49 protein-coding genes and 1 riboswitch (2 of these 50 only partly in view) are annotated in these 56,891 nt (G+C 64.7%); of the genes, 24 read left to right on the forward strand and 25 right to left on the reverse strand.

What is annotated here, in order from left to right:
- The 6 genes in view from IYX23_RS13765 to IYX23_RS13790 are tightly spaced (at most 60 nt apart) and all read right to left on the reverse strand, a layout consistent with a single transcriptional unit that may run on beyond the window.
- On the reverse strand, positions 1–156 hold the 5' end (the start) of the coding sequence (locus IYX23_RS13765) for an ABC transporter permease (RefSeq protein ID WP_196393327.1). Its footprint begins 642 nt before the window's first position; the window shows 156 of its 798 coding nt (coding positions 1–156); the start codon lies at positions 154–156; its stop codon lies off the left edge, out of view.
- Positions 153–947: an ABC transporter ATP-binding protein gene (locus IYX23_RS13770; RefSeq protein ID WP_196393328.1), complete on the reverse strand. Its 795-nt coding sequence runs from the start codon at positions 945–947 to the stop codon at positions 153–155. Before IYX23_RS13770 ends, IYX23_RS13765 begins: the two co-directional genes overlap by 4 nt.
- Positions 948–962: 15 nt before the next feature.
- On the reverse strand, positions 963–1,949 hold the full coding sequence (locus IYX23_RS13775; RefSeq protein ID WP_246716801.1) for an ABC transporter substrate-binding protein: 987 nt from the start codon (positions 1,947–1,949) through the stop codon (positions 963–965).
- A 51-nt stretch (positions 1,950–2,000) separates the two neighbouring features.
- Positions 2,001–3,335 carry a metallopeptidase TldD-related protein gene (locus IYX23_RS13780; RefSeq protein WP_196393330.1) on the reverse strand — a complete coding sequence of 445 codons (1,335 nt, stop codon included), beginning with the start codon at positions 3,333–3,335 and terminating at the stop codon, positions 2,001–2,003.
- A gap of 3 nt (positions 3,336–3,338) precedes the next feature.
- On the reverse strand, positions 3,339–4,877 hold the full coding sequence (locus tag IYX23_RS13785; protein WP_196393331.1) for a TldD/PmbA family protein: 1,539 nt from the start codon (positions 4,875–4,877) through the stop codon (positions 3,339–3,341).
- A 60-nt stretch (positions 4,878–4,937) separates the two neighbouring features.
- Entirely contained in the window at positions 4,938–5,627 is a 690-nt protein-coding gene (locus IYX23_RS13790; protein WP_196393332.1) for an RNA pseudouridine synthase, read from the reverse strand.
- A gap of 388 nt (positions 5,628–6,015) precedes the next feature.
- On the opposite strand from IYX23_RS13790, the gene IYX23_RS13795 reads away from it, so the two are divergent.
- The 3 genes from IYX23_RS13795 (at position 6,016) to IYX23_RS13805 (ending at position 8,741) form a co-directional block, all read left to right on the forward strand.
- The gene (locus tag IYX23_RS13795) at positions 6,016–6,816 is read left to right on the forward strand and encodes an enoyl-CoA hydratase (RefSeq protein ID WP_196393333.1); all 801 of its coding nucleotides are present in this window, start codon (positions 6,016–6,018) and stop codon (positions 6,814–6,816) included.
- A gap of 611 nt (positions 6,817–7,427) precedes the next feature.
- Entirely contained in the window at positions 7,428–8,189 is a 762-nt protein-coding gene (locus tag IYX23_RS13800; protein ID WP_196393334.1) for a hypothetical protein, read from the forward strand.
- A 33-nt stretch (positions 8,190–8,222) separates the two neighbouring features.
- Complete coding sequence (locus IYX23_RS13805) at positions 8,223–8,741, forward strand: hypothetical protein (RefSeq protein WP_196393335.1); 519 nt, start codon at positions 8,223–8,225, stop codon at positions 8,739–8,741.
- A gap of 42 nt (positions 8,742–8,783) precedes the next feature.
- Here the strand turns inward: IYX23_RS13805 and IYX23_RS13810 are convergent, their stop codons facing one another.
- A complete protein-coding gene (locus IYX23_RS13810) occupies positions 8,784–10,490 on the reverse strand; it encodes a hypothetical protein (protein WP_196393336.1) in 1,707 nt (568 codons plus the stop codon).
- 139 nt (positions 10,491–10,629) lie between these two features.
- On the opposite strand from IYX23_RS13810, the gene IYX23_RS13815 reads away from it, so the two are divergent.
- A complete protein-coding gene (locus IYX23_RS13815; RefSeq protein WP_154451083.1) occupies positions 10,630–11,166 on the forward strand; it encodes a histidine phosphatase family protein in 537 nt (178 codons plus the stop codon).
- 27 nt (positions 11,167–11,193) lie between these two features.
- Positions 11,194–12,306: a hypothetical protein gene (locus IYX23_RS13820; protein WP_196393337.1), complete on the forward strand. Its 1,113-nt coding sequence runs from the start codon at positions 11,194–11,196 to the stop codon at positions 12,304–12,306.
- A gap of 22 nt (positions 12,307–12,328) precedes the next feature.
- On the opposite strand, the gene IYX23_RS13825 is transcribed toward IYX23_RS13820, so the two are convergent.
- Positions 12,329–13,147: a hypothetical protein gene (locus tag IYX23_RS13825; protein WP_196393338.1), complete on the reverse strand. Its 819-nt coding sequence runs from the start codon at positions 13,145–13,147 to the stop codon at positions 12,329–12,331.
- Between the two features lie 74 nt (positions 13,148–13,221).
- Positions 13,222–13,554 (reverse strand): DUF6477 family protein, encoded by a 333-nt coding sequence (locus tag IYX23_RS13830; protein ID WP_196393339.1) that lies wholly within the window; start codon positions 13,552–13,554, stop codon positions 13,222–13,224.
- Between the two features lie 118 nt (positions 13,555–13,672).
- On the opposite strand from IYX23_RS13830, the gene IYX23_RS13835 reads away from it, so the two are divergent.
- On the forward strand, positions 13,673–14,017 hold the full coding sequence (locus tag IYX23_RS13835) for a helix-turn-helix domain-containing protein (protein WP_154451079.1): 345 nt from the start codon (positions 13,673–13,675) through the stop codon (positions 14,015–14,017).
- Complete coding sequence (locus IYX23_RS13840) at positions 14,014–14,871, forward strand: DUF6456 domain-containing protein (protein ID WP_196393340.1); 858 nt, start codon at positions 14,014–14,016, stop codon at positions 14,869–14,871. Before IYX23_RS13835 ends, IYX23_RS13840 begins: the two co-directional genes overlap by 4 nt.
- Positions 14,872–15,131: 260 nt before the next feature.
- On the opposite strand, the gene IYX23_RS13845 is transcribed toward IYX23_RS13840, so the two are convergent.
- A complete protein-coding gene (locus IYX23_RS13845; RefSeq protein ID WP_196393341.1) occupies positions 15,132–15,554 on the reverse strand; it encodes a SufE family protein in 423 nt (140 codons plus the stop codon).
- Positions 15,555–15,691: 137 nt separating this feature from the next.
- Here IYX23_RS13845 and IYX23_RS13850 point away from each other — a divergent pair, with 137 nt between their 5' ends.
- From IYX23_RS13850 to IYX23_RS13890, 9 genes are all read left to right on the forward strand, one after another.
- Positions 15,692–16,288, forward strand: a complete 597-nt coding sequence (locus tag IYX23_RS13850) for a LemA family protein (RefSeq protein WP_196393342.1) — start codon at positions 15,692–15,694, stop codon at positions 16,286–16,288.
- Positions 16,289–16,291: 3 nt separating this feature from the next.
- Positions 16,292–17,131 (forward strand): serine O-acetyltransferase, encoded by an 840-nt coding sequence (gene cysE / locus IYX23_RS13855; RefSeq protein WP_196393343.1) that lies wholly within the window; start codon positions 16,292–16,294, stop codon positions 17,129–17,131.
- Positions 17,132–17,269: 138 nt separating this feature from the next.
- Entirely contained in the window at positions 17,270–18,247 is a 978-nt protein-coding gene (gshB, locus tag IYX23_RS13860; RefSeq protein WP_196393344.1) for a glutathione synthase, read from the forward strand.
- Complete coding sequence (locus IYX23_RS13865) at positions 18,244–21,054, forward strand: [protein-PII] uridylyltransferase (protein WP_196393345.1); 2,811 nt, start codon at positions 18,244–18,246, stop codon at positions 21,052–21,054. The genes gshB and IYX23_RS13865 overlap by 4 nt, the downstream gene beginning before the upstream one ends.
- Before the next feature lie 56 nt (positions 21,055–21,110).
- Positions 21,111–21,707 carry a nucleotide exchange factor GrpE gene (gene grpE / locus IYX23_RS13870; RefSeq protein WP_196393346.1) on the forward strand — a complete coding sequence of 199 codons (597 nt, stop codon included), beginning with the start codon at positions 21,111–21,113 and terminating at the stop codon, positions 21,705–21,707.
- 14 nt (positions 21,708–21,721) lie between these two features.
- Positions 21,722–22,726, forward strand: a complete 1,005-nt coding sequence (corA, locus tag IYX23_RS13875) for a magnesium/cobalt transporter CorA (RefSeq protein WP_196393347.1) — start codon at positions 21,722–21,724, stop codon at positions 22,724–22,726.
- 242 nt (positions 22,727–22,968) lie between these two features.
- The gene (locus tag IYX23_RS13880) at positions 22,969–24,483 is read left to right on the forward strand and encodes a Do family serine endopeptidase (protein WP_348643665.1); all 1,515 of its coding nucleotides are present in this window, start codon (positions 22,969–22,971) and stop codon (positions 24,481–24,483) included.
- Between the two features lie 173 nt (positions 24,484–24,656).
- Positions 24,657–25,340 (forward strand): response regulator transcription factor, encoded by a 684-nt coding sequence (locus tag IYX23_RS13885; protein ID WP_196393348.1) that lies wholly within the window; start codon positions 24,657–24,659, stop codon positions 25,338–25,340.
- Complete coding sequence (locus IYX23_RS13890; protein WP_196393349.1) at positions 25,324–26,736, forward strand: HAMP domain-containing sensor histidine kinase; 1,413 nt, start codon at positions 25,324–25,326, stop codon at positions 26,734–26,736. The genes IYX23_RS13885 and IYX23_RS13890 overlap by 17 nt, the downstream gene beginning before the upstream one ends.
- Here the strand turns inward: IYX23_RS13890 and IYX23_RS13895 are convergent.
- On the reverse strand, positions 26,628–29,066 hold the full coding sequence (locus IYX23_RS13895; protein ID WP_196393350.1) for a PAS domain-containing sensor histidine kinase: 2,439 nt from the start codon (positions 29,064–29,066) through the stop codon (positions 26,628–26,630). The two genes, IYX23_RS13890 and IYX23_RS13895, sit on opposite strands and share 109 nt — an antisense overlap.
- Before the next feature lie 123 nt (positions 29,067–29,189).
- Positions 29,190–31,826, reverse strand: coding sequence for an aminopeptidase N (pepN, locus tag IYX23_RS13900; RefSeq protein ID WP_196393351.1), 2,637 nt, complete (start codon positions 31,824–31,826; stop codon positions 29,190–29,192).
- 519 nt (positions 31,827–32,345) lie between these two features.
- Here pepN and IYX23_RS13905 point away from each other — a divergent pair.
- From IYX23_RS13905 to IYX23_RS13915, 3 genes are read left to right on the forward strand one after another with little or no spacing between them, the layout of a single operon-like run.
- Entirely contained in the window at positions 32,346–33,299 is a 954-nt protein-coding gene (locus IYX23_RS13905) for an efflux RND transporter periplasmic adaptor subunit (RefSeq protein WP_246716802.1), read from the forward strand.
- A 9-nt stretch (positions 33,300–33,308) separates the two neighbouring features.
- Entirely contained in the window at positions 33,309–36,455 is a 3,147-nt protein-coding gene (locus IYX23_RS13910; RefSeq protein ID WP_196393353.1) for a CusA/CzcA family heavy metal efflux RND transporter, read from the forward strand.
- Positions 36,452–37,822, forward strand: a complete 1,371-nt coding sequence (locus tag IYX23_RS13915) for a TolC family protein (RefSeq protein WP_196393354.1) — start codon at positions 36,452–36,454, stop codon at positions 37,820–37,822. Before IYX23_RS13910 ends, IYX23_RS13915 begins: the two co-directional genes overlap by 4 nt.
- Before the next feature lie 128 nt (positions 37,823–37,950).
- On the opposite strand, the gene IYX23_RS13920 is transcribed toward IYX23_RS13915, so the two are convergent.
- A complete protein-coding gene (locus IYX23_RS13920; RefSeq protein WP_196393355.1) occupies positions 37,951–38,832 on the reverse strand; it encodes an alpha/beta hydrolase in 882 nt (293 codons plus the stop codon).
- A 172-nt stretch (positions 38,833–39,004) separates the two neighbouring features.
- Here IYX23_RS13920 and IYX23_RS13925 point away from each other — a divergent pair, with 172 nt between their 5' ends.
- Both IYX23_RS13925 and IYX23_RS13930 read left to right on the forward strand, forming a co-directional pair.
- Positions 39,005–39,970, forward strand: a complete 966-nt coding sequence (locus IYX23_RS13925; protein WP_196393356.1) for an acetyl-CoA carboxylase carboxyltransferase subunit alpha — start codon at positions 39,005–39,007, stop codon at positions 39,968–39,970.
- 155 nt (positions 39,971–40,125) lie between these two features.
- Positions 40,126–41,385 carry a murein L,D-transpeptidase family protein gene (locus tag IYX23_RS13930; RefSeq protein WP_196393357.1) on the forward strand — a complete coding sequence of 420 codons (1,260 nt, stop codon included), beginning with the start codon at positions 40,126–40,128 and terminating at the stop codon, positions 41,383–41,385.
- A gap of 224 nt (positions 41,386–41,609) precedes the next feature.
- On the opposite strand, the gene IYX23_RS13935 is transcribed toward IYX23_RS13930, so the two are convergent.
- The 12 genes from IYX23_RS13935 to IYX23_RS13990 are packed head-to-tail and all read right to left on the reverse strand — an operon-like array spanning position 41,610 to position 54,049.
- A complete protein-coding gene (locus IYX23_RS13935) occupies positions 41,610–42,980 on the reverse strand; it encodes a cobyrinate a,c-diamide synthase (protein WP_196393358.1) in 1,371 nt (456 codons plus the stop codon).
- Entirely contained in the window at positions 42,977–43,741 is a 765-nt protein-coding gene (gene cobM / locus IYX23_RS13940; protein ID WP_196393359.1) for a precorrin-4 C(11)-methyltransferase, read from the reverse strand. Before cobM ends, IYX23_RS13935 begins: the two co-directional genes overlap by 4 nt.
- A complete protein-coding gene (locus IYX23_RS13945; protein WP_196393360.1) occupies positions 43,738–44,154 on the reverse strand; it encodes a cobalamin biosynthesis protein in 417 nt (138 codons plus the stop codon). The genes cobM and IYX23_RS13945 overlap by 4 nt, the downstream gene beginning before the upstream one ends.
- Positions 44,133–45,335: a precorrin-6y C5,15-methyltransferase (decarboxylating) subunit CbiE gene (cbiE, locus tag IYX23_RS13950; RefSeq protein ID WP_196393361.1), complete on the reverse strand. Its 1,203-nt coding sequence runs from the start codon at positions 45,333–45,335 to the stop codon at positions 44,133–44,135. The genes IYX23_RS13945 and cbiE overlap by 22 nt, the downstream gene beginning before the upstream one ends.
- Complete coding sequence (gene cobJ / locus IYX23_RS13955; protein ID WP_196393362.1) at positions 45,332–46,084, reverse strand: precorrin-3B C(17)-methyltransferase; 753 nt, start codon at positions 46,082–46,084, stop codon at positions 45,332–45,334. The genes cbiE and cobJ overlap by 4 nt, the downstream gene beginning before the upstream one ends.
- Positions 46,081–46,845, reverse strand: a complete 765-nt coding sequence (locus IYX23_RS13960) for a precorrin-2 C(20)-methyltransferase (protein ID WP_196393363.1) — start codon at positions 46,843–46,845, stop codon at positions 46,081–46,083. The genes cobJ and IYX23_RS13960 overlap by 4 nt, the downstream gene beginning before the upstream one ends.
- Entirely contained in the window at positions 46,842–47,474 is a 633-nt protein-coding gene (locus IYX23_RS13965) for a precorrin-8X methylmutase (protein ID WP_029650123.1), read from the reverse strand. Before IYX23_RS13965 ends, IYX23_RS13960 begins: the two co-directional genes overlap by 4 nt.
- Positions 47,471–48,751: a precorrin-3B synthase gene (gene cobG / locus IYX23_RS13970; protein ID WP_196393364.1), complete on the reverse strand. Its 1,281-nt coding sequence runs from the start codon at positions 48,749–48,751 to the stop codon at positions 47,471–47,473. The genes IYX23_RS13965 and cobG overlap by 4 nt, the downstream gene beginning before the upstream one ends.
- Entirely contained in the window at positions 48,735–52,154 is a 3,420-nt protein-coding gene (cobN, locus tag IYX23_RS13975) for a cobaltochelatase subunit CobN (protein WP_196393365.1), read from the reverse strand. The genes cobG and cobN overlap by 17 nt, the downstream gene beginning before the upstream one ends.
- A gap of 6 nt (positions 52,155–52,160) precedes the next feature.
- Positions 52,161–53,192 carry a cobalamin biosynthesis protein CobW gene (gene cobW / locus IYX23_RS13980; protein WP_196393366.1) on the reverse strand — a complete coding sequence of 344 codons (1,032 nt, stop codon included), beginning with the start codon at positions 53,190–53,192 and terminating at the stop codon, positions 52,161–52,163.
- The gene (locus tag IYX23_RS13985; protein WP_196393367.1) at positions 53,189–53,851 is read right to left on the reverse strand and encodes a CbtA family protein; all 663 of its coding nucleotides are present in this window, start codon (positions 53,849–53,851) and stop codon (positions 53,189–53,191) included. The genes cobW and IYX23_RS13985 overlap by 4 nt, the downstream gene beginning before the upstream one ends.
- 12 nt (positions 53,852–53,863) lie before the next feature.
- Positions 53,864–54,049: a CbtB domain-containing protein gene (locus IYX23_RS13990; protein WP_196393368.1), complete on the reverse strand. Its 186-nt coding sequence runs from the start codon at positions 54,047–54,049 to the stop codon at positions 53,864–53,866.
- Between the two features lie 49 nt (positions 54,050–54,098).
- A riboswitch (cobalamin riboswitch) is annotated at positions 54,099–54,296 on the reverse strand.
- A gap of 47 nt (positions 54,297–54,343) precedes the next feature.
- Between IYX23_RS13990 and cobO the strand changes: the two genes are divergently transcribed.
- The 3 genes from cobO to IYX23_RS14005 form a co-directional block, all read left to right on the forward strand.
- Positions 54,344–54,976 (forward strand): cob(I)yrinic acid a,c-diamide adenosyltransferase, encoded by a 633-nt coding sequence (gene cobO, locus IYX23_RS13995; RefSeq protein WP_196393472.1) that lies wholly within the window; start codon positions 54,344–54,346, stop codon positions 54,974–54,976.
- 181 nt (positions 54,977–55,157) lie between these two features.
- A complete protein-coding gene (locus IYX23_RS14000) occupies positions 55,158–56,201 on the forward strand; it encodes a sterol desaturase family protein (protein WP_196393369.1) in 1,044 nt (347 codons plus the stop codon).
- Positions 56,198–56,891: the 5' portion of a DMT family transporter gene (locus tag IYX23_RS14005; RefSeq protein ID WP_196393370.1), read on the forward strand. Its footprint extends 236 nt past the window's final position; only the first 694 of its 930 coding nucleotides appear in the window; the start codon lies at positions 56,198–56,200; its stop codon lies beyond the right edge, outside the window. The genes IYX23_RS14000 and IYX23_RS14005 overlap by 4 nt, the downstream gene beginning before the upstream one ends.

The raw sequence follows: 56,891 nt of genomic DNA on the forward strand, positions 1-56,891 counted from the left end.
GATCAGCTTGGCGAGGATGACGCTCGGCGCCGGGAGAATATAGGGCGGGATGTTTTTCCACCGCACGAGCGCTTCCCACAGCGCCAAAGCAGCGAGAAGAACGGCGAGCGGCACGCCGATGTCGCGCCAGGCGATGGCGCTTGGCTTTTGGATCACGGCGTCGCCTCTTCGATTGAGACGCGAAGCGCCTGCGACGCCCGGCGACACACGTCGGCGAAAGTCCTGCTCGACCGATAGTCGTCGTCGCGTGGGATCGCCGGGTCGATCTCGATTTCGTCGATGAGTCTGCCGGCGCGCCGCGACATCACCACGATGCGCGTCGAGAGATAGGCGGCTTCGAACACCGAATGGGTGACGAAGACGATCGTCGCGCCGAATCGGCGTTTGAGCGCGAGAAGATCGTCATTGAGTTTGAAGCGCGTCACCTCGTCGAGCGCGGCGAAAGGTTCGTCCATCATCATCAGCGTCGGCCGCGTCACCAGGGCGCGAGCGATGGCGCAGCGCATCCGCATCCCGCCGGAGAGTTCTCGCGGCAGCGCGCGCGAAAAGTTGAGAAGACCGACATGCGCGAGCGCCTCTTCGATGCGCGGCGACGCCGCTTGGCGTGGAACGCCCTTAAGCCGCAGCGGCAGAAAGACATTGTCGAATACGCTCGCCCAAGGCAGCAGCGTCGCATCCTGGAACACGACGCCGATGTTGTTCTTCACTTGAGGCGCGCTCCAGTCGATCGCGCCTGCCGTCGGGCTCGCGAGCCCTGCGATGAGCCGCAGCACCGTCGACTTGCCGCAGCCCGAAGGCCCGAGCAGCGTCAGGATCTCGCCGTCGCGCACGTCGAGGTCATAGTCAGCGAGGGCGACGAGCCCGCTTGGAAAAATCTTGCCGACCGCGCGCAATGAAACGAGCGCGGGCGCCGTCACTTGCACATCTGCGATCTCACGCGCGCTCATGTCGGATCCCTGGCGTCATTTTGGCCGCAGCTCCATGCCGACCTTCTTGCCGATAAAACGCAGCGTGTAGCCGCGCGTGTAATCAATGTTGGCGGGAACGACGCTGGCCTTGGCCATCTTATCGAAAAAGCTCTTCATCCGCGCGTCGGTGATCACGCCGACGCCATAGGTCCGCGCGTCGCCGGAATCGACGATCCCGCGCTCCTTCATTTTACCGAGGGAATAGGCGATCTGACCGTCGGTCATCTCTGGATTGTCGCGCTTGATCATCGCGTTCGCCTGAGCGTTGTCGCCGTAGAGATAATTGTACCAACCGATGATCGAAGCGTCGACGAAGCGCTGCACGAGGTCGGGAGTCTTGGCGATGGTGTCGGCGCGCGTCTCGATCGTCGTCGAATAGCCGTCATAGCCGTAGTCGTGCAAAAGAAAGACGTTGGGCGTGAACCCGCCCGCGCGCTCGATCGCGTAGGGCTCCGAGGTGAGAATTCCCTCCTGAATCGATTTCTTGTCGGCAAGGAAAGGCGCCGAATTGAAATTATAAGGCTTGGCGTTTTGGTCCTTGAACCCATAGGCCTGCTTCAGCCATTGCCAGACGGAAGCGCGCATGTCGCTGGCGATGAAGGCCGTCGCCTTCGGCAGATCTTCGAAACGATCGAGGCCCTCGCCGGCATGCGACATGAAAATCACCGGATCGACCTGGAACATGCTGGCGACGGTGACGACCGGCACGTTCTGCTGCACCGATTCGAACATCTGGATCGTGTTTGCGCCCATCGCGAAATCGACGCGTCCGGCGGCGAGCAGCAGCCGCGCGTTGAGCTGCGGACCGCCTTGCAAAAGGGTCACGTCGAGCCCGTAGCGCGCATAAGTGCCGTCGGCGACGGCCTGATAGAATCCGCCGTGCTCGGCTTGCGCCCGCCAATTGGTGGCGAAGCGCACCTTGTCGAGCGCAAGGGCGGGCGCCGCGATGAGGAGAGCGATGAGCAAGGCGACAAGGCGCATGGTGCGGGCTCCGGCTGCGAGGCGCGCATCATACATGAACGCGCGCGGGCTCTATATCCCGCTCGACTTCGACGAGAAATTGAAGCCTTCGACGAGCATCGCCGGCGCTGCCGGCGCGCCGCCTTCGCCGGCCGCGCGCCAGGTCCGACGCGTTGGACCGAGCGCTTTGATGTTGCTGAACAGCTCGCCCAATCGCTGATTGAAGCGCATGTTGCGCATGGGCGCGACGATCCGGCCGTTCTCGATAAGGAAATTGCCGTCGCGGGTGAGGCCGGTCAGCAGCAGGCTCTTCCGATCGACGATATTGGTGTACCAAAACCGCGTCACCAGGACGCCGCGCCGCACCGAGCGAACCATGTCGTCCAGCGAAACGTCGCCGCCGGACATCACGAAATTCTGCGCGAAGGGGATGGGTTCGGATTCGGTCTTTTGCGCCCAGGCGCGTGAACGATAGAGCGTCGTCACAACGCCGTTCTTCACAAAGGCGCGGGCGCGATGCGGCACGCCCTCGTAACCGACGGCGGCTTCGGGCGCCAGCGGATCAGCCGGATCGACGCGGATCGTGAGCTTTTCGTCAAAGAGCTTCTCGCCCAAAAGCGCGCCGCCGCCAGGACGCGCGAAGAAGCTTCTCCCCTCGTCGGCGGCGCGCGCCTCCATTGTTCTGATGAGCCAAAAAGCGAGCTCGGTCGTCGCGTCGGGCTCAAGAACAACCGTATACGCGCCGGGTTCGAGATCGACGGGAATCGCGTCATGCGCGCCTTTGGCGCAGGCGACGCGCGCGATCGCCTCCGCATCGAGTCGATCAGCGAAAAATTGATGCGCGCCGGCCCATCCCGACCAAGCGTCGGCGCGGTTGCGCGCCGTGGCGGAGAGATCAATTTCGCTGCGCCGCTCATAGGCGAAAAGGCCGGCGCTCGTCGCATATGCGTCGAATCGCCTTGCCGTCGTCGCGCAGCCGAAGGTGTCGACGCCGATGCGCGCGCCTTCCTCGATGACGCGCGCCGCCGCGTCGGCGAGGGCGTCGAGGCGCAGATTGGCGGTAGTCTCGTCATAACGGTCGGAGAAGCCGTAATTCTGCGGGCCGAGCGGCGCGACATAATCCGGATCGACGGGCAATAGGCGCGCGATCTCTTCCGAGCGCGCCACGGCGGCGGCCAACGCCGCGTCGTCGAAACGCGAGATGCTGCAGGAGCCGATGCGCCCGCCAATATGTGACGAGATGCGCAGAGCAGCTTCCGCGGTCGCGAGATTGGTCGTCGCGCCGCCGCGCGCGAAGCGCAGACTTTGATCCAAGCCGCCTTGGATATGCACGGCGCAGGCGTCGGCCTTGGAGCGTGCGAGAACATTGTCGGCGATCGACTTTGCGTCGTCTGAAGAAAGAAACATGCGCTATGCGTCGTCGCTCGTGTTCAGCAAGCGCACATTGCGAAAGAGCGCCGGGGGGCTGCCATGCGAGACCGGCGCCACCTGCACCGGCTCGGCCTTGCCGCAAGTGAAGGTGCCGTCGAGATGATAGGCGCTCGCGTCGCATAGCCCTGCGAGAGAGTTCCAAAATTGCGTGGTGCGGCCCTGATAGGCGCCGTCGCGCAGCAGTTCGCCGAGCTGGCCGTTCCTGATCTCATAGAAGAGCTGTCCGCCGAACTGGAAGTTATCGCGCTGCTGATCGATGCTCCAGCTGCCTGCGCCCACGACATAAATGCCGTTCTCGACATCGCTGATGAGATCGCTGAAGGAGCATTTCTGAGGATTGGGCTTGAGCGAAATATTCGGCATGCGCTGAATGGGAAACGTCGTCGGACTGTCCGCATAGGCGCAGCCGTTCGAATGCGACAGGCCGATGAGATGCGCCTGTCCAAGCGCCATCTGGAAATTTTTGAACACGCCCTTTTCGACGATGGCGAACTCAGCGGCTTCCGCGGGGGCGCCGTCGTCGTCGAAGCCGATCGTGGCGAGCGCGCCGGGTTGCGCGCGATCGGCGACGATCGTCATCAATTCGGAGCCGAACTGCAGTTTGTTGAGCATATGGGGTTTGACAAAGCTCGTTCCGGCGAAATTCGCCTCCCAGCCCAGCACGCGGTCGAGTTCGGTCGAATGGCCGACCGTCTCGTGAATGGTGAGCCACAGATTCGTCGGGTCGATCACGACGTCGTAGTCGCCCGGCGTTACTGGCTTAGCGCCAAGCTTCGCGCGCGCCTCCTCGCCGGCCCGTGCGGCTTCCTCGATCAGGCCGGCGCCGACGATGTAATCCCAGCCGGCGCCGCGCGCCGGCGCCAGGCAGTCACGCGTCGCGAAACGGCCGCTGGCGCGGTCGATGGCTGTCGCCTGAAAGTTCGGCGCGACGCGCGTGCGGGTTTGATGAATGCGGCTGCCAAGGCTATTGGCGAAGAATCGCTCTTCGCAGGTCGCCGAAAGCGACGCGGAACAAAAATCCGCGCCGTGATCACGCGCGCTGGCGATGATCGAAAGCAGCAGGTCGGCCTTCTCGCCCGCGGACACTTCGAAGGGATCGACGCCCATAGGCATGATCCATTCGGCTTCATGCACGGGCAGCCGCTCAAGCGCGATCGGCTGGGTTTGTATCCGCTTCACCGCGCGGGCGTTCTCCAGCGCTCGATCGACGCCATCGCGCAGGCTCTGCGGATCGAGCCGCCGCGCGCCATAAAATCCCCAGCAGCCGTCGAGCAGCACGCGCACGCCGAAGCCCTGCGACGCCCGCTCGTCGAAACTTTCCAAGCGGTCGTCCTTGGCGAAGGCGTATTCGCGCCGCGTTTCGCCGATTCTGACGTCGGCGTAACTGGCGCCATTTTGCCTCGCGCCCGTCAGCGCGATATCGGCGAGATCGTAGAGCAGCGCGCGGTCCAGCGCGAAGGCGCTGCGGCCCCTCGCGCATGAGGCTTCGCTCGTCGAAGGCGGGGCGGCGGGCGCCATTGGTCGCTCCAAAATTCCCTCATATGTTGGTCGTTTCGGCGGTGATTTGCAATCGCCGCGTTACGGTTGCGCTTCGCTGTTCCATCCGCATGCGGCGAGCGCCTTGCCCATATGCGCGGGCGGCGCAGCGACAGCTTCCACGGGCGGCTTGCCGTCCTGCATCGGCACGCTCACCGCGCGCGCATGAAGATGTAGCGGCGCTGAGTCCTCGCGGCGACCTGAGCCGTAGATGGGATCGCCGAGAATAGGCCATCCCAACGCCTGGGCATGCACGCGGATCTGATGCGTGCGGCCGGTGTGCGGCGTGAATTCGATAAACGTCAGCGTGTTGTCAGGGCTTCCGCCAAGCACCCGCCAGGAGGTTCTGGCGGGCAGGCCGAGCGGGTCCGGCCGCATCCACCAGCCCCGCGTCGCGTCGAGCCGTCCGAGCGGGAGGTCGATTTCGCCTTCTTCGCTCGCGGGGGCGCCTTCGACCACGGCCCAATAGGTCTTGCCGATGCGGCCGGACTTGAACAACCTGCCGAGCCGCTCGAGAGCCTTACGGTGGCGCCCAAGAACGAGGCAGCCGGACGTGTCCTTGTCCAGCCGGTGGGCCAGCGCCGGCGGACGCGGCAGGCCGAAGCGCAGCTGGTCGAAGGCGTCTTCGAGGCTCGGGCCGCCCTTCGGCCCGCGATGGACGGCGACGCCGGCGGGCTTGTCGATGATCAGCATCAGCCCGTCGCGGTGGAGCAGGCGAGAAAGGAGGTCCATGGCGGGCTTATAGCAGCGATGCGCGCAAGAAGGCGGCGCTATTTCGCGGCCCGCGCGGCTTTTCCGAGCGAAACCGCGCCGCCGACGAACTCTCCGTCGTAGAAACAGCTTAATATCGCGTGCTTGACGGCGCTACAGAGAGTCGGCGGCTTGAGTTCCGTTCGTTGACCGGCGTTATGGAGATGATCTCGACGTCGTCGACGTCGGCGAAATACTCAACGAGTTTTCCCGTATATTCGACAGAGGCCGATGCGCCGACGCGCTGGTTTGCGTCGTTGACGCCGTTCATGAGGACGACCTTGTCGGGGGTGCAAACAAGCCGACATGGACGCCGAATGGCTGCTATTGAGCGATCCGGCGACGTTGAAACTTTGCTGTACGAGGAACAATGGCGATCATATCTCCGACCCCGAAGCTGCGCGTCACAATCGAATTCGGCGTCGCGCGCCTCTATATCGAAAATCCCGCCAAGCGGAACGCGTTCGACTTCGAGATGTGGCGCGCGCTGCCGTCACTGCTGCGGGCCGTCGACGCCGCGGAGGACGCGCGCGTTCTCGTCATCAGCGGGGCGCCGGGTCTGCCGTTCTGTTCCGGCGCCGACATCAGCGAATTCTCCAACCTGCGCGCGACGAGCGAGGGCGGGCGCATCTATGAGGACGCCAATGTCGAGGCCTTCGACTCGATTTCGAATCTCTCCAAGCCGACGATCGCGGCCGTGTCGGGCTTCTGCATGGGCGGCGGATTCGGAATCGCCGCGGCTTGCGATCTGCGCATCGCCGATGGGCAAGCGACATTCGCGATTCCGGCGGCGAAGCTCGGCGTCGGCTATCCGCCCTCGGCGATGGCCTATGTCGTCGCCGCGGTCGGCCCGCAACTCGCGTTCGATCTCTTTTACACGGCGCGCCGCCTGACTGCTGATGAAGCCAAGGAGCGCGGCTTCGTCAGCCGCCTCTTCGCCACCGAGAGTTTTGAAGGCGCCGTGCATGCGCTCGCCGAAACCATCGCCGCTGGCGCGCCTCTGACACTGCGCGCCGCCAAGGCGGCGATCCGCGCCGCCGCGCGCCTGCCCGGCGCGTCGTCGCATGCGCAGTGCGAAGCGCTGACGAGCGCCTGTTTCGACAGCGCGGATTACATGGAAGGGCGCGCCGCGTTCCTCGAGAAGCGCGAGCCGAACTTTTCCGGGCGCTGACGTTACTCGCAGCCGTGGCGCGCGCCGTGGCGATGGGGTCGTCGCCAGCGTAAACGCGCGCTTTGCTTAGCCAGTGCTTCGAACTGGGGTTAATTTCAGCTCGCTTTCAGCCGTCATGCCCGGCCTTGCGCCGGGCATCCACGCCGGGACATCGCGAAACGCATCGCGCGGAGGCATTCGGCTCATGTTCTGACATTTGCATCATGTCGTCGCGTGGATGGCCGCGACAAGCGCGGCATGACGCGGTGAGATGACGCCTTGTTCACCTGAATTCGGAGCCCTGTTGCTTATGCCAGTGCTTCGAACTCGGGTTCAGCTTTCTTTCAGCCGTCATGCCCGGCCTTGTGCCGGGCATCCACGCCGGGACATCGCGAAACGCATCGCGTGGAAACGGCATGCTCGGCTCATGTTCTGACATTTGCATCATGTCGTCGCGTGAATGGCCGCGACAAGCGCGGCCATGACGCGGTGAGAGGACGCCTTGTTAACCTGGATTCAGAGCCCTGTTGTTTATGCAGGTCGGCTTGACGGCGTGGGCATAGCGGTTACTGTTTCAGTGACTATTGGCGATGCCTATCCCCGTGTAGCGGCGAATTACGGGAAGGATTGTCTTGAGGCCTTTCAACAAGCGTTTGCGCAGATCATCGTCTGCCGCTGGAGGCAGGCTGCGCCTCGGCGCGCTTCTGCTCGCCGCGATGCTTTTCGGCAGGGCTGCTCCGGCCGAAGCGGCAGAGACCTATAGGGGCGATGATCCCGACTCCTACGAGTGCAGTTCGGACTACAAAATCCTCAACCGATTTTCCGCGCCGCCGGGCGTTTCCGCGGCGCGCTCGACTAAATATTCTGACATAAAGTTCACCCGCGAGAACAACGTCATCTCGGTCAAGGACGCGTCGACTTCGAAGGACTTGGCGTACATCTCGGTGGGAGAAAATACAAAATATTGCGCTTTCAAAGATGTGCACGTTATTGAAGAGAAAAAATTGTGGCGCAAGGAATGTAATACGAAATACCACGGATTTCGCCTGAGAGTCATCGTAGACGAGCAACTACCTGTAAGGCCGTTTGGTTTTCCCGGCAGATTGCCGGCGGAAAAGCAACCCTTCGATAAAATGGACCATTCCATTAATGTTAAACTTTACCGAACAGCGGATGGGAAAAAGAAGGATTTAGCGCCGCAGTGTATGGACGCAAGCGGAACGCCAGAAGTCTCTTATAGGCTTCGTTATTTGGACCAGATTGCGACGGGCAATAAATCGGCCGTGTCCATAAGTGAAGAAGCGCCGTTCGACGTCAGAGAAGCCGGCGGCTATTCCAAGTATGAGCGTGAAGCTCTGAAGAAGGCGGGGCCGGGAGTTCCGCAGCCGAAGTAGCACTCGGTTGTCCCGAAAAAATATGGCAGTGGAATGATTGTCAGCAAAACTGAAAGACGCGCGTACTATTTTGTGCTTACTATGGTCGTTCTATCGTTTGTGATTATTGGCGTTTTGCCGTTGTTTCGCCTTGCTCAATATTTATGGCCCCAAGACTCTGGGCATGACATCACAGCGTTCGTATTGTCAGCGCCTCGTCAAAATCAGCTCTTGAATCTGAACCAGCTGTTTTCGGCGGACACGATCTGCATTGTGCCGCCGGAGGCCAATATCAACGAATATATTCGGCGGGCGCTGCCCGAAAAGCAGATCCCAGTTCCGGGCGATGATGACGATTACGAGGACAATGTGGCGCGCTGGCGCATTGTCGCGAGCTGGGACGCCACGCGGCTCGTGAAAGTTTTCGACGTATGGTCAACGACGACCTCAAAGAGAAAATATCCTTTAGAGCTGTCCGCCAAAGATAGAGATGCGCTAGGCGCCATCTGTTCCAGGCGACTACGATTGAAAATAGAAACAATAAACGGAGAAGTGACAGCGACAGTGCAGTAGCGTTGGCGGACCGCCGGTTAGCAGCAGCCCCCGGCTGGCGGGTCATCGATCGGCGCTCGCCTCGACCTCGAGGCTTTCCAGAATTTCGCTCGGCTTTCGCGCCAGCACGTCGATGGCGTTGACGCCCTTTGGCGCGGCAAAGCGCAGATGCAGGCGTTTCGGCTTCTCGATATAGGCCGAGACCGCGTCGGCGATGCGCTTGGCGTTTGCCCCTGCGCCGCCGAGCGCCGTGATCGCCGTCGCGGCGGCCTTGGCGTAATCGGCGCGCGCCTTGTCGACGGACGTTTTCTGCTCCTTGGCTTCAAGTGCGAGCACGCGATCGACGAGACCATCGCCTTCGAGCGTCAGATCGACTGATTTGACTGACGCGGTGAGCATGGCGGCGCGCGAGATGAGGGGCGAAGACGAGAAGGCCGCGCTCGACACATTGCCGAAGAGCGCCGAAAGATGCGCGACGCCCATGTCTTTGGCGTCGATCGCGACGGGCTCCAGCGCCGCTTCCGACGTCTTCTCGCGCCATTCTCCAGCGGCGACGCCGGAGAGCGCGAGCTCGCGATAGCCGAGCGCCAGGAAATGCGATGTCGTCTGCGTTTCGCCGCGCGCCGAAAGATCGACGACGAAATTATCGACGCGGCCGGAGAATTTCGTCGGCGTCATGCCAAGAAAATTGTCGAACGTCGCGCTGGCGTTCTCGACGCTGAATTTCATGCGCGATGGTTCACTGATCTTTGGGTCGGGAATATCGCCGGCGACGCCGCGCAGCTCGATGCGCGCGAGCTTGGGATAGGCGGCGCCCTCTAAAACCGGCGCCAGTTGCACGTCATTCAGCGCAAATCGCTTCACCGACAGATGGCCGCCGTCCGATGCGGCGAGCGAAAAATCGTCCAAAAACATCTCGCCGGCGCCGGCGCCCGCCACTTTGCGCAGACCGACGCGCGCGATCTTCGCCGTGAACGGCTTCCCTGCGGGTTCGCCCTTGCCGGTCGCGACGATGTCATCAACGTCGATCGACGCCGCCTCGAAGGATTGAAGCGCATCCAGGACATCGCGCCTCAGCGCGGGATCGTCTTCGGGCTTCGCCGGATCGAGCTTGGCGAATCTTTCAATGAGTTTGCCGGCGGGAGTCCGCAGCGCGCGGCCGCGCACGCCCTCGATCTTCAAACGGCCCGTCGTCAGAACGAGATTGGCGCTTGCGTCTTCAAGGCGCGAAGACTCGACGACTTCCTCATCGACCAACGGCTTCAGCGGTTCATTGGCCTCGCCGCGCGCGGAGAGCGCCAGACGCGCGAGTTCGGCGAGATCGACGCCCTTGGCGACAGAGGCCCCCCAGGAGACGCGCTGAACGCCGCCTTTCGTGGATTCGATCGTTTCCTCGCCGCCGTCGCCGCGTACGGTCGCGGCCCGCCCTGAAACGACATTCTCGAACAGCAGCTTGCGATACGCGGCGCGTTCGCTGTTCGACTCATTGCGGCTTTCGCTCGACATGGAAGGCACGGCGATTCGCCGCGCCGAAATGCGCGCAAGACGCGCCGCGACATTTGCGTCGCCGCTCAAAAACAGCGCGGCCAACTCCATCGCCGGCAGACTCGCGCCTTCGATTTCGATGCGCGGGATATGATAGGTCGTCGCGCCGAGCGTGATGACGAGGTTGTCGAGCGTGAGCGGCTTTTCGCCGGCGCCCGGCGCAGGCGCCGCGAAACTCATGAGCGAAAGCGACGTCACGACGCCGATGGCGAGGGATTTGCGCATTAGAAAACCTTGGGAAGACGAACGGGGAGAGCTTGCACGCCGCGCCTTTCGGGGTAAAGAGGCGCGTAGTTTCGTCGCAGCCGGCGTTTAGCGAGGGGCGGCGCGTGGCGGCGCGGCGACGCCGTGATAGAGAGGCCGCATGCGTCGACTCCTGCTCCTGCGCCATGGCAAGGCCGACCGGCATTCGGCCGGCGGCGACCGCCAACGTCCGCTCACCCGGCGAGGGATGGAGGATGCGCGGCGCATGGGCGAATATCTGCGAGACGCCGACATTATGCCGGGCCTCGCCGTCGCCTCCGATGCGCGTCGCGCCAAGCAGACCCTCGACCAGGTGCTGGAAGCGTTCCCAGGCCATGTCACGCATCTGATCGAGAATACGATTTATCTTGCGACCGTCGACCATCTGGTCGAGATTTTGCGGCAGACGCCTGACAGGGTCGCGACGCTGCTCGCCGTCGGTCACAATCCGGGCTTCGCCGAACTTGCCTCCTGGCTCGCCGGTTCGGGCGAGGCGGAAGATTTGGCGCTGATGCGCTCAAAATTCCCAACGGCGGCGCTGGCGATGCTCGACTTCGAGACCGATCATTGGGCGGACGTCGGCAGGGGCGGGGCGCGACTTGCGCGCTTCGTCACGCCGGGCATTCTACGGGGCGAGGCGACGGAAGACCCCGACTAGCGCAGTTCGCAAACCCCCAAGGCGGCCATGCTGATCGAAGCGCTCCTGACGATGCTGGCCGTAGCTGCGCCCCATAAGGCGCCGGCGGCGATGGTCGCGCCCTGGTCGATGTTCGCCGCGACGCCAAGCCCCGCCTATCAGCCTCAAGCGCGCGCCGTGGACAATTGGCGCTTCGAAAGCGCCCTGGCGCTGGAGATGGGGCCCGTCGCCGCGATCCGCCGGGCGCTCGGCGCCGAAGCGGGCGAACCGGCCCGCTGCGTCAAGCTCAACAATTACTGGTGCATCAAGAGCGCGGGGTGGAACGGCGAGATCGCCGCCGACGCAGACGGCCATGTCGCTTTCGCTTCGGCGGAGGAGGGCGCCGCCGTCGCCGCGCTGCTGCTGCGCCGATATTACGTCAACTATGGGCGGCGCACGGCGCGCGCCATCGTCGAGCGCTGGGCGCCGGCGCAATGTTCGCTCGTGTTCGCGCCCGCCGCGCGGCGGCCGGTGGCCGCCGTAAGTCCCGATTCCAGTTCGGCGAAACCGCGCGCCCTCGCGCGCATGTTGCCGCAGCGCGTCGCCCGCAATGGGATTGCGCCGCGCGGCATCCAAAATACGCTTCGCGCGCGCTGGCTGGCGTCGCATGGGCGCGGCGGGGTCAATCTGAAGACGGCCCGGCGACCGCTCGGAAAGCCCGTCGACCTCATGCCGGCGCCCTCGATCATGGCCGGCGTCTCCGAGCTTCCCGCGCGGCGGGAAAAGCTCGCCGAGCTGATCGAACCGTCGCCTCGGACAACCCTCGCCGACCTGCCGCCGTCGCCCGCGCCGCGCCTGCCGCCGCTTGGCGTTTCGAATTGCTCCGGGGAGCAGGCGCGGATCGCCACTTACGCGGCCAACCTGGCCCAGGGCGTCGTCGGCGGTCCGAACGAGGATCTGGCGCTGTTCACCGCCGAGGGGGCGCCGACCGAAAACCTGGCCATGGTGATGGCGAATATGGCGGCGGTCGAGATCGGGCCGGCGCGACCGCGCGAAGCGCTGATCCGGATCGCCGTCGCGCAACTGCGCCAGCTGCTGGAGGCGCCCGCGAAGCCGGGAGGCGATGCTGCGCCGGCTCCCCGGGCGCAGGCGCCGGCGCGCCCGGCGCATGCGGGGCCATGACGCGCTTAAGCGCTTCTCCGCTTTAAGAGCGCGCCATCAATTCCAGCGCCAGCCCATAGACTTTCGTGCGGGCGGGTTCGGGCAGGGTTTTCAGCACCTCGAAATAGGTCTGCCCGGCGCCGCACATGCGGGCGTCTTCGAGCGGCGGCGTGGGCATCTTGCCGTCGAGCAGCGCGTCGATCTCGATCTTGCTCAGACCCCGCGCGGCGAGCGCGGTCTCCAACACCCGGAAGTCCGCCTCTGTCGGCGCGGTCCGATCGATCTTTTTGGCTTGTCCGCTGACGATCGCCTCTAATCCCGCAAGCGCCATGTCCGAGACGATCTGGCGGCGGGAGGCGGCGAATCGCTGAAAGTCGAGATTGGTCGCGCCGTAGAGGAAGGCGACGCACATGCGCTTATCCTCCCGCGCCACCGCCTGCAGCACTTCCAGCTGCTTTTCGAAGACGCGGGCGATCGGCTCAGGCTCGGCCTTCGCCGCCAGGGCGCCGCGCGAGGTGCGGATGCGGCGCACCGCCTCGGACAGATAATAATCGACGCTCTGCTCTTCTTTCGTCTGCGCGAGGCGGGTGGCGAAATCATTGATCGCCGCTTCGTAATCGGCCGTGAAGGTCTCGCGAAGTCTTGCGAAGTAGCGCGCATAATCCGGCGTCGAGGCGATCAGGGCCTCGATCTGCTGCCGCGCGCTTCCCTTGTCGACTTGCCCATTGGCGGGCGCCGCGATCCCCGATCCCGCATCGGCCATGCGCGGCGTGGGATTGAGGGCCAGCCAGGTCAGGCCGATGCCGGCTCCGACCGCGACGAGCGCCGCAGCCAGCAGCGCCAGAATTTTCTCCAGATACATCGCCGGCCTTTGCGTCTCTGATCGAAAGCGTGAAGCTTAAAGCATTGCGCAGGAGGGCGGAAGCGCGGGCGCGCTCATGCGCGATTCAACAGGCGATGAAGCCGGGCGGTCTCGGCGCGATGGGCGACGAGCAGGCTGATATGCCGGTTGAGATCATAGCTCCAATGCCCTCGCCGGGCGCGTTCGCCGCGCATCGCGCGCTCGATTTCCTTGAGCGCGGCGCGCGCCGCATCGGGCGATTCGCTGGCGATCGTCTGAGGCGACAGGCGATGGAAACGCGCCAGCGCGCGCGTGCGATCATAGGCGTTGAGACCCGCGACGAGGGCGGCGTCGAGCGCCGCGCCGGCTGCTGTGGCGAAGCGGGCGGGGCGGTCGTCTTGCGGGGCGTGAACTGGCTTGTGCGTCATGGATCATCCTCCGTGACGCAGAGAATGTTCTCCCGCGAACGGATGAGGATAAGCTTTTTGTCCTTGAATAGGATTATTTTCCAGCTTACGGTTGCCCGCCACCCAGCTGGAGACCTCGATGTTTCTCGATCCGACGCTCATTCCGGGGCTTAGCGCCGCCGCGGCCGCCGCCGCGAAGGGCGCGCCCTTCGCCGATCTCTTTTCTCCCCGCCGCTCCCGCGCTTCGGTCGCGCGGGCGCGTCAGCTCGCCGTCTATCTCCACCATGTCGCGCTCGGCGCCAGCGTTTCGGCCTGCGCCAAAGCTTTCGCGCGCGACCGCGCCACCGTCCGTCACGCCTGCGCGACGATCGAAGATCTGCGCGACGATCCGCTGTTTGACGCCGGCGCCCGCCGGCTCGAAACCGCGCTGGCCGCGCAGCGCGACATGATTTGCGCCCTCCTTTCCCAAGGGAGCGCGCAATGAAGAAAAGCGCGGGGACCCCAACCCGGGAGGAAACCGGCCGCGCCATGCGCCGGCTGCTGCAGGCGCTTGCCGAGCCGGGGGCGCGCGGTGCGCTCAGCGCGCTCGAGCCCTCGACGCTCGTCGTGCTCGCCGCGCGTAAAGGCGTCACCGTGGCGCGCGCGCGATTTGCGGCCGCCGCCTGCGACGCCGCGCTCGCCGAGGGGCTCGTGCGATGGGAGCAGGAAGGCGGCGAGCGTCGGTTGGCGCTCACCGACGCCGGCCGCGCGCATCTGCGCCGATTGTCCGCGCCCGACGTCGATCAGGCCGAGCCGTTTCGCGCCCAGCACGCATCCTATGCGCTGCGCCAGCTCGAAAAGGCCGCGCGTCCGACGCTCGTCAATGACGCGGAAAGCCCGCTCGCCTGGCTGGCGCGGCGAAAGGACCGCGAGGGGCGAAGCTTTCTCGACGCCGCGCAGCTCGAAGCCGGCGAGCGCTTTCGCCGCGACATCGAACAGGCGCAGCTCTTGCAGCGCGTGACCGCGAATTGGGAGGCGTCGATCAACGCCGCCCGCCGCGGCGCCGACGCCGGCGCCGTCTCCGAGGTTGCCATCGACGCGCGCCGGCGTCTTGCGCGCGCCGTCGACGCGGTGGGGCCGGAACTGGCGGGCCTCTTGACCGACGTCTGCGGCTATCTGAAAGGCATGGAGATTGTCGAAAGCGAACGCGGCTGGCCGCCCCGCGCGGCGAAAGTCGTGCTCAAAATCGCGCTTGATCGATTGGCGCGCCATTACGGGCTCGCGATCGAAGCGCGCGGCCGCGACCGCGCGCAGGCGCTGCTGCATTGGGGCGCCGAGGATTATCGGCCGAGAGTGTGAATTCACCCTCCCCTTGAGGGGGAGGGTCGAAGCGCGCAGCGCTTCGGGGTGGGGTGACAAATGCGAAGCGCCGAAGAAAGACGATGCGGCAAGAGCGTTGGATGGGGGTTCACCCCACCCCGAACTGCTTCGCAGTCCGACCCTCCCCCTCTAGGGGAGGGTGGGCAGCGCCGCGCAGCGTTGATCGCAATACCCCAGCATCGACGAAGCGCAGCGTCTGACTCCCTCTCCCGCGAAGCGGGGGAGGGCTGGGGAGGGGGCTACGCCGCCATCGCCTCTTTGGCTTCTTTCTTGATGCGCTCGACCATCGAGCGCAGTCCGTTGGCGCGCTGCGGCGTCAGATGTTCGGCGAGGCCGAGCTCCTTAAAGAGCGGCGCCGCGTCGGTTTCGACGATCTCCTGCGCCGGCCGCCCCGAATAGAGCGCCAGCACGAGCGCGACGAGGCCGCGCACGATATGCGCGTCGCTGTCGCCGCGAAACGCGAGCGCGGTGCGCCCGTCGGCGTCGCGCGTCGGCGTCGTTTCGAGCCACACCTGGCTGGCGCAGCCGCGCACCTTGTTCGCGTCCGTATAGGCGTCTTTCGGCAGCGGCTCGAGCGTGCGCCCAAGCTCGATGAGATAGCGGTAGCGGTCCTCCCACTCATCGAGCAGCTCGAAATTGCCAATGATCTCGTCGATCTGCATTTTGCTCCGCATCCTTCCCGCGAAGGCGCATTCTACCTCATTTCGGCGCTGCGCCGCGCCCTTTCCTTGGCGACGGCCACGCCTTACATTCCGCGCGATGATCGCTGGCGCGCCGCGCCGCTCTTTAGGAGTTTTATATGAGCGACTTTTCCCGCTGGCGCGCCGTCGCCGCCGCGATTTTTCTTAGCTTGGGTCTTGCCGGCTGCGGCTACAACACGATTCCGACGCTCGAAGAAAACGCCAAGGCGAAATGGTCGGACGTGCAGTCGCAATATCAGCGCCGCGCCGATCTCATCCCAAATCTCGTGGAGACCGTGAAGGGCTACGCCAAGCAGGAGAAGGACGTGCTCACCTCCGTCGTCGAGGCCCGCGCCAAGGCGACGTCGGTCAAGATCGACGCGGGTTCGCTGACCGATCCTGAAAAAATGAAACAGTTCCAGGAGGCGCAAAATCAGCTGACCGGCGCGCTCGGCCGGCTGATCGCGGTGAGCGAAGCCTATCCGGACTTAAAATCGAACCAGAACTTCCTCGCCCTGCAGTCGCAGCTCGAAGGCACTGAGAACCGCATCACTGTGGCGCGCCGCGACTACATCGACGCGGTGCGGGAATTCAACACCTCGCTGCGCACCTTTCCGACGCTCCTCTGGGCGAAGACGTTCTTCGCCGGCACGAAGCCGATGGCGGAATTCTCCGCGGCCGGCGCCGCGCAATCGCCGCCAGAGGTGAAGTTCTAAACGATGAGCGCCGACGCGCCGACAGAAGAGCTGATCGCGCGGGAGGCGATGTGGGCGCATATGCGCCGCGAAGCGGAGGAGGCGCTGCGTCTCGACCCGTCGCTGACGCCGCTGATGCTCGGCGCGATCCTCAATCGCGCGTCGCTTGAAGAGGCGGTGGTCCATCGCATCGCCGCGCGACTCGGCGCCTCGGCGGTGGATGCGGAGACGATCGCCGACGCCTTCATGCAAGCTGTGAGCGACGATGAGACGATCGCGGCGGCCTTTCGCGCCGATCTCGCCGCCTATGTCGAGCGTGATCCCGCCTGCGGGCGGATGATCGAACCGCTGCTCTATTTCAAGGGCTTTCACGCCATCCAGTCGGCGCGGCTGGCGCATGCGCTGTGGGGCGGGCGGCGCCACGATTTCGCTTTCTACATCCAGAGCCGCGCCTCGGACGCGCTGGCGGCGGACATTCATCCGGCCGCGCGTTTCGGCAAGGGGCTGTTCCTCGATCATGGCACGGGCTTTGTCGTCGGCGAGACGGCGGTCGTCGACGACGACGTTTCGATCCTGCACGGGGTGACGCTCGGCGGCACGGGCAAGGTCGCGGGCGACCGTCATCCGAAGGTCGGGCGCGGCGTGATGATCGGCGCGGGCGCCAAGATTCTCGGCAATATCGAGATCGGCGCCTGTTCGCGGATCGCTGCGGGCTCGGTGGTGCTGCAGTCGGTTCCGCCCAATTCCATCGTCGCCGGCGTTCCGGCGAAGGTGGTCGGGACCGAATCGCTTATGGAGCCGGCGCGCGACATGGACCAGATCCTTCGCGGCCTCGCCTATGATTCTTTCGATTACGTCATCTGACCCGCGCCTCAGCGTCCGCTGAGCGCCGGGGCGATTGAGGGTTGCGCAGGGCCACGGTTCTCCTGCTATGTGTCGCCGGGCGGCGGCGCCGTTCCCAAGGGCCGGCGCAGGGCGGCGGCGGCCGGAGCAGGGGGATCGATGCTCGAGATCGCGGTCCAGATGGACCCCTTGGAACGCATTAATTTTGCTGGAGATTCGACCTTCGGGCTGATGCTGGAGGCGAAGCGCAGGGGCCATCGCCTGTGGTTCTACACGCCGGATCAACTGTCGCTTGAAGGCGACCGGCTGACGGCGCGGGCGCGTCGCATCGACGTTTTCGACGATCCTTCGCGCTATTACACGCTTGGCGAGGCCACCGATCTTGAACTCGGCGCCATGGACGTGGTGCTGCTGCGTCAGGATCCGCCGTTCGATCTCGCCTATATTACCTCCACGCATTTTCTGGAGCGGCTCGCGCCGAGGACTCTCGTCGTCAACGACCCTGCGCATGTGCGCAACGCGCCGGAAAAAATCTTCGTAATGGAGTTCGCCGATCTGATGCCGCCGACGCTGATCACGCGCGACCGCGCGGCGATGGAGCGCTTCCGCGCCAAGCATGGCGAGATCGTCATGAAGCCGCTCTACGGCCATGGCGGCGCCGCGGTGTTCAAGGTCGCGCCACGCGATCCGAATTTCGGTTCGCTGTTCGACATGTTCGCGACGACTTTCCGCGAGCCATGGGTCGTGCAGCGGTTCCTGCCGGAGATCGTTAAGGGCGACAAGCGCATTCTTCTCATTGACGGCGAGGCGATGGGCGCGATCAACCGCATTCCGGCCGATGACGACATCCGCTCCAACCTGGTGCGCGGCGGGGCGCCGGCGGCGTCCGAACTCAACGCGCGCGAAAGAGACATTTGCGCGAGGCTCGGGCCCGAGCTGAAACGGCGCGGATTGGTCTTCGTCGGCATCGACGTGATCGATGGCTGGCTCACCGAGATCAACGTGACCTCGCCGACGGGGCTCCGCGCGCTAAAACGCATCGGCGGGCCGGATCTTGCGCCGCCGCTCTTCGACGCCATCGAGGCGCGTCTGCGCGCCCTGCGCGCATCGGGCCGATCGCCGGAACTGACTCTATGAACGAAGCAGCGCCGCTCAGCGTTTTCGCCGGGCTCGATCCCGATAAGCAGTTTCGTGGACTACGCGAGGCTCTCGCGCCATCGGTCGCCGCGATCTGCAAGGGTGAGCGCGGCCATGCGCGGCGCACGGCGATCGTCGAATTGTTTCGCTCGGTCTTGGCGGAAGGACGCGAGATCGCGCGCGCCCGGCTTGAGGCGCGCGGCTCGGGACTGGCGTGCGCGAGATTGATTTCAGGGCTCGAAGACGAGTTGATCGGCGCCATCTACGACTATGTCGTGCGCTACGTTTACGTCGTCGACAATCCGACATTTGCTGAGCGTCTCGCCATTATCGCGGTTGGCGGCTATGGACGCGGGACGCTGGCGCCGGGCTCCGACATCGATCTGCTGTTTCTCGTGCCTTACAAACAGACTCCGTGGGGCGAAAGCGTCATCGAGGCGATCCTTTATATTCTTTGGGATCTGCGTCAGAAGGTGGGCCATGCGACGCGCTCCGTCGCCGAGTGCATGCGTCAGGCCCGCGCCGACATGACCATTCGAACCACGCTTCTCGAAGCGCGCTTCATTCTCGGCAACGCCGAGCTGTTCAGCGAGTTCCGTGAGAGCTTCGACCGCGAGATCGCCCGTTCGGATACGCGCGAATTCGTCTCCGCCAAGCTCGCCGAACGCGACGCGCGGGTGATGCGCGCCGGCGCCTCGCGATATCTCGTCGAACCAAATGTGAAGGAAGGCAAAGGCGGCCTGCGCGATCTCAACACGCTGTTTTGGATCGCCAAATATGTCTATCGCGTCCGTGAGGCGAAGGAGCTCGTCGCCGCGGGCCTCTTCACCGCGGCGGAGCTGAGCCTGTTCGAGCGCTGCGAGGAGTTTTTGTGGCGCGTGCGATGTCATCTGCATTTCGCGACGGGGCGCGCCGAAGAACGGCTGGCCTTCGACGTGCAAACGACGATCGCCAGGCGCCTGGGCTATCACGACCGGAGCGGGCTATCGCCGGTCGAGCGCTTCATGAAGCACTATTTTCTCGTCGCCAAGGAAGTTGGCGATCTCACCGCGATCGTCTGCGCGGCGCTTGAAGAAAAGCAGGCGAAGCCGCGCGCCATCTTCGAGCGCTTCCTGCAGCCGTTTCGGCGCCGGCGCAGTCGCGCCCCGCAAGGCGACTTCATCGTCGATCACGACCGCATCAGCATCGTCGACGCCGATGTGTTCAAGCGCGATCCCGTCAACATCATCCGGCTGTTCTGGATGGCCGATCATCATGGCCTGCCGCTGCATCCCGACGCTTTGCGGGCGGTGACTCTGTCGCTGCGTCTCATCGACGCCGATCTGCGCGCGAATAAGGAAGCCAATCGGCTGTTTCTCGAAATCCTGCTCTCGCGCAACATGACCGAAATTACGCTGCGCCGGATGAATGAGACCGGCGTGCTTGGGCGTTTCATTCCGGATTTCGGCAAGATCGTCGCGATGATGCAATTCAATATGTATCATCATTATACGGTCGACGAGCATCTGCTGCGCGTGGTCGGCGGACTGTCCGATCTCGAAGCCGGACGCATGCCGGAGCATCAGCAGCTGGTTGACGAAATCCTGCCGACGATCGTTAACCGCAAGGTGCTTTATCTGGGCCTGCTCCTGCACGACATCGCCAAGGGCCGAAAGGAGGACCACTCGCTCGCCGGCATGGAGGTGGCGCGCAGCCTGTGTCCGCGTCTGGGCTTTACCCCGGGCGAGACCGAATCCGTCGCCTGGCTCGTCGAGCATCATCTCACCATGTCGAGCTTCGCGCAGAGCCGCGATCTCTCCGACCGCGTCACCATCGAAAATTTCGCCGCTATCGTTCAAACGATGGAGCGGCTGAAGATGCTGTTCGTTCTTACCGTCTGCGACATCAACGCGGTCGGGCCCGGCGTGCTCGACGCCTGGAAAGCGCAGCTGCTGCGCGTGCTCTACTGGGAGACCGAGGTTGTGCTCGGCGGCGGCCATTCCGCGGTCGATCGCAAGAGTCGCGTCGCCGCCGCGAAGGCCGAGCTGCGCGCGGCGCTTCCAGAGTGGAGCGACGACGAGTTCGACGCCTACGCCAAGCGTCACTATCCGGCCTATTGGCTCAAGGTCGACATCGCCCGCAAGCTGCGCCACGCGGAGCTGCTTCGCCAGATGAATGGCGCATCGGCGCCGCTGGCGACCGCGGTCGAACTCGACAGGACGCGCGGCGCCGTGGAGCTGACCGTCGTCGCGCCCGACAATCCGCGTCTGCTGTCGATCATCGCCGGCGGCTGCGCCGCAGGCGGCGCCAATATCGTCGACGCGCATATCTTCACCACCGCGGATGGTCTCGCGCTCGACACGATCTTCTTCTCGCGCGCCTTTGATTTTGACGAAGACGAGATGCGCCGCGCCGGGCGAATCGCCGGCCTCATCGCCAGAGCGCTGCGCGGCGAGGTCATCGTGTCCGAAGAGCTGCGGGCGCGCGCCAAAACGCATCTGCCGACCGACGCCTTCTCGGTCGCGCCTGAGGTCGTCGTCGATAACAGCCTGTCAAACGTCTATACGGTCATCGAGGTCTCGGGACTCGACCGGGAGGGGCTGCTGTTCGAACTCACCAACGCGATTTCGCGGCTCAATCTCAATATCGCCTCGGCGCATATCGTCACCTTCGGCGAGCGCGCCGTCGACGCCTTCTATGTCACGGATTTGACGGGAGCGAAGATCGCCTCACCGCAGCGGCAGGCGACGATCAAGCGCCAGCTCCTGGATGTGTTTCGCGGTCCCGGCGCGCGCGGGGCCAAAACGCCCGCCGCCGCCGCGACTTGATTTTGACGTTTCGCGCGCAGATATCGAAGCCTTTACGAAAGAATGATGGTGACAGCATGAGCGATCCAACGAACGCAGACAAGAAGGCTGAGTCGACGGAGAATCGGGGAGGCGCAGAGCCTTCGTCCTTGTCGCAGCCGTCGGCCGAATCCGACATTGCGCAGCCGGAGCCGTTCACCGAGCTCGAAAATCTCTATGCGGAAAACGCTGGGTTAAAGGACAAGCTTCTTCGCGCGCTCGCCGAAGTCGAGAATGTCCGCCGTCGGGCCGAGCGCGAGATCGCCGACGCGAAAACTTATGGCGTGGCGAATTTCGCGCGGGAGATGCTGTCCTTCGCCGACAATCTACGTCGCGCGATCGAGAGCGTGCCGGAGGAGGCGCGCGCCGAGCCGGCGGTCGCGTCGCTGCTTGAGGGGGTCGACGTGATGGAGCGTGATTTTCTTGCGCGGCTCACGCGCTTCGGCGTCAGGAAGATCGACGCAAAGGGCGCGCGCTTCGATCCTAATCAGCATGAAGCGCTGTTCGAAATTCCCGACGAGACGCAACCCGCGGGCACGGTGGCTCAGGTCGTTGAGCAAGGCTACATGATCGGCGAACGCGTGTTGCGTCCTGCAAAAGTCGGCGTGGCGCGCGGCGGATCAAAGCCGTCCTGACCGGGGCAGGGTGCATGGACGAGCGAGCGAGCGCGACGAAGCCTACGGAAGCCGGGGTCGTCGCAGCGGCGGTCTATCACACTGGACGTAAGATCGCCGATATCGAGATCGACGAGGCCGGCGAGTGGACCAAGCGCGAAGGCTATGTCGTCTGGATCGGACTCTACGAGCCGTCACAAGAGCTGTTGGAGCGAGTCGGCGAACAGTTCGCGTTGCATCATCTCGCGATCGAGGACGCATTCAAGGCGCATCAGTTTCCCAAGCTCGAAGAATATGAAGACAGCGTTTTCATCGTCGCGCGCACCGCGCAGATGGTTGATGGGCGCATCGCCTTCGGCGAGACGCATATTTTCATCGGCGCCGGCTATGTCGTGAGCGTGCGCCATGGCGCATCGAGCTCGTATGCGCATGTGCGAGAACGTTGCGAGGCGCGCGCGGAACGCCTTTCGGAGGGCGAAGACTTCATTGTCTACGCCATTCTCGATTTCATCGTCGACAATTACTTTCCGGTGCTCGACGCGATCAACGATCAGGTCGAGGACATCGAGGATCATGTTCTCGCGACGACGATGGGCAAGCCGGAAATCGAGCAGCTCTATAGTTTGCGGCGCGACCTCTTGCATCTGCGCAACGCCGTAACGCCGCTTTCAGACGTCTGCCGTCGCTTGGAGCGCAGCGACGTCGTCGCCATCGATCGGGAAATGCGGCCGCATTTTCGCGACGTTCGCGACCATCTGCGCCGCGTCCAGGAACGCATCGACACGATGCGTGAGACGCTCGCCTTCGCTTTCGAGTCGAGCCTGATGAACGCGCAGATTCAGCAAACCGACATTTCGCGGCGGCTCGCCGCCTGGGCCGCAATTCTGGCGGTGCCGACGGCAATCGCCGGCATTTACGGCATGAACTTCCGGCACATGCCCGAACTCGACTGGAAATACGGCTACTACGTCGTCCTCGGCGTGACGGTGAGTATCTGCGGCTATCTATACTATCGGCTGCGTCGCGCCGGCTGGCTGTGAGCACCGCCCGCCATCGCGGCCGAGGCGCGTCGCCAATGCTCTCACGCCGCGCGTGTCTCAGGCGCAGTCGCCCGCGATCTTTTCCTTGGGCCTAGCGCCCGACAGCTTTCTTGGGCCTAGCGCCTTACGAAAGTTTCATCCCGCCGCCATTGGCCCGCAAAGCGGTGATCTCCATCTTTCATCTTGCGGCGACGTTGCGCTTCTCCTCCCGCGGCGTCGTTCAAGATGGAGATTTTTGAGAAATGCCTATCGCAAACAATCCTCGCGACCGCGCCATTGAAGCGCCGCGCCGCGCATCCCGCCTGGCGCTGATGGGCGCCGCGGCCGCATTCGCGCTCAGCGCTGCGATCGGTCCGGCGCCGCTGACGCCGGCTTACGCCGAAGCGCCGCTTTCAGGGTCTGTGACCGCCGCTGGGCCCGCCTCCTTTGCCGACGTAGTCGAGCGCGTCAAGCCCGCCGTCGTCGCCATCAAGGTCAAGGCCGTCGATGATCAGCACGGCGGCGGCATCTTCGAGATGCCGGACGTATCGCCCGACGACCCCATGTATCGCTTTTTCAAGCGCTTCGGCGAAGGTCAGGGCCGCCCGCAACAACACATGACGATGTCGCAGGGCTCCGGTTTCATCATCAGCCCGGACGGTTATGTCGTCACCAATAACCACGTTGTGGAACACGCCAGCGAAGTCGACGTTGCGCTCGACGACGGAAGAACGCTGCCCGCCAAGGTGGTCGGCACGGACAAGCGCACCGACCTGGCGCTGCTCAAGATCAGCGATGGCGCAAAGCTGCCATATGTCGAGTGGGGCTCTGCGGCGCCGCGCGTCGGCGACTGGGTGATCGCGGTCGGAAACCCGTTCGGCCTCGGCGGCTCAGTCACCGCCGGCATCGTTTCGGCGCGCGGCCGCGACATCGGCGCAGGCCCTTACGACGACTTCTTGCAGATCGACGCCCCGGTCAATCGCGGCAACTCCGGCGGTCCGGCCTTTGATTCGCGCGGCAATGTCATCGGCGTCAACACGGCGATCTATTCGCCTTCTGGCGGTTCGATCGGCATCGGCTTCGCCATTCCGGCCGAGGTGGCCAAGGACGTCGTCGCGGCGCTCAAGGAAAAGGGCTCCGTGTCGCGTGGTTGGATCGGGGTCAAGATTCAAAACGTGACGCCGGAAATCGCCGACAGCATGGGGCTGAAGTCCGCGAAAGGCGCGCTCATCGCGCAGCCGCAGCGGGGCGCGCCGGCGGAAGAGGCCGGCCTGAAGTCTGGAGACATCATCGTCGCCGTCAACGGCGAAAAGATTGACACGTCGCGTGATCTCGCGCGCCGCATCGCGATCCTTGGCCCTGGCAAGACGGCGGACATCACCTATCTGCGCTCGGGCGCCGAAAGGACCGTGAAGCTGAAACTCGGCGCCCTTCCCGACGAACGGCAGGCGCGCGCTGACGATGAAGGCTTCTCCGAGCGGGGCCCGGAAATGTCCGGCCTTGGGCTTGAGCTCGCTCCGGCGGCTGAGGTGCGCGGCGCGGGCGGGGAAGGGCTGTTCGTGACTGATCTCGATCCCTCCGGCGCCGCCGCGCAAAAGGGATTGCGCAGGGGCGACGTGATTATCGAGGCCGCCGGGCAGCCGGTGAGTTCGCGTGGCGAGTTCGCCTCCGCACTCGAGGCCGCCCGCAAGGAGGGACGGCGTTCGGTGCTGCTGCGTGTGAAATCTGCGGAGGGCGCGAAATTCATCGCCATCCCGGTGAGAGGCGGAGCCGGCTAAGGCCGCTTAAGGACTTCTTGCGTCGAGGCCGTCACACTGCACCCGCCCGCAGCCGGTCTCCGCAACGAAGAGCGTCGGGCAGAGCCAGTCCCCTCCTGGCTTCCGAACGCGGGGCAGGCTGGCGCACAATGCGCCGGCCTGCCGTTTTTTTGCAATCTCAGCTATAGTGAAACATGCGCATTTTGATCATCGAAGACGACAGCGAAGCGAGCGAATACCTCGTCAAGGCGTTCCGCGAGCAAGGCCATGTCGCCGAACACGCCGCCGATGGGCTTTCTGGCTATGGACACGCCAGCGAAGGCGGCTACGACGTGCTGATCGTCGACAGGATGCTGCCCAAAATGGATGGGCTGTCGCTGATCTCGGGCCTGCGCGAGCAAGGCGTTCAAACGCCCGCGCTCATTCTCTCGGCGCTCGGCCAGGTCGACGACCGGGTGAAGGGTCTGCGCGCCGGGGGCGACGACTATTTGCCGAAGCCCTACGCCTTTTCGGAACTGCTGGCGCGGGTCGAGGCGTTGGCGCGCCGCCGGGTCGGGCCCAAGGGCGAAGAAACTCAATACCGCGTCGGCGATCTGGAGCTCGATCGCTTGTCGCATAAGGTGACGGTCGGCGGCCAAGAGGTGGTGCTTCAGCCGCGCGAGTTCCGGCTGCTGGAATATCTGATGAAACATGCCGGCCAAGTGGTGACCCGCACCATGCTCCTTGAAAACGTCTGGGATTATCACTTCGATCCGCAGACCAATGTCATCGACGTGCATATTTCCCGTTTACGCTCCAAGATCGACAAAGGTCGCGAGAACCCGCTTCTGCACACCATCCGCGGGGCTGGGTATATGATCCGTGACGGCGCTCGGTAAGCTTTTCCGCACGACAGCGTTCAAACTGTCGATAGCCTATCTCGTGCTGTTCTCGATTGGCGCGGGTCTCGTGCTCGCGCGCGTCGGCGCCCGCGTCAAGGAAGTGCTCGACGAACAGATCGAGCAGACCGTCGACGCTGAAATCCGGGCGCTATCCGAACAATATGCGCAGGGCGGCCTGCGCCAGCTCGTCAATGCGGTGGAGCGCCGCGTGCGCGCGCCCGGCGGTTCGCTCTATCTGCTCTCAAGTCATGCCGGGGACGTCATCGTCGGCAATATCGAGCCGCCGAATTTCACGCCCTCCGGCGGCACGGAACTCGTCGAGACGCCCTATGAGCGACGCGGCGAGCCGGGCGTCAAGCATCCCGCCTTGCTGCGGCTGTTTCTTCTGCCCGGCGGCTTTCGCCTTCTCATCGGCCATGACATCGAAGACCATGAAGTGCTTCGCGGCATATTGCGCCGCGCGCTCGGCGTGTCGCTCTTCTGGCTCGCGCTCGTCGGGGCGCTTGGCGGCTTGTTCGTTTCGCATCGCATGCTGGAGCGCGTTGACGTGATGTCTGGCTCGGCGCGCCGCATCATGGCGGGCGATATGCACGAACGACTCGCCATCTCAGGCGCCGGCGACGAACTCGACCGCCTGGCGGAAAATTTCAACGCCATGCTTGAGCGCATCAGCGAGCTGATGGCCGGTTTGCGCGAAGTTTCCGATAATATCGCGCATGACCTCAAGACGCCTTTGACGCGATTGCGCAACCGCGCCGAGGCGGCGTTGCGGGCGGGCTCAGACGACAGCACGCATCGTGCGGCGCTCGCCGCCGTGATCGAAGAGTCCGACAATCTCATTGGCGTCTTCAACGCCTTGTTGATGATCGCGCGGGCGGAGGCCGGATATTCGAGCGACAATATGGCCGTCTTCGACGCCGACTCCGTCGTGCGCGACATCGCCGAGATGTATGAGCCCGTCGCCGAAGAGCAGGGCGTCCGTCTCGATGTCGCGGCGCAGGACGGACTTGCGGTCACCGGCAGCCGCGAACTGCTCGGGCAGGCGCTCGTGAATCTCGTGGACAACGCGTTGAAATATGGCGGGACAGGCGACGAGCCGCGCATCGCCATCGAGGCGCGGCGCGTCGGCGATCGTGTGGAAATCATCGTCGCCGATCGCGGACCGGGCATCGCGGCATCGGATCGCGAGCGCGTGGTGGGACGTTTCGTGCGGCTTGAGAATTCCCGTTCGCGGCCGGGCTCAGGTCTTGGCCTGTCGCTGGCGGCGGCGGTTGCGCGGATGCATCACGGCGCGTTGCGGATAGAAGATAACGCGCCTGGATTGCGCGTCGCGCTGTCGCTGCCTGCGATGCGGACAACCGTCGGCCCGACGGCGCGGATGGAGCGCGCATAAGGCGCAATCTTCGCGGATGCGCCGGCTTCGACCGCGCGCGTCTTCAAAGGGGTCACCGTCGCTGAAGCGGCCGGCAGCCGCATCATGACGACCGTGCCTTCTCCGAGACGGGAGCGGACGCGCAGCGCGCCGCCATGCAGCTCGATGAGGGCGCGGGCGATAGCGAGGCCGAGCCCGGATCCGCGCATGCCGTTTTCCATCAGATCGGCGCATTGTTCGAACGGCTTGCCGAGCTTGGGGATGGCGCGCGGGTCGATGCCGCGTCCCGAATCCTCGACGTAGACGTCGATCGCGCCGCCGTGCGCCCGCGCGCGCACCCGCACGACGCGTCCGATTTCGCTGAATTTGACGGCGTTCGACAGAAAGATGCTGAGCGTCTTGACGATCGCCGCTTCGTCTCCGACGCACCGCAGGTTCTCGCGGACGTCGGCGACAAGTTCGACGTTCTTCACGTCGGCGCGCGCGCGCCAGGCGCCGACGGCTTTGCGCAGCGCCTCCGCGACGTTGATCTCCCGTTCGGCAAGGCGGACGAGGCCCGCTTCCAGACGCGACATGTCGAGAATGTCGGACAGAACTTCGTTGAGGTAATTGCCGCCCTGGCGTATGCCGCAGCAATATTCGAGATATTTCGGCGAACCGAGCGCGCCGAACGGCTCCGCCTCCATCATTTCCGAAAAGCCGATGATGGCGTTGAGCGGCGTGCGCAGCTCGTGGCTCATATTGGCGAGGAATTCCGATTTGGCCACATAGGCGGCTTCCGCCTCTGCCTTTTGGTGATGATACTGCTCGGCGAGAGTCGCGAGCTGCTGCGCCTGCATTTCCAGCGTTTGTCGCGAGCGGGTCAGATCGGCGACGCTCGCCGTGAGGCGGCGTTCCGATTCACGCAGCTTCTCTTCGTTGCGCTTGAGCGCCGTAATATCCGCGCCTACGGAGACATAGCCGCCATCCTTGGTGCGGCGCTCGTTGATCTGAAGCCAGCGCCCGTCGATGAGCTGCGCTTCATAGGTGCGGGCGTCTGGCGAAGGTCCGTCGGGCGAGGCGACCTGAGTGCGGATCAGTGGCGCTGTGGCGCAGCTCATGATCTGCCGATAGTTGGCTCCGGCGGACGCGGCTTCCAGCGAGAGTCCATGCAGCGAGAGAAATTTCGAATTGCAGGTCACGAGGCGGTTCTTGGAGTCCCACAGCACGAAGGCTTCGGAAATGGCGTCGATCGCGTCGCGCAGGCGCAAATTGGCCATCTCGGTCTGTTCGGCGAGCGCGCGTTGCTCCGAAACGTCGATGGCGATTCCAATAAGGTGCTTGCCGGCTTCCCGGCCATCTTCGACAATCTGCGCCCGTGCGCGCAGCCAGATCCATTCGCCGGCCGCGTTCTTCAGACGGAACTCGTGATCGACGCTGTTCGTCCGTGCGCTCGCGACCATGTCGGCCATCGTCTGAAAGTCGCCGTCGTCGGGATGCAGCAGCGCGCTCAATTCCGTATAGGAGAGCGAGCCGCGCTCGGCCGGCAGCCCCAACATTTCATACATGGAGTCCGACCAGTAGATCCGGCCGCGCGCAATGTCCCATTCCCAAAGGCCGCAGCGGCCGCGCGAAAGCGCCGCCTCGAGGCGCCTGCGGATCAACGTATTGGCGCGTTCGACGTCCTGACGGCGCCGGCTCTGGCGGAAATAAGCGAAAACGATGACGAGCAGCAGCAGCGTGGTGCAGGCGAACAGCAGCGCATAGCGGGACGCGATCACGCGCCACTCGCCGAGCACATTGTCGACGGGATAAATCATCGCCACCTGGCCGAACGGCGTCGGCAGTTTCCTGACGCTCACGAGCGCGGGAACGCCATCGGGCAAAGTGACCCGCATGACGCCGGCGTTGTCGGCGAAGTCGACGAGCGCGTCTTCGGCGCCGATGGCTTGCGACAGCGTGAGGTCTTTCGAAGGAATCGGCGGAAAGGCGGCGGCGACGCGGCCGCGCTCGTCCGTCACCAGAATGCGTCGTCCTCGCGCGAGCGCGCCTTGCGGCACGAGCTGATTGAGCGGCGCGCCAAATGGCTTTTGTGCGTCGGTCTTGATTTTTTCGCGCAGGTCCTGCGACACGGCGCGCACGAAAAGGTCGAGATCGTCGACGGCCTGCTCGACCAGTCGATCCTGCATCGCGCTGGTCAGCGACACGACAAAGGCGGCGAGAGAGACGAGGCAAACCGCGCAGGCGGCGAACGCCAAAGGGCGCAGCCAGGAGAAGTCCTTCAGGCGCTTTGCGCCGTCCTCGTCGAACCGGTACGCTCCCCAGACGGTATGGGCGTGAGTCTTCACGCGGGCAGCGGGAGCGCGCGCCATCGATAGCCTCCAAAATGATTGTGATGCGAACGCGGCTCTACGAGCGAATCACCTTCATTCGAATCTCTCGACGCGCGATTGTCCAGACCTTAACGCGACGTTAATGACTCTTTTTTGGGCGCCTCAACCAAGCGCTCGCGTCGCGATATCGCGCAGGTCCGCCGAGAGATTTTTCTGCGCGACGATATGCTTGAGCCGGGCTTCAATGAGTTCGCGGCGCCGCGACTCCATCGTGCGCCACGACCGCAGCGCCGAGAGAAGCCGCGCGGACACCTGGGGATTCTTCGGATCGACTTCGAGAACCACGGCCGTCAGCAAATCATATCCTGACCCGTCGAGCGCATGAAAGCGCGTGAGATTGCCGTTGGCGAAGGCGCCGATCAGCGCGCGCACCCGATTGGGATTGCTCATCGAGAATTCCCGGTGCGTCATCAGACCCAATACGCGCTGAGTGGTCGCCGCTTCCGGAATCATCGCCTGCAGCGAGAACCATTTGTCGATGACGAGCGCGTCTCCGGCATATTGGTCGTAGAATCGGGCGAAGGCCTCCTCGCGCGCATGGCCGCCGAGAAGCGCCAATGTGGCGAGCGCGGCGAGCTTGTCGGTCATATTGCCGGCAGTTTCGAACTGCGCCGTGGCCAGCGACCGCCCTTTTTCAGCGTCGCCCGCGGCCAAAAGATCGAGCGTCACATTGCGTAAAGCGCGGCGTCCCGCGCTCGCAGCGTCGGGCGTAAAGGCGCCAGCGGCGGCAAAGCGCGCGTGAATCGCGTCGAGCTCTGAACCGAGCGAACTGCCGATGTCCGCGCGCAACGCCATGCGCGCCTCAAAGAGCTGATCCGGATCGACGTCGCTGCCCTTTTCGCGCGCAAGGTCGACGTCCGACGGCAGCGACAGCGCCTGTGCGACCAACGCCGGATCGTCCTCGGCCTTGGCGAGCAGCAGTCGCAGCGCCTCGCTCAACCCCCGGGCGTCAAGAGCGCCGGTTTCGAGTCGGCCGAAGATCGCCCGCAGGGCGAGGCTTTGCGACGCCTGCCAGCGATTGAACGGATCGTCGTCACAGGCGAGCAGACGTTCGAGATCCTCGCTCGTCGGCGCGGGTTCGAGGCGCACAGGCGCGGAAAAGCCGCGCAGCAGCGAGACCACGGGCCGTGAGGGAATCTCGCGGAAACGGATGACGCGCTCGGCGCGGTCGAGTTCGATCAAACCACGGGCAAGTTCAGTCGGCGCGGCGTCTTCGCTGACGAGATCGAGCTTTTGCCCGTTCTCGCCAAAGAGCGCGAGCGCCAGCGGGATCACGACCGGCTTCTTGTCGCTTTGACCCGGCGTCGGCGCCGTCTCCTGACGTAACTTCAAAGTGAATGCCTTGGCGATCGGGTCATAGTCGCCCGATGTCGTCACCACAGGCGTTCCCGCCTGACTGTACCAAAGCGCAAAATGGGTCAGGTCGCGGCCGGACGCGGCGGCGAAGCAGGAGAGGAAATCTTCGATCGTCGCGGCCGTCCCGTCGAAGCGTTCGAAATAGAGATCCATGCCGCGGCGGAAGCTGTCTTCGCCGATCAGCGTCCGCAGCATCCGGATGATTTCAGCGCCTTTCTCGTAAACGGTCGACGTATAGAAATTGTTGATTTCCTGATAGACGTCCGGACGCACGGGATGCGCGAGCGGACCTGCGTCTTCGGGGAATTGCGCGAGACGCAGGCCGCGCACGTCGCCGATGCGCTCAACCGCGCGCGAGCGCATGTCAGCCGAAAATTCCTGGTCGCGGAAAACCGTCAACCCTTCCTTGAGGCACAGCTGGAACCAATCGCGGCAGGTGATGCGATTGCCCGTCCAATTGTGGAAATATTCGTGCGCGATCACCCCTTCGATGCCGGCGTAATCGCCGTCGGTCGCGGTGTCGGGCGAGGCGAGCACATATTTGTCGTTGAAGATGTTGAGCCCCTTGTTCTCCATCGCGCCCATGTTGAAGTCGGAAACGGCGACGATGTTGAACACGTCGAGATCATATTCGCGGCCGAATTTCTCTTCGTCCCAGCGCATCGAGCGCTTCAGCGCGTCCATCGCATAGGCCGCGCGCGATTCCTTGCCGTGTTCTACATAGATGGCGAGTTCGACGCCGCGCCCCGTCATCGTCGTGAATCTGTCGCGCACGACGCCGAGATCGCCGCCGACGAGCGCGAACAAGTAAGAGGGCTTTGGGAAAGGATCGCGCCAGAGGGCATAGTGGCGATTGGACCCCGCAAGGTCGCCATGCTCGACGGGATTGCCGTTCGACAGCAGGATCGGCGCTTCGCCTCTCTCGGCTTCGATGCGCGTCGTATAGACGCTGAGCACGTCCGGCCGGTCCAGGAAATAGGTGATGCGGCGAAAACCCTCCGCCTCGCATTGCGTGCAATAGGCCGAGCCGGAGCGATAGAGTCCGGAAAGCTGCGTATTGCCGCTCGGATTGAGCTCCGTATCGATGTCCAGCGTGAAGGGCGCGTCAGGAACTTTGGCGAGAGTGAGGCGATCTTGCGTCGCTTCATAGTCGCCGGGTCCGAGCGTGCGGCCGTCGAGCTTCACGCCCAACAGCATCAACTCGTCGCCGTCGAGCACGAGTGGCGCAGAAGGGTCCCCCGCGGGATTGCGGCGCACCGCCAGTCGCGCGGAGACGCGGGTCTTGGTCGGATGCAGGCTGAAATCGAGTTCGACCGAATCGATCGCGAAATCGGCAGGACGGTAGTCGGCGAGCCGGATGGCGGCGGTCGAAGGATGACGCATTTCGCTCCTCAGGGCTAGGGCCACGTTTCTGCGATGATTATAGAACGGGAGCCGTCGTTTGCGACGTCCAGAGCCGCCGAATGCCAAAGCGCACAGCCGGTTTTTTTGGAAAATCTCCGGCGAAGGGCCGAATTGCCTTGAGCCTGTCGCCGCATCCGGGCAAGATCAACCCATCGCGGCGCCGTAGGAATGCGGCGGCCCCTGTCGCGCGCGTCACTTCAGCGTGCGCCGCTTCGCCTTTGGAACGCGTCCCGCTGCCCTCAACAGCGGAAGGCAGGCGAACGGCCTGTAAAGCGAAGGTTCATGATCACTCACATGCGGCGGACGCTTGCTCCTTTCCTTGGCCTTTGCATTCTCTCGGGCTTTTTTATGCCTGGCGGCCTTCTGACTTTCAGCGCTCCAACAGCGCAAGGCGCCCCCGCCGAAACACAGAACTTGCAACCGATCCTCGTCAAAATCAGCGAAGATCAAATGCGTGTCGCCGGCGTTGAGACTCAGCCCGTTGAGCGGGAGTCAGGCATGGGCGAGCTCGTCGTGCCGGGCGTCGTCGCCGTGCCGCCGCAGCAGCTCCTCATCGTGGCGGCCCCCGCCGCCGGTCTGGTCGAGACTCTGCTCGTCGCAATCGACGAGGATGTCAAACAAGGCGCGCCGATCGCGACACTGAAGTCGTCGGAACTCATCGAAGCCCAGCGCGCCTTCCTGCACGCTGTCTCGGAGGCGAATCTCGCGGCGGAGAAGTTGCGGCGCGACGAGCAGCTGTTCAAGGAGCACATCATCGCGGAGCGGCGATTGATCGTCACGCGCGCCGAGGCCACTCAGGCGCGTTCGGCGCTGGATGAGCGCGGGCAAATTCTGTCGCTGGCCGGCATGACGGATAAGGAGATCGAGACGCTGAAGCGCGAGCGCAAGCTCGCTAGCTCGCTTGTCGTGCGCGCGCCGGTTGCCGGCACCGTTCTGCAGCGGCACGGAACGACCGGAGAGCGCGTGCAGGCGTCGGCGCCGCTCATCACCATTGCGCGGCTCGACCCCATTTGGGTCAATCTACAGGTGCCCCTTGGCCGCGCCGCAGCCCTCGACAACGTCGACCGCGTGCATTTGCCTCTGGCGGGCATCGACGGCAGACTTATTCGCATCGGCCGCACCGTGGACGCGGCGACTCAATCGGTCACAGCCGTCGCCGAGTTTCGGACCGGATCGAGTCCGCTGCGCCCTGGCCAAGCGGTTCAGGCGATCCTGCGCCTTAAGGGCGGCGACGCTTCCCAGTGGCGGGTTTCTTCGGACGCTTTGGTGAACTTCAAGAATCACAATTGGGTGTTCGTGCGCTCACCGGAAGGCTTTGTCGCGACGCCGGTGACGCTACTTTCCGAGACGCCGCAGTCCGCGTCCGTCCAGGGCGCGCTCAAGGCAGGCGAGCGCGTTGCGACCCGCGGCCTGCTGACCTTGCTGGCGGAACTCGCCGAGGCCGAAAGGTGACAATACGCAATGCTTGAAAGACTGATTCGTGTCGCGCTCCAGCAGCGGCTGCTCGTCTTTCTTGGCGCGCTCGGCCTCGCCGCTTGGGGGGCGGTCAGCTATTTCAAACTGCCGATCGACGCATTTCCGGACGTCGCGCCGGTGCAGGTGATGGTCGCCATGCGCGCGCCGGGGCTCACGCCAGAGGAGTTGGAGGCGCGCGTCACCGTGCCGATCGAGCTCGCGGCGAAAGGTATTCCCAGCCTCGTTCGCATGCGCTCGATGACGCGTTATTCGGTGACGCTGATCACCTTCGAATTTTCAGAAGGGACCGACATCTACTGGGCGCGCGCGCAGGTGAACGAGCGTCTGGCGCAAGCGCAAAGTCAGTTGCCGGACGGCGTCTCCGGCGGCCTCGCGCCGATTGTCACGCCGCTTGGCGAGATGGTGATGTTCACCATTGTCGGCGGCGACCTCACGCCGACCGAGCAACGCACGTTGCTCGACTGGACGATACGCCCGGCGATCCGCGGCCTGCCGGGCGTCGCCGACCTCAACGTGCTCGGCGGCTTCGTGCGCACCTTTGAAGTCGCGCCGTTCCCCGCCGCCATGGCGTCTCGCGGCGTCACCGTGGAGATGCTCCAGTCGGCGCTTTCCAACAACAATAAGAACGACGGCGCGGGGCGCGTGCGCGATGGCGAGGAAGCGTTGCTCGTGCGCGCCGAAGGCCGCTTGCGATCGCTGGAGGAAATACGGTCCGTCGTCATCGCCGCGCGGGATACCGGCATCGTCCGCGTCGGCGACGTCGCCGAAGTACGAAATGGCGCGTTGCCGCGCAACGGCGTCGTCGTGCGTAACGGCGAAGGCGAGGCGGTGTGGGGGCTCGTTCTGGGTCTGCGCGGCGCCGACGCGAGCATGGTCGTCAAGGGCGTCAAGGAGCGGCTGGCGGAACTCGAGCCGACGCTGCCGAAAGGCACCAAGATTGAAATCTTCTATGATCGCAGCGAATTGATCGGCAAGGCGGTCTGGACCGTACAGAAAGTGCTGATCGAGGCCATCGTCCTCGTCGTCATCCTGCTCGTCTTGTTCCTCGGCGATCTTCGCGCCGCGATTGTCGTGTCGGTCATTTTGCCGCTCGCCGCGCTCGCGACGTTCGGCATCATGCGCTGGTGGGGACTCTCGGCGAATATCATGTCGCTCGGCGGTCTTGCGATCGCCATCGGACTTTTGGTCGACTGCGCGGTCGTCGTCGTGGAGAACGTCGAACATCGCATGGCGCATGCGCATGACGTCAGTCTTTCCGATCGCATCTTCATGACGCTTGAGGCGACTCGCGAGGTCGCCGTCCCGCTGACGTCCGGCGTGATCATCATCGTCACGGTGTTTCTGCCGCTGCTGTCTCTCGAAGGGCTCGAGGGTCGTCTGTTTGCGCCGGTGGCGCTGACCATCGCCTTCGCGCTCGGATCGGCGCTCGTGCTGTCGCTCACCGTCGTTCCGGCGCTGAGCGCGACATTGTTGAAGCCCGGCCATGCCGACGAGCCCTGGCTTGTGCGCAAGCTCGCCGCGATTTACGAGCCGCTGCTCAGACGCTCGCTCGACAAGCCCTTAATTGTCGGCGCCGCCGCTGTCATCGGCCTCGTCGTCGCCTTCACCGCCTATGCGGGCATCGGCCAGACCTTTATGCCGGTGATGAACGAGGGCACGCCCGTCATCACCATCCGCAAACATCCGACGATCAGCGTCAATATGGCCGCGGAGACCGACATGCGTATTCAGCGCGCAATCATGGAGCGCGTGCCGGAAGTCAAGGGAATGATGGCCCGGGCTGGCGCCGACGAGCTCGGCATCGATCCCGTCGGCCTCAACGACACCGATAATTTCCTGACGCTGGCGCCGCAAAGCGAATGGCGCGGCAAGGATATCGATTGGCTGATGGGCGAGATTCGCGCCGTGCTCGATAGCATGCCCGGCATTTCCTACGCCTTTTCGCAGCCGATCGACATGCGCGTGCAGGAAATGATCATCGGCGCGCGCGGCGATATCGTCGTCAAGATATTTGGCGACGATATCGATGAACTCAACCGCCTCACCCGCGAGGTTACCGCGACATTGCGCAAGATCAAGGGGTCGCGCGACGTTTTCGGTCTGCAGAACGACGGCATGCGCTATCTGACGGCGCGCGTCGATCGTTTGGCTGCTGGACGCTTTGGCCTGAACGCCGGCGAGATTCAGGACGCGCTGCGCGTTTGGGTCGACGGTCAGCCGGTCGGCATCGTGCTGGAAGGGCCGATCCGCACGCCGCTCGTCATACGCGGCTCGGAGACCTCGCGCCGCTCATCCGTCGATTTCGCGCGCCTGCCGATGGTGTCGTCGGAAGGCAAAGTCGTCGAACTGTCGCAACTCGCCGACGTGCGCGTGGAAAACGGGCCGATCCAGATCATTCGCGAGGAAGGCCGTCGCTTCGCCACCGTCCTCGCCAATGTGACGGGACGGGATCTTGTCGGATTCGTCGACGAAGCCAAGAAAGCCGTCGCCAAAAACGTAAAGACGCCGCCGGGATATCGCTATCAATGGGGCGGCCAGTTCGAAAACCAGCAACGCGCATCGGCCCGACTCGCGATCGTCGTGCCGATCGCGCTGGCGCTGATTTTTCTCTTGCTTTATCTAACCTTCAACTCGGTGCTACAGGCGACGCTGGTGTTCTGCAATGTGCCTTTCGCGGCGATCGGAGGCATTTTGGGCCTGTGGCTTTCGGGAGAATTCATGTCCGTGCCCTCGTCGGTCGGCTTTATCGCGCTTATCGGAATCGCGGTTCTCAATGGCGTCGTGCTCATCTCCTACATCAACAAGCTTGTGGCTGAAGGCACGCGCAGCACGCGCGAAGCGGTGTTAGAGGGCGCGCGTCGGCGCATGCGGCCCGTTATGCTCACCGCCACCATCGCGGCTTTCGGCTTGATACCGTTCCTGTTCGCGCATGGGCCCGGCGCCGAGATCCAGCGCCCGCTCGCCATCGTCGTCATTGGAGGGTTGATCTCGGCCACGGTGCTGACCTTAATCCTGCTGCCGATTCTTTATGACCGCACCGCCAATCTTGGCTTGGTCATTCGTCAGAAGTTCCGCGCGCGAGCGATGCGGCAACCCGCGCCGATGCGTGCGCGCGAGGACGTTCGCGCATGAGGATAGGCGCGGTCTTCACGGCATTTTCCTTATTTGCGTTCGCTTTGCCTTTCGAGACGGGAGTCTTTGCACAGGAGCAGGGCGAGCCGGCGGAGATGGAGATCAAAGCGTCTGTCAAAGCTGCGCCCAAGAAAGCGCGCGTGAAATCGCCCAAGAAAGCCGGCGCGCGGCCGCCATCCCAGCGAAGCGGCGGCGTGTTGGCGAAACATCTTGAGATGGCCGTCTTGGTTGATGCGCAGAGCCGTTCGCTCGAAGCGCAGTTTCGCGCCACTTCGGCGCGCTATGCGACGGCCAATTCGATTACGCCAGGTTCGCCCTATGTCGAGGGCTGGCAGCGAAACTCGGCCGCCGGAAATTTACGCAACTTCAATGAAACCGAACTTGAGGTCGGCATGCCCTTGTGGCTGCCCGGGCAGCGGGACGCCTATGCGGGAACTGTCACGACCGGACTCTTCGAGGTTGAAGAGCGACTGGCGCTTCGTCGATTGGAAGTCGCCGGCGTTTTGCGCGACGCGTGGTGGACTGCGCAGCGCGCGGCGCGCGAAGTCTCCGTTGCGCGCAATCGCGTCGCCACCGCCCGCGACATCGGCGCGGATATGACGCGCCGCGTCGAGCTCGGCGACGCCGCTCAGACCGATGCGCTGCTTGCCAGGAACGAAACGCTCGCCGCCGAAACGGAGCTTGCGCAGTCGGAGGGCGCGGTCAAGGTGGCGCGCGCCACCTACGCGGGCCTGACCGGCGGCGCGCAGCCGGATGGGAAGCTTGAATCCGTGCGGCCGCCGATCGACATCGAGGAGCATCCTGCGCTGCGCGCGCCCGTCGCCGCGCTTGCGCGCGCCAGAGCGCAGGCGGAGCTTGTCGACGCGACGCCGATCCCCAGTCCGGAGATCGGCATTTTCGGCCGGCAGGAACATAATGATCAATATGCGACGGACCGCTCGCTTGATCTCTTGGATCCGATCACGAACCAGCGCACGGATGCGACCACGGTGGGGGTGCGCATCCGCATTCCGCTCCCGACCGCCGGCCGAAATGAGCCGAGACGCGCCGAGGCGCTCGCCGAAATGGATCGCGCCACCGCTGAATATGAGCGCGCGAAGCTCGTCGTGCTCGCCGAGATCAAGGCGGCGCGCGCATCGCTAGCGGCGGCGCAAAGCGCGGCGAAACTGGCCAACAGCCGTCTTACCGTCGCCAATGAACAGTTTGAACTGTCGCGCAAAGCCTTCAAGCTCGGAGAGATCAGCGCCTTCGATCTTTATCGCGTGCGGCAGATTCAACTCGAGGCGCAGCGCATGGAGGCGAACGCCGAAATCAATGTCGGCGTCGCGATCTCCCGACTTAATCAGGCGCAGGGGTATGCGCCTTAGAGCGCCTCCCGATCACATGGAATCAAGTGATCGATAGAATCGCCCAATCATCATGTTGGAGCAGGTTCTCATCGAAAAAAGTCTGTCAACGTTTTCGAAACCTGCCCGAGTGATCGGCGAAGCGCGATTTATGGACGTTGGCGCACGAAGTCCGCGATGCGCGCAATCGTCGGCTGATCAAGCAGCAGCGGCGCGTGCGCCTGGCCTTCGACCCAGGCGCGCTCAAGGCGCGGCGCGCGCCGGGCCATCTCGTCAAAGACTTCGGGCGAGAGAATGTCCGAGTTCGCGCCGCGGATGGCGAGAATCGGAACATTCGACAGCGCGGCGAAGTCCTCCCAATATTCTTCGGGCTCCACATCGGGCGCCACGGCGTCGAGCGTATGCGACAGGTCGGGATCGTAGCGCAGCTGAACCTTGCCGTCTTTCTCGACAAAGGTGAGGCGCGCATAATCCTCCCACTCCTGCGGCGAGACGCCGGAAAAATCGACGCCGGCGGTCATCCGCATCAAGGCGATCGCTTCGCGCATGGAGGCGATCGGCGGCAGTCTCCCAACATAGCGCTTAATGCGGAGCAGGCCGGCGTGCTCGATCTTCGGTCCGATGTCGTTAAGCACGGCGCCGCGCACAACGCCGGGCTGGCGCGCCGCGATGCGCATCGTGTGAAGACCGCCGCGCGACGTCCCGATGAACACCGCTTGCTCGACGCCCGCGTCGGCAAGTTGAGCCATGATGTCGGCTTGCTCGACGTCGAAGTCATAGCGGCGCCAGTCCTGATCCCAGTCGGACCGGCCGCGTCCACGATAGTCGAGGGCAAGAACCCTCCGGCCGTCAGCTTGCAGGGTCCTGGCGATGCGATCGAAATCATCGGCTGAGCGCGCAAGTCCCGGCAGGCACACAACCGGGAGCAGACCCCCGCCGCCGCCCGGCGGCGCGGGATAGTCCAAATAATGTAGGCGGAGCCCGTCGGCCGCGCGAATGTAGCGGCTAACCGGCTCTTGCGCAGACGCCATGGAACGACCATTCCCGCATGATGAACCTGCCCCCGTCGCAGCGACATTGACGCGATGAATCGGGTTTTTCAACTGCGCCGCTGGCGCTTTGTGTTCCTTGACTTCAAAGCCGGTTGCGGCGAGTTTGCCCGCGCCCGCGAGGCGTCCCTCGCCTAAAGGAAACGCCGCCTCAATGCGCTCCTATCTCGACTTCGAAAAGCCCGTCGCAGAACTCGAAACCAAGGTGGACGAACTGCGTGCGCTGGCCGAAAACGGAGAGGCCGTTTCGATCGGCGAGGAGCTCAACAAGCTCCAGGCCAAAGCCGCGAAGGCGCTCGCGGATCTCTACGCCGGCCTGACGCCCTGGCAAAAGATCCAGGTGGCGCGGCACCCGCAGCGACCACATTTTTCCGATTATGTGCGGCAGCTTTTCGACGAGTTCACGCCGCTCGCCGGAGACAGGCTGTTCGGCGAGGACTTCGCGATCGTCGGCGGCTTCGGGCGCTTTCGCGGCGAGCCGATCTGCATCATCGGCCAGGAGAAGGGCTCGGACACCTCGAGCCGCCTTCATCACAATTTCGGCATGGCGCGGCCGGAAGGCTATCGCAAGGCGGTCCGCCTGATGGAGCTCGCCGACCGGTTCGGTTTGCCGGTGGTCTCGCTTGTCGATACGGCTGGCGCGTTTCCGGGCATTGACGCCGAAGAGCGCGGGCAGGCCGAGGCGATCGCCCGCTCCACCGACGTGTCGCTCTTGCTCGGCGTGCCCAATGTCGCGGTGGTGGTGGGCGAGGGCGGCTCCGGCGGCGCAATCGCGATCGCCGCCGCCAACAAAGTGCTGATGCTTGAGCACTCGGTCTACACCGTCGCGTCGCCCGAAGCCTCGGCCTCGATTCTGTGGCGCGACTCCGCCAAGGCGCAAGAGGCGGCGACGAGCATGAAAATCACAGCGCAGGATCTCTTAAAGTTCGGCATCATCGACCTGATTGTGACGGAGCCGCCGGGCGGCGCCCATCGCGATCCCCAGGCTGCCATTGGCGCAGTCGGAGAGGCGCTCGCCAAGGAACTCGCCGGCCTGGCGAATTTGTCGCGCGAACAGCTGAGGCAATTCCGCGCCGACAAGTTCTTGGCCATGGGCCGGAAACTTGAAGAGAAGCGTTAACTTAAATTCCAGAATATTGGCCCTAAAAGCCCGTACGCGTGCGATTCTTTGCTAGTGCGGACATGTTCTCGTCCCATTATTTGTTTTTCGTGACCAGGCGCGGCGGCTCGCTTCCGAGACCTTCGCGAGGCGACTGCGCCGCCAGAGGGGATATTATGAAGACTCGAGGCATAGCGCCGGCGCTGGGGCTTGCCGTCCTCGCGGCCTTTGCGCTCTCGGCCTGCGAGCAGAGCGGTCTCGCGCATCGCTCGCTTGCGCCGATCCCTGCCGAGACTGTCGCGCTGATGGAGCAGGCCGGCACGACCAAGGAAGCGCCGATGCTGATCCGCGCCTACAAAAAGGAAGCGGAGCTCGAAATCTGGAAGATGCGGTCCGACGGTCATTACGTCCATCTGAAGACGTTTCCGATGTGCCGCTGGTCGGGTCAGCTCGGCCCCAAGCGTCGCCAGGGCGACCGCCAAGTGCCGGAGGGCTTTTACGCCATCGGCCCCGCGCAGATGAATCCGAACTCAAGCTATTATCTGTCGTTCAATGTCGGCTATCCGAACGCGCTCGACCGCGCGCTTGGCCACACCGGCGGCGACATCATGGTGCATGGCGCCTGCTCATCGGCCGGCTGCTTCTCGATGACCGACAAACAGATCGCCGAGATCTACGCGATCGCCCGCTCGTCGCTCGCCGGCGGTCAGCGCGCGATCCAGATGCAGTCCTTCCCCTTCAAGATGACGGCGGAAAATCTCGCCAAGCATCGTCTCGACCCCAACATCGACTACTGGAAGCAGCTCAAGGAAGGCTCCGACCATTTCGAGGTGACCTTGCAGGAGCCGCAGGTCGCCTTCTGCAATCGGCGCTACGTGTTCAACGCCGCCGGCGCGGCCAATCTTGATCCGGACGCCGCCTGTCCGCCGCTCAAACAGGACCCGGAGATCGCCCAGGCGGTGGCTCAGAAGAGCGCCCAGGATGAAGCCAAAATCGCCCAGCTCGCGCAAAGCGGCGTGAAGCCGGTGCGGATCGTTTATCAGGACGGCGGCCAGCACCCGGCCTTTGCGTCGCGGGTTCCGGAGGTCAGCCGGCCGGAAACGATCCTTCCGCCGACCGAGATCGCCCTCGACGAGAAGCCGAACCGAGGCGCGGGGTCAGCGGTCGCCAAACTCGCCGCAAAATCGCCGATCGTGACCTTGGCCGGGGCGAAGGCCGCTGATGAAAGCCGGCAGACCCGCGTCGTCGCAATGGCGCCGATGCGCAGCGACCACCGCGACATGTCCGCGCTCGCAGTCTCGGATCCAAGCCCCACCAACAGCGTAAAAAAATTGGCGCGTTACAGCAGGGACACACCGGCGGGAAATATTCCGACGCCGCCGGCCTCTATCGGCGTCAGGAAATCCGCCGCCGCTCATTCGTCCAAATCTTTTTAAGCTCTCGGATCCTTCGAACTAAGCCGCGCTTCGGCGCGGCTTTCTTTTTGCCCAAGGCGGTGGGTGCTACTAGCTGAAGCTTTGCAGTGTAGCGAAAAAAACCTTGACTCTTGTGCGGCGCAGCAATATAACAGTGCGACGCAGCGAGAGTTCTCTTGCTTCGTAGCCCTCCTTGGGCGTTTCCTCCCTTGACTTGGGCCGCTGGTTCGTCCGGCGGCCCTTTTTTATGCCAACAGGTGGAAAAATGAGCCGGAGACGCGGTTTCTCGCCAGTCCGGCCGGGCGTTCATCGTCGCTATAGGCGTCGCGCGTCAGCGCGAAGGGCTGGCCTTCTTCGCGAAGAACAGTCGCGTAGTGAAATTCATGCCCGCGCAGTCGAAATCCGACAGCGCCCAGCGGATGATCAACCGCCAAACAGGCCTGGCGATAGCCGAGATGCAATTTGCGCTTGGCGAAGCTCGTTTCCAGTTCGAGCAGTCCGGCCATTTCATGCGCCGCGCCCGCCGCGTCGATCAGCGCGCGGCCAAGAACCATGTAGCCGCCGCATTCGCCGTGGAGCCATCCTCTCTGAGCGAAACGCCGCAACCCCTTTATGAAGCCCTGCGCCGCCGACAACCGGCCGGCGTGCAGCTCCGGATAGCCGCCCGGCAGCCAGCAGAGATCGCAATCTTCTGGCGGCGCCTCATCGGCGAGCGGCGAGAAGAAGCAAAGCTCCGCGCCGGCGTCGCGCCAGCTCTGCGCGAGATGCGGATAAAAAAAGGAGAAAGCGTCGTCGCGCGCCACCGCGATGCGCTGCGCGGGGGGCGGGAGGGCGGCAGAAGGGACTCTCACGCCGCTTTCGCGTAACGCTGATGAAGCGTGCGGCGTTGCTCCCTCTCCCGCGAAGCGGGGGAGGGCCGGGGAGGGGGCGGCGCGCGCAGTCTCGGTCACTGCACCCACATCCACATGCGCCTCGATGAAATCTGCAAGCGCCTCGAGACGCCCATCGAGCTCTGGCGTTTCGCCTGCCTGAACCAGGCCGAGATGGCGTTCGGGCAGGGCAATCTTCTCATCGCGGGGCAGCGCGCCGAACACCGGGATGCCCAGCGCCTCGATCGCTTCGCCGGCGAGTCTGCGATGCCGCTCCGAGCCGACGCGGTTCAATACGACGCCGGCGACCTTTACGCGCGCGTCGTGGCCGGCGATGCCGCGGACAATCGCCGCTGCGGTCTGCCCCTGGCCGGAGACGTCATGAACGAGCACGACCGGCCAGCCGAGCAGGGCGGCGACGTCGGCGCTGGCGCCGATTCCCGCCGCCCCGCCGGGCGCGCCGTCAAAGAGCCCCATCGCGCCTTCGGCGATCACGATGTCCGCCCCTTCGCTCACCCGCGCGGCGAGCCGCGCAATCAACGCCGCATTCATCGCCCATGAATCGAGATTGACGCCGGGTCGGCCGGTGGCCGCCGCGTGAAAGGCAGGGTCGATGTAATCCGGCCCGCATTTGACGGGGGCGACGCGCAAGCCGCGCCGCATCAGCGCGCGCATCAGGCCGAGCGTCAGGGTCGTCTTGCCCGATGAGGAGCGCGCGGCGCCGATCAGCAGGCCAGGCGCGTTCACCCTTCGCCTCTCGGCCGAAAGCGGCGATCATAGTCCGCGTCGTAAAGCGCGCTTTCGCGGAAATCTTCGCTCGCGAGCGCCGGTCCGACGAGAATGAGCGCGGTGCGCTCCATCGGCGTCTCGGACGCGCGCCCTTCAATGTCGGCGAGCGTTCCGCGCACGACGCGCTCATCGGGCCAAGAGGCGCGATAAACGAGCGCCACGGGACAGCCGTCGCCATAATAGGGCGTCAGCTCCTCCACGACCCGCGCGAGAACATGGATCGAGAGGTGGATCGCGAGCGTCGCGCCAGATTGCGCGAATGTCGCGAGGCTTTCGCGCTCAGGCATCGACGAGGCGCGCCCCGACGTGCGCGTCAGCACCAGCGACTGCGCGACTTCGGGCAGGGTGAGTTCGCGCTTCAATGCGGCGCTCGCCGCCGCGAAGGCGGGAACGCCGGGCGTCATTGTGCAAGGAATGCCGAGCGCGTCGAGGCGTCGCATCTGCTCTCCCACCGCGCTCCAGATCGAGAGATCGCCCGAATGCAGCCGCGCGACGTCGAGCCCGGCGTCATGGGCCTGCTGCATTTCTGCGATGATGGCGTCGAGCGACAGCGGCGCGGTGTCGACGATGCGCGCCTCCGGCGGACAATGCGCCAGCACGCCGGCTGGCACGAGCGAGCCGGCGTATAGGCAGACCGGGCATCGCGCGATGAGATCGCGTCCACGCAAGGTGAGCAAATCGGCGGCGCCAGGGCCCGCGCCAATGAAATGCACGGTCATGAGTTGTTCTCTTCGCCGCGCTTCGCCAGAGCGCAGGCGGCGACCGGCGTCGTCAGGCGCGGCGCGACGAGGCGACTGTTTGGTCCGGCGCCGACAAGCGCCGCGGCTTCGGCGACGCTGCCGACTCCAAACATCGCCTGCACGCGCGGCGAATGCGTCGCCGCGGTCGCCTTACGGGCGCGCAGCGCCGCGAGCGGCAGAAAGACGAGTTCAAGCCCAAGTTCGCGCGCCGCCTCGTGCAGCCCGGTCTCCTGCGCCTTGCTTTCCAGCGCGCAGAGCCTCGCCTCGCTGAGGTCGACCTTATGCGTCTGCGCGACGCGGCGCACGAGTTCGACGATATCGTTCGCGGCGACGCCGCGTCTTGCGCCGAGCCCGAAGGCGTATGTCGCGTTCATCTCTTTGTCGCCCGCCATTGCGTGACCGCCATTGCCGGATCGAGCGCATGGAAGCGGCCGATCGGGCGCGCATGCGCTATCTGCAGATGTATGAGCTCTCCGCCATTGTCGCGATAGGCGTCGGCGAGCAGCGACTGAGTCTCAATCGTAACGGCGTTGACGACGATGCGTCCGAAGCGGGGCAGGGCGTCCCACGCGGCGGCAAGCGTCGCCGCATCGGCGCCGCCGCCGATGAAGATCGCCTGCGGCGCATCGAGTTCGGCGAGCGCTTGCGGGGCTTCGCCCTTGACGATGCTGAGATCCGGAACGCCGAGCGACAGCGCGTTGCGCGCGATGCGCGCCGCGCGCGTGGCGTCCCGCTCGATGGCGATGGCGCGGTTTGCGGGATCGCTCAGCATCCATTCGATCGCGACGGAGCCGGCGCCGGCGCCGACGTCCCACAGCAATTCACCCTTGCGCGGCGCGAGCGCGCAAATCGTCACGGCGCGGATGTCGTGCTTGGTGAGCTGCCCGTCATGCTCGAACCAATCGTCGGGCAGGCCCGGCGCAAGTGGAATGACGGCTGCGTCTCCGCCGGCTTCTATTTCGAGGGCGACCGTGTTGAGCGGCGCGATGTCATTGAGCGCGAAGGCGTCGGCGCGCGCCTCGCGCACCCGCTCATGCGCGCCGCCGAGCCGCTCGAGCACATAGAGGCGCGATCCGCCCATGCCGCGCAGGGCGAGATGGCCCGCAAGGCGCGCCGGCGTCGTCTCGTCCCAGGAGAGCGCGATGATCTTTGCACGCGGCTGCAAATGCGGCGTGACGCGTTCAAAGGCGCGGCCGTGCAGCGAAAGCAGCGCGCAATCCTGCAGGCTCCATTTGAGCCGCGCGGCCGCGAGCGAAAACGCCGAAGGCGCCGGAACGCAGAAAATTTCGTCAGGCGCGACATGGCGCGCGATGAGATCGCCGACGCCGTAGAAGAAGGGATCGCCTGAGGCCAGAACGACCGTGGGTTTGCCGCGGTGGGCGAGAATTTGCGGCAAGGCGTCGGAGAGCGGCGAGGGCCACTGCAGGCGCTCCGCCGGCGCGTCGATCATCGCGAGATGTCGCGCGCCGCCGACGATCAGCGAGGCTTGCGCCAGAAGCGCGCGCGCCGCCGGCGTCAGCGCGTCGGCGCCGTCTTCGCCGAGGCCGATCAGCGACAGCCATGGCGCGTTCATGTCGCTTTCCGCGACGTATAGACCCAATCGCGCGCGCGATCGCGCGAAATGCGGCGTGTGCCGCTCGCGCCGATCACGACGAGCGTGGACATGTCGACCTTGTCGGCCTCGGCTTCGTCGAGACGCGTCAGAATGATCTCTTCGTTCTCGCGGCCGACGGATTTCGCGAGGCCAACGAACGTCTCGCCGGGAAGATAACGACGCAGCAGCGCAAAGGCGTCAGTGATGCGCGTCGGCCGCGCGCGCGACGCAGGATTATATAATGCGATGACAAAGTCGCCTTGCGCGGCATGTTCCAGCCGCTTGGCGATGACGTCCCACGGCTTGAGATTATCGGACAGCGAGATCGCGCAAAAGTCATGGCCGAGCGGCGCGCCGAGCCGCGCCGCCGCCGCCTGCATCGCCGAGACGCCGGGCAGCACGCGAATGTCGAGATCTCGCCACGCGCGGGGACCGCCATCGACCGCTTCGAAAACCGCCGCGGCCATGGCGAAGACGCCGGGATCGCCGCCGGAGACGACAGCCACGCGGCGACCCTGCGCGGCGCGCGCCAGCGCCTCCCGCGCGCGGTCGATCTCGACGCGGTTGTCGCTTGCAAGCCGTGTCTGACCTGCGCGCTCGGGAACGCGCGCGACGTAAGGCGCATAGCCGATAATGTCCTGCGCGGCGCCGAGCGCCTCTTGCGCCTCGTGAGTCAGCCATCGCGCGTCGGCCGGACCAAGGCCGACAATGTCAAGCGCGCCGCTCAAGGGCGCCGGCCTCGCCCCGGCACGAGCGCCATCGAGAAATAGGGCGCGTCATCGTCGCGCTTGTCGGCGAAGCGCATGATCTTTTCGCCGGGCATGGCGCCGCGTTCGACATAGATCGCGCGATCGATGACGCCGGCGCGCGTCATGGCGCGGCGCAGCTTGGCGAAATTACCGCCCAGCTTCATCACCACCGCGGCGTCGGTTTCGGCGAGGCGCGACGCAAGTCTGTCTTCGTCGAGAGTCGCCGGCAGAACGGTGAGAATGTCGTCGCCCCAGGCCATGGGCTGGCGCGCCGCGGCGAAACATCCCGACATGCCGGAGACGCCGGCGCAAATCTCGACGCGAAAACGCGCGTCAAGCCGCGCGAACATATGCATGAAGGAACCGTAGAGCAGCGGATCGCCTTCGCAGAGCAGCGTCACGTCACGGCCGGCTTCGAGCACGGCGCGAATGCGCATCACGCAATCTTCATAGAAGCGCTGAAGCGACGAGACATATTCCGGGTGATCGAAAGGAATCTCAGTCGTCACCGGATAGAGCAGCGCAATCTCTTCGCAGCCTGGCGCGAGATAGGGCGCGGCGATCGCGCGCGCGTGGCTTGCGCGTCCGCGCTTGGCGAAGAAGGCGACGACATTCGCCGCGCCGATGAGGCGCGCGGCCTTCACCGTCACGAGCTCTGGATCGCCAGGACCGAGCCCGACGCCGATCAGCGCGCCGAGCGTCGTGACGGCTTCATGCGAGGTCGAGGCGAGCGCGTTCATTCCTGCTCGCTCGCCAGCGCATTGATGGCGGCGGCGGCCATGGCGCTGCCGCCCTTCCGGCCTTTCACGATCACGAAGGGAACGCGGCCGTATTCGCGCAGCGCGTCCTTCGATTCCGCCGCGCCGACGAAGCCGACCGGCATGCCAATGATGGCGGCCGGAGGCGCCGCGCCTTCGTCAATCATCTCGAGGAGACGGAACAGCGCGGTCGGCGCATTGCCGATCGCGACCAATGCGCCATCCATACGATTGCGCCACAGCTCCAGCGCCGCGGCGCTGCGCGTGGTTCCGATCTCGGCGGCGAGCGCCGGCACGCGCGGCTCGAGCAGCGTGCAAACCACCTGGTTCTCCGCCGGCAGACGCGAACGCGTGACGCCATGCGCGACCATGTTGGAGTCGCACAGAATCGGCGCGCCCTTCTGCAGCGCGTCGCGCGCCGCCGCGACGAAATCCGGCGAGAACTCGATGTCGTCGGCGAGTTCCACCATGCCGCAGGCGTGGATCATGCGCACGGCGATCTTTTCCTGCTCGGGCGTGAAACGCGAGAGATTCGACTCGGCGCGAATGGTTGCAAACGAGCGCGCATAAATCTGCGCGCCTTCGTGGATGTAGTCGAAGCGGCGGCTCATTGCGTCGTCCCGCTTGCGCGCGCGGAGAGTTCGCGCATGACGGCCTCGAAGGTCAGCGATCTGAAGCGCGGCGCGCCGTCGGCGCCGCCGTTCTCGATGAGATCGAACCCTTCAGCGCAGGCAAGCAGCGTGACGGGAGAGGCGCTCTGCCGGGCGCAGCCTTTCGCGCAGCCCGAAAGATGAAGGCCAACGCCGTCAGCGCCGCCGATCTTTTGCGCCAGCGCCGCAAGATCCATGACATGCGCGCGCGTCTCGGCGGTCGCCTGCGGACATTCCGGCGCGCCGGGACAGGCGATGACGGCGAGGCGCTTGTCGTCGGCCGACGTGATGAGGTCGTGATTTTCCGCGCGCGAGATGATGCGTCGCGCATTGTCTTCATCGGGCGTGACGATCAGCAAGGCGCGCCAGGGCGTGAGGCGCAGTTCGCCCGTTCCTTCGCTTTGTGCGAAATCGGCGACCGCCCCGAGTTCGTCTGCGCGCCAGCGGCCGAACGGCGCGCCAACGCCGGCGAAAGCGACGCCGCCGCAGCACTGCGCGCCAAAAATATGCGCACGGGACGTGGGCGCGCGCGCTTCCCTAGAGACGCGCATGACCAGTCCGGTCGCGTGGGCCAGCGCGTCGGCGCCGAGCGCCTCGACGAGCGTGCGGACGCGCCTGAAGCTATTTGCATGACGGTCGCGCAGCTCCACGAAGGCGCGCGCAAAGCGCAGCGCGACGTCGAGCGCCTCATTGGCGGCGGCGAACACGGCGCGATCGGGAACGTCGGCGATACGGATTGCGACGTCGCCGTCTGCAATCGCTTCGATCCGAATGTCGGCCTCGACGTCGGCGATCGACAGCGCGCCGCCATCATCGAAAAGAAAAAGAAATTTCGGCGGAAGCGCGCGCAGCGCGCCATCGCGCTGTAGCTCAGCGGCGAGCTGCGCCGCCATGGCGTTTGCGTCGAAAGCGCCAGCGACGAGTCCGGCGAGCGGCGACGTGATGACATTCGTGACGCGTTCCGCGTCGGCGCTCGGCGCGAGCATGCCGATCGCCTCGAGGCCGCGCAGGGCTTCGGCGATCGTCGCCTCGCTGATCCCGCGCAGCTGCAATTGCGCGCGCTGCGAGAGATCAATCAGCCCATTGCCGCAGTTGTCCGCAATTCTCGCGATCTCACGCGCCTGCGCCGCGCTCATGCGAGAGCCGACCGCCTTGGCGCGGATCAGCAAACCGTCGCCGCTCGGCATCGGCGCGAAGGCTCCGGGACACCAGCCCTTGATCTCAGGCCTCGGCTGCAAGACGCCCTCCCTCTTGGCGTTCCATATCGCTTAAGGCGCCGCGCACGCTGTTGCGTTGAGTCTTCCACAAGCCGCGCGCGAGCGCTTCACTAAAAACCCGCGCGATTGCGGTGAGCGCGCGGGGATTTTCCATGGCGAGAAAATCCCGTGTCGCATCATCGCCCAAGGTGGCGTCAAAAGCGAGGTCGAATTGCGCATCGCTGACGAGGCCGCTTGTCGCGGCGAAAGCATAGAGATTGTCGATCGTTTCGGCGATTTCGCCGGCGCCGCGGTGGCCGTGCCGCTTCTGGCCTTGCAGCCATTGGGGATTGGCGAGCCGCATGCGCAGGACGCGCGAGATTTCGTCTTTCAGAGCGCGCGGCCGTAACCGTTCCGGCCGCGTCGCATCGATATGCACCAAATCGGCGTCGCCGCCAAGCATGGCGTTAGCGGCGGCAAAGCCCCCTTCGTAATCGGCGAAGGCGGGTCCGATCAGAACGTCGACTTCCGCCATGTCTTGCACATGGACATGCGCATCGGCGTCAGCGACGCGCGCGCTGAAGGCCGCGACGGCTTCGTTGCTTTCGCCGGCGCGATCATAGGCGTGACCCGCCGCGCAAAGATAGGCGCGCGCAAGATCGTCGCGGTCCGACCAGTCGCCACGCAGCGCGCGATCGCTCACGCCAATTCCGTAAGCGCCGTCAGCGGCCCCGAAGACGCGGCGAAGATCGTCCGCCGTTTTCAGCGGATTGATCTCAGCGTCTTCATCGCGCGCGGCGACCGCGCGCACGGCGTCGTCGAACAGCGCAATGAGATTTCCGAACATGTCGCGGAACAGCCCCGAGACCTGCAGCGTCACGTCGACGCGTGGAAACTCCAGCCGCGCCTGCGGCAGAATTTCAAAGCCGATGACGCGCGCGCTCGCCGTATCCCAGCGTGGCGCGACGCCAAGAAGCGCGAGCGCCTGCGCGAAATCCTCGCCGCCGGTGCGGATCGTCGCGCTGCCCCACAGGTCGAGCATGATGCTGCGCGGGAATTCGCCATGCAGTTGCGCGTGACGCGTCATCACCTCGGCGGCGGCGCGTCGGCCAATGTCATAGGCCGTTTGCGTGGGCGCATGGCGCGGATCGATGCAATAAAGATTGCGTCCGGTCGGCAGAACGTCGGCGCGCCCGCGCGACGGCGCGCCGGCCGGGCCGGGCTCGACGAAGCGGCCCGCAAGCGCGGCGATCAGCGCGTTGCGTTCGGCGTGCGCGCAGGCGCCCCGCGCGGGATCGGCGTCCGAATTTTCTTCGGCGCGCCCGAAGACATGGAGTCCGTCGCCGATGCGCATGTCCTTCAAATCGCACATCCAGGCGTCGAGCCGCGTCAATGTCTCGGCGATGTCCATCTCGCGGGAGACGCTGCATTCCGCGGCAAGACCGCTGCGCTCGGCTTCGTCGATGATCGCGCCGGCGATGAGTTTTGCGCGGCGCGCGTCGAGCGCGCTTGCCGTCGCATATTCGTCGAGCAGCGTTTCAACTTTCGCCGCCGCGTCGAATAGTTCGGCGTCGACGAGCGGCGGCGTCAGATGGCCGATGGTCACGGCGCATGTGCGGCGCTTCGCCTGCGCGGCTTCGCCGGGATCATTGACGATGAACGGATAGATAAGCGGCGTTGGGCCGAGCACCGCTTCCGGCGCGCAGGTCTCGGACAGCATGACCGATTTGCCGGGAAGCCACTCGAGCGTGCCATGCGCGCCAAGATGAATGAGCGCGTCGATCTTTCGCACATGCCGCAGCCAAAGATAGTAGGCGATATAGGCGTGACGCGGCGGTCGCTGAACGTCGTGGTAGCTCTCGTAACGCTCGGTGCGCGCGCCGCGATCGGGCTGCAGCGCGATGATCAGCTTGCCGGCTTCGAGACAGGAAAAGCGGAAGGCGCCGTCGACGACCGCAGGATCATCCTGCGGCGCGCCCCATGCGTCGTTGACGGTCGCGACGAAAGATGCGGGCAGGGTTGAAAGCAGCGGGAGATAGTCACCGAGCGGGAAGCTGATCGCATGCGCTTTTTCTTCCAGCTCGCGCATCACTCTCCCCTTGAGGGGGAGGGTCGAACCGCGAAGCGGTTCGGGGTGGGGTGACGTTCCACAATTCGCAGAGTCACCCCCACCCGCGTCGCTTCGCGACGCGACCTCCCCCCTCAAGGGGGAGGTGGGCGCCGCGCCAACGTCATATTCCGCCTCTTGCAACGCCGAGACGATCTCATGCACGCTTGCTTCTGCATCGAGGCCGATGGCGTAGCCGCCACGGCCGCGCCGCGCCGGATAATCCGAAAGAATGAGCGCGAGGCTCTTGTCTGCATTGGGCTTGCGGCGCAGCCGCGCCCAGTTCAATGCGAGTTCCGCGACAAAGTCGATGCGCGAGCGTTCCGGCGCATGCCGCGTCTCGCTGAATTCCGCCGCAAGACGCAGCGGCGCTTGCTCCTTGAAGGAAATCGCACGCGTGAAGATGCGCCCGTCAACTTCCGGCAAGACGACATTCATCGCGAGATCGGCGCCGTTCGCCCCGCGCATCGAGGCGGCCCACGCATTGCGCGAAGAGGTGGCAAGAGCGACTTGCAGCACCGGCGCGTCCGCGCCATCGAGCACGCTTCCCGTGTCGCGGCGCGCCGAAAAGGCGGTGGCGTTGAGGATGACGTCGGGCGCGAACGCCTCAAGCGCGCGCGAAACGAACGCTTCGCTCTCCGCGTCCTTCAGGCTCGCAACATAGATCGCCTCGACCGCGAACCCTCGCTCAGCCAGCGCGTCGGCGAGCGCGATGATCGGCGCGACGTCGTCGGCCAGGAACATGGCGCGATAGAAGACGATCGTCGCGCGCAATTCGCCGCCGGCGCGGCGCGCGGATTCGAATTGCCCGGCGCTGGCGACGGGAGCGCTCTCGCACCACGGCGCCGGACAGCCGACGAGAGTCGATGCGTAACAGAGAAAGGATCGCAGATTGTCTGGACCGCCGTCCTGAAAGAACCGCCAGATCCGATTGAGCGTCTCCGCGCCGAGCGTCGACGCCTGCGTCAGGCGCGCGTCGGCGTGCATATCGCCGGGCGTAATCGCGAGAGCGATTCCCTTCGCGCGCGCCAGCGCCTCGAGCTGCTCGACGCCATAGGGCCAATAGTCTTTGCCGCCGAGCAGCCGCACGACGATCAGCCGTGCATGTCGCGCCACAGTGTCGAGATAGAGATCGACGGAATAGGGGTGCTTCAATTGCGCCAGCGACGCGCAGCGAAAGCTCGGGAGAGTCGCGCCGCTTCGCTCATAAAGTCGCGCCAGCAGCCGCAGCTCTGAATCAGAGAAGGACAGAAACACGATCTCCGCGGGAGATTGTCCGAGATCGACGGCGGCGCCGGCGTCGTCGAGATTATGGAGATCGCGCGGGAGCAGATGCATGGCGTATCACGGCTGCGCCAGCGTCGCGATCACCGCGTCGCGATTGAGACCTTTCTCGCCGATGATCACGACGCGACTCATGCGCTGCTCATCGGGTCTCCACGCCCGATCGAAGTGATGTTCGATGCGCGCGCCGACGCCTTGCACGAGCAGGCGCATGGGCTTGCCGATAACTTCGACGAATCCCTTGATGCGCAGCACGTCATGCGCGCGCGCCGCTTCGGCGAGTCTCGCGACTAGCGCCGCCGGATCGGCGACGGCCGAGAGAGACACGACGAAACTATCGAAGTCGTCATGGTCGTGTCCGGGCTCGGCGTCATGATGCGACGGACGGTTCGCCAGATCGTCCTCCGCCGCCGCCGACAGGCCGAGCAGCACGAGCGGATCGACTCGCCCTCCGCTGGCGCGCACGATCTTCGCCGCCTTCCGAGCGCCTTGCGCCAGACGATCCGCGACCTCGCGTTCTTCGTCGGCGCCCAGCAGATCGGTCTTGTTGAGGATGATGAGATCGGCGCAGGCGAGCTGATCTTCAAACACTTCTTCAAGCGGATTGTCGTGATCGATCGTCTGCGTGTCTTCGCGCTCCTTGGCGATGGCGTCGAGATCGTCGGCGAAACGGCCCTCCGCCACCGCCTTGCCGTCGATGACGGCGATGACGCCGTCAACTGTCAGCTTCGAGCGGATCGCCGGCCAATCGAACGCCTTCACCAGCGGTTTGGGCAGCGCCAGTCCCGAGGTTTCGATGATGATGTGATCGGGACGCTTGTCATGCGCGAGCAGCGCCTCGATCGCCGGGATGAAATCATCGGCGACGGTGCAGCACAGACAGCCGTTGGCGAGTTCGACGATGTTTTCTTCCGGGCAGTTTTCGACGCCGCAGGCGCGCAGGATTTCGCCGTCGACGCCGACGTCGCCGAATTCATTGATGACGAGCGCGAGGCGCCGGTCCTTGGCGTTCTCGAGAACATGACGAATGAGCGTCGTCTTTCCCGCGCCAAGGAAGCCGGTGACAATCGTTGCAGGGATTTTGGCGCTCATGAGGATTCCTGTTGGCGCGACTGGAGTCGCCAGACGAGACCGGCGAGCGCGCCGGCAAGCGCCCAGCTGATCGCCTGAACGGCGAGCGAGGCGGCCGCGAAGCGCGCGGCGAGTTCCGCCGGCGCCGTGCTCTCGGGCGTCGCGGGCTGCGGCGCGAAGAAATGCGGCGCGACGATCAGCGCGACGCCGGCGATCTTCGCCGCGGTCGAGTCAAGCCGCAACAAGGCGAAGAGTCCGGCGCCGGTCGACAGCGCGGTCGCAAGCCACCAGATCTGGCGCGCGGCGAGTTCGGTTTCCGCCATGCCGGGAAGCTGCGGCGCGAGGCCGAGACTCGTCGCGAGTCCCGTCGCGGCGAAGGCGCAGGCGCCCCAGAGCGCGGCGCGGCGCGGCGCGATGGCGTCGCCAGAGAGAAGCATCGCGGCGAGCAGGATGAGCGCATAGCCGATCGAGACGGCGATCGTCGCGGCGCTGGTCGTCGCTGTGCGGCTCAGTCCGGAAAGCGCTGCGCCCGCGTCGGCGCCGTCATGCGCATGCTGCGCCGCCTCATAGACCTCGGCGGCGAGGATCAGCGGCGTCGTGGTGAAGTGCTGCAGGGCCGCGACCGCAAGCCCGGCGACAAGGCCGGCGATGAGGCCGGTCGTCAAAATGCGCGCGATCAAGCGCGTTGGCGCCTAGTGACAGGGGAAGGAGAGCGCGTGGCGCGTGTCATGCGCCGCGTCATGGACGCTTTCCGGATAGGCGAAGCCCGCGAGCCAAACGAGTCCGAAGCCGAGCGTGAGCGCAACGGCGGCGGCCTTCAGCGCCTCGAGTCTCGAAGCGGGGAGGGCGGCGGCGTTGGCGGATGATTTGGCGGTCATATCGGTCTCCCTGCCGCCCCACCGGCGGCGATGCGATGCGCGCGGCGATCGTAAGCGATCGCCAGACGGCAGGTCTCCTGGCTCCCGGCTCGTCGGACCGCGCCGCCTTCCCAAGCGTTCAAGCTCAGTGGCGGATGGCGCGGGCCTCGCCGGCTACAGTTGCGGGGGCAGCCGCGGATAGGGGCGTAATGCCCGCGCCGCGTTCCCTTTTCACTTCTTGCGAAGGACCGTCCCGACTAGTCATATGCGCGGCTTAGGCTTCCGTCAAACCGCAGAGGAGCGCCTGTGACCGAGATGCACGAAGACGACGAGGCGCGCCGCCATCGTCTCAAGATGGAGAAGCGCAAGGCGGTTCAGGACGCCGAGGTCGCCGGCAAGACGGTCGCCCGCAAAGGCCTGCTGATGGTCCACACCGGCGCCGGCAAGGGCAAGTCGACGGCGGCCTTCGGGCTGGCGTTGCGCGCGCTCGGCCATGGCTGGAAGATCGGCGTCGTTCAGTTCGGCAAGGGCCAGTGGCAGACAGGCGAGCGCAACATGCTCGAAAAGCTTGGCCAAGAGTTCGGCCAAGAGTTCGGTCAAGTCGCCTGGCATACGCTTGGCGAGGGCTTCACCTGGGAGACGCAGGACCGCGCCCGCGACGAGGCGGCGGCGCGGCGCGCCTGGGAGAAGGCGTGCGAACTGATGGACGATCCCCACATTCGTCTGCTGGTGCTCGACGAACTGAACATTTCGCTGCGCTACGAGCATTTGCCGCTGGAGGAGGTGCTTCGCGCGCTCGCCGCGCGCCGCGACGATCTCAACGTCGTCGTGACCGGACGCAACGCCAAGCCGGAGCTCATCGCCGCAGCCGATCTCGTCACCGAGATGACTCTCGTCAAGCACCATTTCGGCGCCGGCGTGAAAGCGCAGGAGGGAATCGAATTCTAACCCGAAACCTGTTCTGAACCCCGCCGGCATATCGCACTTGGCAGCGGCTCGCGTAGAGAATACGCTTTGCGGGCAGGCAGTTCCGTGACGAACAGGGACGCGCGCCAGCGACGCGAGCAGGCATCCCGAGGCGCGTCAGTTCTAGGCTGAACTCTCAACATCATCTGGACCTGAAAGCTCGATGGACGTTTACGGCGCGCTCCGCTTTTCCGCTGCGAAGATCTCCAACGAACTGTTTTCGGCGGGATCGATTTTTTCGGTCTATTCCCTGGCGACGACGTTTCTCATCGCCGTTGGCGCGCTGGCCTATCAGCGCAAGATGCGGCGGGGGCGCGTCAACCTCCGGGCCATCGCGCGGGCGATCTTCGACAAGAGACTCCTGCTCTCCAAATCGTTCGCCGCGGACGTCAAGCTGCTCATCCTGAGCGTCGTTCTCATGCCGGTCGTGGTGGGCGCGCTCGTTCTATCGACGAACGGCGTTGCGACGGTCGTGAGCGGCTCGCTGCGCAATACTTTTGGCGCTTTTGCGCCGGTCTCTTGCTGTGACCTCTCGATAAAGCTTTTCTCTACCGCCGTGCTCTTTTTGGCCTATGAGATCGGCTATTGGGTCGATCACTATCTCAAGCATCGGATCCCGTTTTTGTGGGAGTTCCACAAGGTGCATCACACCGCCGAGGTGCTGACCCCGGTGACGAATTTTCGCAATCATCCGATCGACAACATCTTTTTCGGCTACATGCTCGCGATGTTCATTGGCGGCGCGTCAGGCATATTGGCGTGGGTGTTTGGGCGAACCACTGAATCCTTCACGGTCGACGGGAAGAACATCCTCTTCATCTTCTTCCTTTGGACGATCGGGCATCTTCAACATTCGCAGTTCTGGATTCCCTTTCGCGGCGTTTGGGGACACATCGTCCTGAGCCCCGCGCATCACCAGATCCATCATTCGACAGATCCCCAGCACTTCAATCGCAACTTTGGCAGCGTTCTCGCCATTTGGGACTGGATTTTCGGATCGCTCGAGATGCCTTCGACCAAAAACCCGCGCCTTAAATACGGGGTCGAGGAAGACGCCGCGGACCCGCATTCGTCTTTCGGACTATTGGCGACCCCGATGGTGAGAGCCGCTCTCGCGCTCTGGCGCGCGCTCGCCGATGCGTGGAATGCAGGGAGTGAGCGACTCGAGCAGCGCCGTCAAAGGCTGAAGAGCACAAGCATATTATGAGTCGCCTTCGCGCCGATTTGCTGCTTGTCCTGGCGGCTTTTATCTGGGGGACGGCCTTTATCGCGCAAAAAAACGCCGGCGAGCTTATGGGGCCGATCACCTTCGTCGGCGTCCGTTTTCTCCTGTCGTGCGCCGCGCTCGTTCCGCTGGCGCTCTACGAGAGCCGTCACAGTGAGTCTTGCCTAAAAAAGGGCGATTTGGCGCTCGCCGGCCTGATCGGCTTGTGCGTCTTCCTCGCCGCGGCTTTGCAGCAGGTCGGCCTTGCCACAACGACGGCGACCAACGGCGGATTTCTCACGGCGCTATATGTCGTGCTCGTTCCAGTGTTCGTCTTTGCGCAGACCGGCGTACGACCCCGGCAGGTCGTTCTCGTCGCGGGCCTCGGGTCCATCGTGGGCGCCTGGCTGCTGACGGACAGCGGCCAGCTGCAGAGTTGGACGTCGGGCGACGCCCTGGTACTGATTGCGGATATTGCGTGGGCGGCTGGGATCAGTCTCGTCCCAACCTTTCTCGCTCGCGCCAATCGGCCGTATTTTTTGGCTTTCGCGCAGTTCGGCGTCATCGGCGTTCTTGGAACCGTCGTGGGCCTTGGCGGCGAGCCTTTTTCGCTCGAGGGCCTCATCGCGGCCCTGCCGTCAATTCTCTATGCGGGGCTGTGCTCCGGGGGGATCGCCTTCACGCTTCAAATCG

Origin of the sequence: Methylocystis sp. L43 (genome assembly GCF_015709525.1) — a bacterium.
Lineage (GTDB): Bacteria > Pseudomonadota > Alphaproteobacteria > Rhizobiales > Beijerinckiaceae > Methylocystis.

Excerpts from the sequence above, each read along its gene's own strand:
- IYX23_RS13770 (WP_196393328.1), bottom strand. The coding sequence starts at position 947 with ATGAGCGCGCGTGAGATCGCAGATGTGCAAGTGACGGCGCCCGCGCTC.
- IYX23_RS13775 (WP_246716801.1), bottom strand. The coding sequence starts at position 1,949 with ATGCGCCTTGTCGCCTTGCTCATCGCTCTCCTCATCGCGGCGCCCGCC.
- IYX23_RS13780 (WP_196393330.1), bottom strand. The coding sequence starts at position 3,335 with ATGTTTCTTTCTTCAGACGACGCAAAGTCGATCGCCGACAATGTTCTC.
- IYX23_RS13785 (WP_196393331.1), bottom strand. The coding sequence starts at position 4,877 with ATGGCGCCCGCCGCCCCGCCTTCGACGAGCGAAGCCTCATGCGCGAGG.
- IYX23_RS13790 (WP_196393332.1), bottom strand. The coding sequence starts at position 5,627 with ATGGACCTCCTTTCTCGCCTGCTCCACCGCGACGGGCTGATGCTGATC.
- IYX23_RS13795 (WP_196393333.1), top strand. The coding sequence starts at position 6,016 with ATGGCGATCATATCTCCGACCCCGAAGCTGCGCGTCACAATCGAATTC.
- IYX23_RS13805 (WP_196393335.1), top strand. The coding sequence starts at position 8,223 with ATGATTGTCAGCAAAACTGAAAGACGCGCGTACTATTTTGTGCTTACT.
- IYX23_RS13810 (WP_196393336.1), bottom strand. The coding sequence starts at position 10,490 with ATGCGCAAATCCCTCGCCATCGGCGTCGTGACGTCGCTTTCGCTCATG.
- IYX23_RS13815 (WP_154451083.1), top strand. The coding sequence starts at position 10,630 with ATGCGTCGACTCCTGCTCCTGCGCCATGGCAAGGCCGACCGGCATTCG.
- IYX23_RS13820 (WP_196393337.1), top strand. The coding sequence starts at position 11,194 with ATGCTGATCGAAGCGCTCCTGACGATGCTGGCCGTAGCTGCGCCCCAT.
- IYX23_RS13825 (WP_196393338.1), bottom strand. The coding sequence starts at position 13,147 with ATGTATCTGGAGAAAATTCTGGCGCTGCTGGCTGCGGCGCTCGTCGCG.
- IYX23_RS13830 (WP_196393339.1), bottom strand. The coding sequence starts at position 13,554 with ATGACGCACAAGCCAGTTCACGCCCCGCAAGACGACCGCCCCGCCCGC.
- IYX23_RS13835 (WP_154451079.1), top strand. The coding sequence starts at position 13,673 with ATGTTTCTCGATCCGACGCTCATTCCGGGGCTTAGCGCCGCCGCGGCC.
- IYX23_RS13840 (WP_196393340.1), top strand. The coding sequence starts at position 14,014 with ATGAAGAAAAGCGCGGGGACCCCAACCCGGGAGGAAACCGGCCGCGCC.
- IYX23_RS13845 (WP_196393341.1), bottom strand. The coding sequence starts at position 15,554 with ATGCAGATCGACGAGATCATTGGCAATTTCGAGCTGCTCGATGAGTGG.
- IYX23_RS13850 (WP_196393342.1), top strand. The coding sequence starts at position 15,692 with ATGAGCGACTTTTCCCGCTGGCGCGCCGTCGCCGCCGCGATTTTTCTT.
- cysE (WP_196393343.1), top strand. The coding sequence starts at position 16,292 with ATGAGCGCCGACGCGCCGACAGAAGAGCTGATCGCGCGGGAGGCGATG.
- gshB (WP_196393344.1), top strand. The coding sequence starts at position 17,270 with ATGCTCGAGATCGCGGTCCAGATGGACCCCTTGGAACGCATTAATTTT.
- IYX23_RS13865 (WP_196393345.1), top strand. The coding sequence starts at position 18,244 with ATGAACGAAGCAGCGCCGCTCAGCGTTTTCGCCGGGCTCGATCCCGAT.
- grpE (WP_196393346.1), top strand. The coding sequence starts at position 21,111 with ATGAGCGATCCAACGAACGCAGACAAGAAGGCTGAGTCGACGGAGAAT.
- corA (WP_196393347.1), top strand. The coding sequence starts at position 21,722 with ATGGACGAGCGAGCGAGCGCGACGAAGCCTACGGAAGCCGGGGTCGTC.
- IYX23_RS13880 (WP_348643665.1), top strand. The coding sequence starts at position 22,969 with ATGCCTATCGCAAACAATCCTCGCGACCGCGCCATTGAAGCGCCGCGC.
- IYX23_RS13885 (WP_196393348.1), top strand. The coding sequence starts at position 24,657 with ATGCGCATTTTGATCATCGAAGACGACAGCGAAGCGAGCGAATACCTC.
- IYX23_RS13895 (WP_196393350.1), bottom strand. The coding sequence starts at position 29,066 with ATGGCGCGCGCTCCCGCTGCCCGCGTGAAGACTCACGCCCATACCGTC.
- pepN (WP_196393351.1), bottom strand. The coding sequence starts at position 31,826 with ATGCGTCATCCTTCGACCGCCGCCATCCGGCTCGCCGACTACCGTCCT.
- IYX23_RS13905 (WP_246716802.1), top strand. The coding sequence starts at position 32,346 with ATGGGCGAGCTCGTCGTGCCGGGCGTCGTCGCCGTGCCGCCGCAGCAG.
- IYX23_RS13910 (WP_196393353.1), top strand. The coding sequence starts at position 33,309 with ATGCTTGAAAGACTGATTCGTGTCGCGCTCCAGCAGCGGCTGCTCGTC.
- IYX23_RS13915 (WP_196393354.1), top strand. The coding sequence starts at position 36,452 with ATGAGGATAGGCGCGGTCTTCACGGCATTTTCCTTATTTGCGTTCGCT.
- IYX23_RS13920 (WP_196393355.1), bottom strand. The coding sequence starts at position 38,832 with ATGGCGTCTGCGCAAGAGCCGGTTAGCCGCTACATTCGCGCGGCCGAC.
- IYX23_RS13925 (WP_196393356.1), top strand. The coding sequence starts at position 39,005 with ATGCGCTCCTATCTCGACTTCGAAAAGCCCGTCGCAGAACTCGAAACC.
- IYX23_RS13930 (WP_196393357.1), top strand. The coding sequence starts at position 40,126 with ATGAAGACTCGAGGCATAGCGCCGGCGCTGGGGCTTGCCGTCCTCGCG.
- cobM (WP_196393359.1), bottom strand. The coding sequence starts at position 43,741 with ATGACCGTGCATTTCATTGGCGCGGGCCCTGGCGCCGCCGATTTGCTC.
- IYX23_RS13945 (WP_196393360.1), bottom strand. The coding sequence starts at position 44,154 with ATGGCGGGCGACAAAGAGATGAACGCGACATACGCCTTCGGGCTCGGC.
- cbiE (WP_196393361.1), bottom strand. The coding sequence starts at position 45,335 with ATGAACGCGCCATGGCTGTCGCTGATCGGCCTCGGCGAAGACGGCGCC.
- IYX23_RS13960 (WP_196393363.1), bottom strand. The coding sequence starts at position 46,845 with ATGAACGCGCTCGCCTCGACCTCGCATGAAGCCGTCACGACGCTCGGC.
- IYX23_RS13965 (WP_029650123.1), bottom strand. The coding sequence starts at position 47,474 with ATGAGCCGCCGCTTCGACTACATCCACGAAGGCGCGCAGATTTATGCG.
- cobN (WP_196393365.1), bottom strand. The coding sequence starts at position 52,154 with ATGCATCTGCTCCCGCGCGATCTCCATAATCTCGACGACGCCGGCGCC.
- cobW (WP_196393366.1), bottom strand. The coding sequence starts at position 53,192 with ATGAGCGCCAAAATCCCTGCAACGATTGTCACCGGCTTCCTTGGCGCG.
- IYX23_RS13990 (WP_196393368.1), bottom strand. The coding sequence starts at position 54,049 with ATGACCGCCAAATCATCCGCCAACGCCGCCGCCCTCCCCGCTTCGAGA.
- cobO (WP_196393472.1), top strand. The coding sequence starts at position 54,344 with ATGCACGAAGACGACGAGGCGCGCCGCCATCGTCTCAAGATGGAGAAG.
- IYX23_RS14000 (WP_196393369.1), top strand. The coding sequence starts at position 55,158 with ATGGACGTTTACGGCGCGCTCCGCTTTTCCGCTGCGAAGATCTCCAAC.